This window comes from Desulfatibacillum alkenivorans DSM 16219 (genome assembly GCF_900142135.1).
In the GTDB taxonomy this organism is placed as follows: Bacteria; Desulfobacterota; Desulfobacteria; order Desulfobacterales; family Desulfatibacillaceae; genus Desulfatibacillum; species Desulfatibacillum alkenivorans.
On the sequence record NZ_FQZU01000041.1, the window covers coordinates 1 to 51,300 of the forward strand.

The 51,300-nt window shown below is 55.2% G+C and carries 48 protein-coding genes, 1 tRNA gene, 1 other RNA gene and 1 pseudogene; 35 read left to right on the forward strand and 16 right to left on the reverse strand.

From position 1 onward, the window contains the following. The 4 genes from BUE18_RS28075 to BUE18_RS22635 form a co-directional block, all read left to right on the forward strand. Positions 1-486: hypothetical protein (locus BUE18_RS28075; RefSeq protein ID WP_170868280.1), on the forward strand; the 486-nt coding region annotated here is incomplete at its 5' end. A 14-nt stretch (positions 487-500) separates the two neighbouring features. Further along, complete coding sequence (locus tag BUE18_RS22625) at positions 501-857, forward strand: hypothetical protein (protein WP_139264626.1); 357 nt, start codon at positions 501-503, stop codon at positions 855-857. Positions 858-867: 10 nt separating this feature from the next. Beyond that, complete coding sequence (locus tag BUE18_RS22630; protein ID WP_073478439.1) at positions 868-1,440, forward strand: P-loop NTPase family protein; 573 nt, start codon at positions 868-870, stop codon at positions 1,438-1,440. 21 nt (positions 1,441-1,461) lie between these two features. After that, positions 1,462-2,241, forward strand: a complete 780-nt coding sequence (locus tag BUE18_RS22635; RefSeq protein WP_073478440.1) for a GNAT family N-acetyltransferase — start codon at positions 1,462-1,464, stop codon at positions 2,239-2,241. On the opposite strand, the gene BUE18_RS22640 is transcribed toward BUE18_RS22635, so the two are convergent. The 5 genes from BUE18_RS22640 to BUE18_RS22660 all read right to left on the reverse strand — a co-directional run bounded on the left by BUE18_RS22640 (position 2,230) and on the right by BUE18_RS22660 (position 8,340). After that, complete coding sequence (locus BUE18_RS22640; RefSeq protein ID WP_073478441.1) at positions 2,230-2,853, reverse strand: TetR/AcrR family transcriptional regulator; 624 nt, start codon at positions 2,851-2,853, stop codon at positions 2,230-2,232. The genes BUE18_RS22635 and BUE18_RS22640 overlap by 12 nt on opposite strands. A gap of 103 nt (positions 2,854-2,956) precedes the next feature. Then, positions 2,957-4,552 carry an acyl-CoA dehydrogenase family protein gene (locus BUE18_RS22645; protein ID WP_073478442.1) on the reverse strand — a complete coding sequence of 532 codons (1,596 nt, stop codon included), beginning with the start codon at positions 4,550-4,552 and terminating at the stop codon, positions 2,957-2,959. An 81-nt stretch (positions 4,553-4,633) separates the two neighbouring features. Further along, a complete protein-coding gene (locus tag BUE18_RS22650; RefSeq protein ID WP_073478443.1) occupies positions 4,634-6,151 on the reverse strand; it encodes a class I adenylate-forming enzyme family protein in 1,518 nt (505 codons plus the stop codon). Between the two features lie 243 nt (positions 6,152-6,394). Then, the gene (locus BUE18_RS22655; RefSeq protein ID WP_073478444.1) at positions 6,395-7,432 is read right to left on the reverse strand and encodes an FRG domain-containing protein; all 1,038 of its coding nucleotides are present in this window, start codon (positions 7,430-7,432) and stop codon (positions 6,395-6,397) included. Between the two features lie 239 nt (positions 7,433-7,671). Then, positions 7,672-8,340: an outer membrane beta-barrel protein gene (locus BUE18_RS22660; RefSeq protein ID WP_073478445.1), complete on the reverse strand. Its 669-nt coding sequence runs from the start codon at positions 8,338-8,340 to the stop codon at positions 7,672-7,674. Between the two features lie 289 nt (positions 8,341-8,629). Here BUE18_RS22660 and hisB point away from each other — a divergent pair, with 289 nt between their 5' ends. The 15 genes from hisB to BUE18_RS22735 all read left to right on the forward strand — a co-directional run bounded on the left by hisB (position 8,630) and on the right by BUE18_RS22735 (position 25,345). Next, complete coding sequence (hisB, locus tag BUE18_RS22665) at positions 8,630-9,232, forward strand: imidazoleglycerol-phosphate dehydratase HisB (RefSeq protein WP_073478446.1); 603 nt, start codon at positions 8,630-8,632, stop codon at positions 9,230-9,232. Between the two features lie 2 nt (positions 9,233-9,234). Beyond that, a complete protein-coding gene (locus BUE18_RS22670) occupies positions 9,235-9,933 on the forward strand; it encodes a hypothetical protein (RefSeq protein ID WP_073478447.1) in 699 nt (232 codons plus the stop codon). Continuing rightward, a complete protein-coding gene (hisA, locus tag BUE18_RS22675) occupies positions 9,930-10,682 on the forward strand; it encodes a 1-(5-phosphoribosyl)-5-[(5-phosphoribosylamino)methylideneamino]imidazole-4-carboxamide isomerase (RefSeq protein ID WP_073478448.1) in 753 nt (250 codons plus the stop codon). Before BUE18_RS22670 ends, hisA begins: the two co-directional genes overlap by 4 nt. Positions 10,683-11,030: 348 nt before the next feature. Then, positions 11,031-12,830, forward strand: coding sequence for a DNA primase (gene dnaG / locus BUE18_RS22680; protein ID WP_073478449.1), 1,800 nt, complete (start codon positions 11,031-11,033; stop codon positions 12,828-12,830). Positions 12,831-12,847: 17 nt separating this feature from the next. Next, entirely contained in the window at positions 12,848-14,635 is a 1,788-nt protein-coding gene (gene rpoD, locus BUE18_RS22685; protein WP_073478450.1) for an RNA polymerase sigma factor RpoD, read from the forward strand. Positions 14,636-14,687: 52 nt separating this feature from the next. Next, positions 14,688-14,760, forward strand: a tRNA-Ile gene (locus BUE18_RS22690). A 192-nt stretch (positions 14,761-14,952) separates the two neighbouring features. Beyond that, entirely contained in the window at positions 14,953-15,756 is an 804-nt protein-coding gene (locus BUE18_RS22695; RefSeq protein WP_073478451.1) for a Nif3-like dinuclear metal center hexameric protein, read from the forward strand. A gap of 17 nt (positions 15,757-15,773) precedes the next feature. Next, positions 15,774-16,490: a zinc ribbon domain-containing protein gene (locus tag BUE18_RS22700; RefSeq protein ID WP_073478452.1), complete on the forward strand. Its 717-nt coding sequence runs from the start codon at positions 15,774-15,776 to the stop codon at positions 16,488-16,490. A 6-nt stretch (positions 16,491-16,496) separates the two neighbouring features. Beyond that, an RNA gene (gene rnpB, locus BUE18_RS22705) (RNase P RNA component class A) lies at positions 16,497-16,884 on the forward strand. A gap of 92 nt (positions 16,885-16,976) precedes the next feature. Continuing rightward, entirely contained in the window at positions 16,977-17,729 is a 753-nt protein-coding gene (locus tag BUE18_RS22710; RefSeq protein ID WP_073478453.1) for an ABC transporter ATP-binding protein, read from the forward strand. Further along, complete coding sequence (locus tag BUE18_RS22715; RefSeq protein WP_073478454.1) at positions 17,726-18,898, forward strand: SufB/SufD family protein; 1,173 nt, start codon at positions 17,726-17,728, stop codon at positions 18,896-18,898. The genes BUE18_RS22710 and BUE18_RS22715 overlap by 4 nt, the downstream gene beginning before the upstream one ends. Before the next feature lie 2 nt (positions 18,899-18,900). Next, positions 18,901-20,208: an HPr family phosphocarrier protein gene (locus tag BUE18_RS22720; RefSeq protein WP_073478455.1), complete on the forward strand. Its 1,308-nt coding sequence runs from the start codon at positions 18,901-18,903 to the stop codon at positions 20,206-20,208. Positions 20,209-20,335: 127 nt separating this feature from the next. Next, the gene (locus tag BUE18_RS22725) at positions 20,336-22,462 is read left to right on the forward strand and encodes a spermine/spermidine synthase domain-containing protein (RefSeq protein WP_073478456.1); all 2,127 of its coding nucleotides are present in this window, start codon (positions 20,336-20,338) and stop codon (positions 22,460-22,462) included. 257 nt (positions 22,463-22,719) lie between these two features. Then, positions 22,720-24,087, forward strand: coding sequence for an HDOD domain-containing protein (locus BUE18_RS22730; protein WP_083611234.1), 1,368 nt, complete (start codon positions 22,720-22,722; stop codon positions 24,085-24,087). A 43-nt stretch (positions 24,088-24,130) separates the two neighbouring features. Further along, on the forward strand, positions 24,131-25,345 hold the full coding sequence (locus BUE18_RS22735) for an EAL and HDOD domain-containing protein (protein ID WP_073478457.1): 1,215 nt from the start codon (positions 24,131-24,133) through the stop codon (positions 25,343-25,345). Here the strand turns inward: BUE18_RS22735 and BUE18_RS22740 are convergent. From BUE18_RS22740 to apgM, 8 genes are all read right to left on the reverse strand, one after another. Then, complete coding sequence (locus BUE18_RS22740) at positions 25,300-26,073, reverse strand: acyl-CoA dehydratase activase (protein WP_073478458.1); 774 nt, start codon at positions 26,071-26,073, stop codon at positions 25,300-25,302. The genes BUE18_RS22735 and BUE18_RS22740 overlap by 46 nt on opposite strands. Before the next feature lie 2 nt (positions 26,074-26,075). Next, positions 26,076-27,353, reverse strand: a complete 1,278-nt coding sequence (locus BUE18_RS22745; RefSeq protein WP_073478459.1) for a double-cubane-cluster-containing anaerobic reductase — start codon at positions 27,351-27,353, stop codon at positions 26,076-26,078. A gap of 44 nt (positions 27,354-27,397) precedes the next feature. Further along, positions 27,398-27,889, reverse strand: a complete 492-nt coding sequence (locus BUE18_RS22750) for a hypothetical protein (RefSeq protein WP_073478460.1) — start codon at positions 27,887-27,889, stop codon at positions 27,398-27,400. A 64-nt stretch (positions 27,890-27,953) separates the two neighbouring features. After that, a complete protein-coding gene (locus BUE18_RS22755) occupies positions 27,954-28,337 on the reverse strand; it encodes an FAD-dependent oxidoreductase (protein ID WP_244549366.1) in 384 nt (127 codons plus the stop codon). 27 nt (positions 28,338-28,364) lie between these two features. Next, positions 28,365-28,820 (reverse strand): hydrogenase iron-sulfur subunit, encoded by a 456-nt coding sequence (locus BUE18_RS22760; RefSeq protein ID WP_073478462.1) that lies wholly within the window; start codon positions 28,818-28,820, stop codon positions 28,365-28,367. Positions 28,821-28,834: 14 nt separating this feature from the next. Continuing rightward, complete coding sequence (locus tag BUE18_RS22765) at positions 28,835-30,112, reverse strand: (Fe-S)-binding protein (RefSeq protein WP_073478484.1); 1,278 nt, start codon at positions 30,110-30,112, stop codon at positions 28,835-28,837. A gap of 220 nt (positions 30,113-30,332) precedes the next feature. Next, positions 30,333-30,887: a nucleotidyl transferase family protein gene (locus BUE18_RS22770; protein WP_073478463.1), complete on the reverse strand. Its 555-nt coding sequence runs from the start codon at positions 30,885-30,887 to the stop codon at positions 30,333-30,335. A gap of 34 nt (positions 30,888-30,921) precedes the next feature. Then, complete coding sequence (gene apgM, locus BUE18_RS22775) at positions 30,922-32,229, reverse strand: BPG-independent phosphoglycerate mutase family protein (protein ID WP_073478464.1); 1,308 nt, start codon at positions 32,227-32,229, stop codon at positions 30,922-30,924. Between the two features lie 71 nt (positions 32,230-32,300). Between apgM and BUE18_RS22780 the strand changes: the two genes are divergently transcribed. From BUE18_RS22780 to BUE18_RS22790, 3 genes are all read left to right on the forward strand, one after another. Then, positions 32,301-32,993 (forward strand): PHP domain-containing protein, encoded by a 693-nt coding sequence (locus BUE18_RS22780; RefSeq protein WP_244549365.1) that lies wholly within the window; start codon positions 32,301-32,303, stop codon positions 32,991-32,993. A 57-nt stretch (positions 32,994-33,050) separates the two neighbouring features. Next, positions 33,051-33,932, forward strand: a complete 882-nt coding sequence (locus BUE18_RS22785; protein ID WP_073478466.1) for a DUF2156 domain-containing protein — start codon at positions 33,051-33,053, stop codon at positions 33,930-33,932. 532 nt (positions 33,933-34,464) lie between these two features. Next, positions 34,465-35,556, forward strand: a complete 1,092-nt coding sequence (locus BUE18_RS22790) for a 4Fe-4S binding protein (protein WP_073478467.1) — start codon at positions 34,465-34,467, stop codon at positions 35,554-35,556. A gap of 59 nt (positions 35,557-35,615) precedes the next feature. Here BUE18_RS22790 and fusA read toward each other — a convergent pair whose 3' ends face one another. The 3 genes from fusA to BUE18_RS22805 form a co-directional block, all read right to left on the reverse strand. Next, on the reverse strand, positions 35,616-37,649 hold the full coding sequence (gene fusA / locus BUE18_RS22795; RefSeq protein WP_073478468.1) for an elongation factor G: 2,034 nt from the start codon (positions 37,647-37,649) through the stop codon (positions 35,616-35,618). Continuing rightward, positions 37,646-38,149, reverse strand: coding sequence for a GerMN domain-containing protein (locus tag BUE18_RS22800; protein WP_170868438.1), 504 nt, complete (start codon positions 38,147-38,149; stop codon positions 37,646-37,648). Before BUE18_RS22800 ends, fusA begins: the two co-directional genes overlap by 4 nt. Before the next feature lie 318 nt (positions 38,150-38,467). After that, positions 38,468-39,022 carry a hypothetical protein gene (locus BUE18_RS22805; RefSeq protein WP_073478470.1) on the reverse strand — a complete coding sequence of 185 codons (555 nt, stop codon included), beginning with the start codon at positions 39,020-39,022 and terminating at the stop codon, positions 38,468-38,470. A gap of 256 nt (positions 39,023-39,278) precedes the next feature. On the opposite strand from BUE18_RS22805, the gene BUE18_RS22810 reads away from it, so the two are divergent. From BUE18_RS22810 to BUE18_RS22870, 13 genes and pseudogenes are all read left to right on the forward strand, one after another. Continuing rightward, positions 39,279-40,022, forward strand: coding sequence for a hypothetical protein (locus tag BUE18_RS22810; protein WP_073478471.1), 744 nt, complete (start codon positions 39,279-39,281; stop codon positions 40,020-40,022). A 42-nt stretch (positions 40,023-40,064) separates the two neighbouring features. Then, positions 40,065-40,502 carry a PaaI family thioesterase gene (locus tag BUE18_RS22815; RefSeq protein ID WP_073478472.1) on the forward strand — a complete coding sequence of 146 codons (438 nt, stop codon included), beginning with the start codon at positions 40,065-40,067 and terminating at the stop codon, positions 40,500-40,502. 232 nt (positions 40,503-40,734) lie between these two features. Beyond that, positions 40,735-42,126, forward strand: coding sequence for a 2-hydroxyacyl-CoA dehydratase subunit D (locus BUE18_RS22820; RefSeq protein WP_073478473.1), 1,392 nt, complete (start codon positions 40,735-40,737; stop codon positions 42,124-42,126). Between the two features lie 234 nt (positions 42,127-42,360). Beyond that, the gene (locus tag BUE18_RS22825; RefSeq protein ID WP_073478474.1) at positions 42,361-43,185 is read left to right on the forward strand and encodes an SDR family NAD(P)-dependent oxidoreductase; all 825 of its coding nucleotides are present in this window, start codon (positions 42,361-42,363) and stop codon (positions 43,183-43,185) included. A 67-nt stretch (positions 43,186-43,252) separates the two neighbouring features. Beyond that, on the forward strand, positions 43,253-44,638 hold the full coding sequence (locus BUE18_RS22830; RefSeq protein WP_170868439.1) for a hypothetical protein: 1,386 nt from the start codon (positions 43,253-43,255) through the stop codon (positions 44,636-44,638). A 137-nt stretch (positions 44,639-44,775) separates the two neighbouring features. Then, a complete protein-coding gene (locus BUE18_RS22835) occupies positions 44,776-45,153 on the forward strand; it encodes a hypothetical protein (RefSeq protein ID WP_073478476.1) in 378 nt (125 codons plus the stop codon). 382 nt (positions 45,154-45,535) lie between these two features. Then, the gene (locus BUE18_RS22840) at positions 45,536-46,429 is read left to right on the forward strand and encodes an NAD(P)H-dependent flavin oxidoreductase (RefSeq protein ID WP_073478477.1); all 894 of its coding nucleotides are present in this window, start codon (positions 45,536-45,538) and stop codon (positions 46,427-46,429) included. A gap of 10 nt (positions 46,430-46,439) precedes the next feature. After that, positions 46,440-47,078 (forward strand): TetR/AcrR family transcriptional regulator, encoded by a 639-nt coding sequence (locus tag BUE18_RS22845; RefSeq protein ID WP_073478478.1) that lies wholly within the window; start codon positions 46,440-46,442, stop codon positions 47,076-47,078. A gap of 9 nt (positions 47,079-47,087) precedes the next feature. Beyond that, complete coding sequence (locus BUE18_RS22850) at positions 47,088-48,152, forward strand: 4Fe-4S dicluster-binding protein (RefSeq protein ID WP_073478479.1); 1,065 nt, start codon at positions 47,088-47,090, stop codon at positions 48,150-48,152. Between the two features lie 84 nt (positions 48,153-48,236). After that, positions 48,237-49,064: a DUF169 domain-containing protein gene (locus BUE18_RS22855; RefSeq protein ID WP_073478480.1), complete on the forward strand. Its 828-nt coding sequence runs from the start codon at positions 48,237-48,239 to the stop codon at positions 49,062-49,064. Between the two features lie 36 nt (positions 49,065-49,100). Next, entirely contained in the window at positions 49,101-49,799 is a 699-nt protein-coding gene (locus BUE18_RS22860; RefSeq protein ID WP_073478481.1) for a DUF1847 domain-containing protein, read from the forward strand. 61 nt (positions 49,800-49,860) lie between these two features. Then, positions 49,861-50,961 (forward strand): 4Fe-4S binding protein, encoded by a 1,101-nt coding sequence (locus BUE18_RS22865; RefSeq protein ID WP_073478482.1) that lies wholly within the window; start codon positions 49,861-49,863, stop codon positions 50,959-50,961. Positions 50,962-51,080: 119 nt separating this feature from the next. Then, a pseudogene (locus BUE18_RS22870) lies at positions 51,081-51,300 on the forward strand (IS1380 family transposase); the annotation flags it as partial.

The following is a 51,300-nucleotide window of genomic DNA, read 5'->3' on the forward strand; positions in this document are numbered from 1 at the left end:
GGGTCCATCGGGTTTACGATTTTCATTTCGATTTTCGTTCTCATAGGGATCGCCATTATCTTCGGTTTTTTTCACGCCGTCCTGGCTGCGTTTAACCCCAAGCTGACAATCACCCTGTTTTCCGACTTCATCTGCATAGGGGACGAGGTATCCTTCAGCTGGGAGTTCAAAGGCAGCGCAAGCAGAATCAGCCGGTTCACCTTGACGCTGACAGGGACGGAAGCCGCCTCGTACAGGCGGGGGACGGACACCATAACCGACACCCATAATTTTTATCAGGCGGAAATTACGGAGCAGACCAACTCCGCATTTATGCAAAGGGGGCAGGGGCGCATTACAATTCCTGAAGAAACCATGCACACCTTCAAAAGCAGCAACAACGAAATCATGTGGGTGCTGAAGGCCCATTGCGACATCCCCAAATGGCCCGACACCAAAAACGATTACACAATAAGCATCCATCCCCTGCAGGAGGGGCGTTTTTAACAAGGGACCTCACTATGACTATGATGAACGTGCAGTTGGACGGCGGAACAATCTTCAAGCCGGGAGAAACCATAACAGGACAGGTTTCATGGTATCTGGACAAGAGGCCCAAGGCGGCTCGGGTGCGTTTATTCTGGTACACCATGGGCAAGGGGACGGAAGACAGCCAGGTGGAGGACCAACTGGTCTTTGACAAGCCCATGCAGCAGGATAACCGGTCCTTCAAGTTTAAACTGCCCGTTGCGCCGTACAGTTTTTCAGGAACCCTCATCACCCTCCGTTGGGGGGTGGAGCTGGACATCAAGGGCGTGAAAGAGGTCTGCGCCAAGGAATTCGTTTTAAGCCCCTTTGAAAAGGAAATCGTCCTGTAAGGCCGAATCAATGAAAGCCCACGACAACCCCTTTGCCAGCCGCTACATGGACTCCCTGCCGTACATCCCCATTGGCACGGACTGGGAACGGATTTTGGGCGGCTTGAAAAATCAAAGCGGCCGCGGCGCCGTAGTCGGCCCCAAAGGCACGGGCAAGACCACCTTCCTGGAAGAGCTAAAGCGCCGGCTTTCCAGGGAGGGATATACTGTTCATTTATTGCGGCTGAACCAGGAACGGAAACGGCCGGATAGGGAGGAAGTCCGGCAAATATGCTCAGGCCTTGACCTTCAAAGCGCCGTTTTGCTGGACGGCGCTGAGCAATTGTCGCGGCTGGGATGGATTTCCTTTGTTTTTAAGACCCGAAAAGCCGGAATTCTGGTGGCTTCCTCCCATTCCCCAGGCCTTTTGCCCACCCTGTTGAAAACAACCGCCACGCCGGAACTGCTTCAAATCCTGGCCAACCGCCTTTTGCCTGAGGACTCCCCTTTGGAGCCGGAGCATTCTTTCCGGCTTTTTCACGCCCGCAACGGCAACCTGCGTCTGGCCCTTATGGATCTGTACGATATCTGGGCGCGCCGTTAGGCTGCGAAATGGAATGATAAAATGAGCGTTTTTGAAATAATAGACCTGACTCCGGAGAATATTCCGGAATACGGCGTTTGCGGTTATAAGGACGCCGCGAAGAATCCGGGCTTGGCGAAGAAAATTGAGTGGGTGAAGGAACACCATCCCAAGGGTTTGCGGATTAAAGCCCTAATCTCGCAATCCGGAGGCTATCAAGGCATGATCGAATATATTCCGGGCGAGTTCGCCCATCGCCCTGTGGATGCCGCCGGATATCTGTTTATCCATTGCCTGTTTGTGGGATTCAAAAAGGAGTTCAAAGGCCGGGGCTTTGCCTCTGCATTGATCAACGAATGCCTCCAGGACGCCCGCAGGCAGGGTTTGTACGGCGTGGCGACGGTTGCCAGAAAAGGCTCGTTCATGGCGGGTAAGGAAATATTCCTGAAAAACAGGTTTGTTACGGTGGACAAAACAAAGCCCGACTTTGAATTGATGGTTTATCGGTTGAACGACCAAGCCCCTCTTCCCGGGTTTAAGCCGGATATGCAGAAATCCTTGCAAGAATACGGCCAGGGACTCGTTATCCTGCGTTCGTCCCAATGCCCCTACACAGAGAGGAATGTTGCGGCCATTGCAGAATCGGCCAATAATCTGAAACTGCAGGTCAAGGTGCTGGATTTGCAGGACGTGCAAGCCGTTCAGGACGGACCTTGCCCCTTTGGATCATTTTGCCTTATCCATGACGGGGAGATTATCAGCTATCATCCCATTAGCGACACCCGGTTTAAAAACATCATGAAAAAGAGATTAGGCGCCTGATTTCAAGTGGCTTTCGCACATGGAGGCCGCCAGCTTGGCCAATTTCTCCATGTGCCGGCGTACGTCTTGGGGCTCGCGGCCGGGATAGTTGCGGAAGGATATGAGGATGCCGTTCAGCGCGGCGAACAAGGCGTGGGAGTGGAGTCTGAGCTGTTCAGGCTTGGCATTGCCTTCGATAATCCGGTCGAATTGCTCCAGGATGGAACGGGCCGCCTGGTTGAGTTTCTCCAGCAAAGGGCCGGATAACTGACCGCCCATCATGAAGTTAGCCATCATGCGAAAATGATGGTCATGCTCGATGAGAAAATCAATGTAAATCAGCACAAAGTCGGACAAGTTGGAGATTCCGCCGTCGGCTATGCGTTGATCCACCCGGTGGATGATTTCCTTCGTTCCTTGCACAAAGGCCTCCACAAACAGGCTTTGCTGGTCAGGAAAATACCTGTAGATGGACGAAGCCGCTATGCCCGCCTCCTGGGCGATTTCACGCATGCTCACCTGCTCGAAAGGCTTTTTTCCGAACACCCTTTCCGCGGCGTCCACGATCACGCGCTGGCGGGCTTTGCGTTCTTCTTCCTTGAGGCTGGCGAATGTTGCGTGCTGCTTGGGCATTTTTGAGTGGGTCCTTTGTTTTGCCGCCCTATGAAAAAACCGGGGGATTTTCCGCAAAGCAGAGCGTCCCCCGGGGCGATTCATTAAAGATAGGCCGGATTAATCAGTCCTGGCTTTCCACCATTTCAAGCGCTTGATCCTGGTATGCGTGATACAGCCTGTGGCAGAAGCTGTCCCACTGCTTGCATACGGCGATGGTTTCAGGACTCATTTCAAACAGGTTGGGGTGTTTAAAAATTTGTTCAATTTCATCCTGGAACTCTTTTATCAGACCTTCGTCCCTGCCCGCAAGGATATTTCCCGCCAATTCCCGGGGCGGGAGCCACGCCGCCGCTTTTTGCAGGTCCCTGTGCATTTGGGTCAAAAGCACGTTCCGGGGGCCTTCCCACAACTCGTTTACTGCGGCGTCGCGGTACAGCCTGGGCAGGGCGGAGAAATCCTCCATCACGCCGTGGCCGCCGAACATGCTCATGGCGGCGCGCACGACGTCCGGGCAATCCCAACTGGTGCAGATTTTTTGCAGCATGACCAACTCACGCACCATAAAGCGCTTTTTCTTCATGGCGTCGTCTTCGTCCTTGGACGCGCCCAAAAAGCCGCCGGGCAGATCCAGAACTTCCTTGTACAGGCGGAAGGCGCCCGCCAGGGTTCTTTTGGCCGTATGCTCCATGTCCGCCAACTGGCCCATAACCATGGGGAAGAAGTTGATGTTCACGCCGAACGCTTCGCGGAATTCGCAGTATTTTGCGGCCTCGCGCCATACCCGGATCATGGAGGACGCGCCGGAAAGGCCCACGGTCAAGCGGGAGTATGTCAGCACCACGCCCACCATGTTAGCCAGTCCCCGATCCAAGGGCCCCACCTGGTAAGCCACGGCGCCGTTTAACGTGAGCTCCGCCGTGGGCAGCTCGCTGGTGCCCATTTTCCACTTGATGCGATCGATGGTGAAGCTGTTGCGGCGTTCCTTTTCCTTGTCCCCGGGCAGCCAGGAGGGCATGACGAACAGGCCGACCTTTTCCGAGCCCTTGGGCTTGGCCGTAACCATGGCGTAATCCGCATGCGCCGCCGAGCAGAAAAACTTGGTCCCGTACAATTTCCAGACGCCGTCTTCCTTCACCGCCTCCACCAGGTTGGAAGGCACGTCGGAGCCTCCCTGGATTTCCGAAAGATACTGGGCGCCGATGGCGAATTCGCCGTCCACCCCTTCCTTGCAATGATTGAGGATGGCTTTCAGTTCCGGAGTGTCTGCGAAAGGCTCGATGACCGCCACCAATCCCTCGGTGCAGGTCAACGGGCAAGAGACGCAGTACTCGCCGTTTTGGTACATGAGGAACATCTTGATCAGCTTGACCCAGGGATGGGTGTTCTTGGAGAACAAGGCTTCGGAGAAAACCTCCTTCTCCACAATCTGGGTCTCCACGGGGCGCTCAATCCGGTCTATGCGGTTTCTGTGCCCGTCGTAATGCTTCATATAAGGCCGCTTTTCCGGCCAGGCAAGCGCCTCGGACAGTTTGCGCCATTTGAAAGAGGCCTTCTTGGACGTCTCTCTGGCTGCAGCGTCCACCTCGTCGGCCATGTCGCCGCAAAAAGTCCGGACGACTTTTTGGGCGAAGGGGTCGTCGGCGTAATAGTCCACGTTTTCGCGCCAATCTAAAAAAGCGTTAAAGCTGTATGGGTTGTTGCGATCCGGCAAGCTCATGGTCTTACTCCTTTCGAAAGGAATTTGGGGCTGGAGTTTGGAAAGAAGGGCGCTTTCCAGGAAAACGCCCCATGACCGGAACTACTTGGCCAACTCTTCTCTTAAAACGGTTTTCAATATTTTGCCAGTGGAGTTCTTGGGCAGCGCCTCCACAAAATGCACTTCCTTGACCCGCTTGAAGCCAGCCAGATTGTCGCGGCAGACCTGGAGAATGTCCTCTTCCGTTACGGTTTCGCCGGGACGGACAGCCACGTGGGCCACGGGAATTTCGCCCCATTTTTCGTCAGGCCTTCCCGTAACCGCCGCTTCGGCCACCGCCGGATGGGATTGCAGGACCTGTTCGATCTCCGCCGGATAAATGTTCTCGCCGCCGCTGATGATCATGTCCTTCAAGCGGTCGATCACATACACGCAGCCGTCCTCGTCGATTCTTCCCAAATCGCCCGAGCGGTAGCATCCGCCAGTCAAAGCCTCTTCGCTGGCCTTGGGATTGTTCCAGTACCCCAAAAACACCTGGGGGCCGAACAAACACAGTTCGCCCACTTCGCCGGCCGGGACCTCTTCGTCGCTTTCCGGCTTGCAGACCTTGACCTGGCCGTGGAAAACCGGCTTGCCTGCCGAAGCGCATTTGTCCATGCCGATTTCGTGGGTCCAGAAGGTGATGGCGCCGGTGTATTCCGTAGCCCCGTATACCTGGGCGATTTTAAATCCCTTCTCACTATATAGATGGATCAAAGAGGGCGGCACGGGGGAAGCGCCGCACACAAAGAAATTCAGGCTGGACAGGTCGAACTTCTCCACGACCTCCGGCGGAACCATGGCCATGGCCATGAGCATCAAGGGCACGGTCATCATAAAATTGATGCGTTCGTCCTGGATGGTCTTGTACATGCCGACAGGATCGAAATCCGGCATAAAGACCGTGGTAAGGCCTTTGTGAATGTTGGCGAACACCGGCGATAGCCCGCCGATGTGGAACAACGGCGCCACGAGCAGATAGCGCTCCTTGTACGCCCACGGCAGGGTGTGGGTCAGGCCCAGGGACGCCCAAAATGCATTGTTGTGGCTGATCATGGCGCCCTTGGGCTTTCCCGTGGTGCCCGAGGTGTACATGATCACGCAGGGATCGTCCCCGCCTGCTTCTATGGAGGGCTCCTCTTCCGAGCCTTGCGCCAGGAAATCCTCAAAGTCCAGATCCCTGCCATCCGCGAACTTGCTCACAAACAGGCGGGCCGGAATGTTTCCTTTAAGCTCGTCCACCACGGGCGCGAAGGCGTCGTCGTAAATCAGCATTTCGGCGCCGCAGTTGTTCAGGATGTATTCCAGTTCCGGGGCGGTGAGCCGCCAGTTCAAAATGGCGGTTATCACGCCCGCCTTGGCCGCGCCCATCAAGGCGCAGATGATGTGCTCGTTGTTTTTGCAAAGCACCGCAATGCGGTCTCCCTTTTTGAAATCGTTGGCCTTCAAGGCGGAGGCGAAGCGATTGGCCCGGGCGTTTTCCTGGGCGAAAGTATAGCGATAGTCAGCGCCTACGCAGGCTTCCAGGCTGGGCGATAAAAAGGCTCTATTGGCCAGAATGCGTCCTAGATTGGTTTGCATGTTAAGTCTACTCCTCCCTCGTGATGATTGATCATAAAACAGAACACTGTTCGCAAAATAAATGAAGCGTTCCTGGTCGTCAAGGAAAATCGGTAGGCAGTCATTTTATTGATGCAGGTAGGGTTATTAGAATTGCTGATTAATGGGCAGCCAATGCGATAAGAACATTATTTTGGGGGTGAAAATACACGTTGTTGTCTGTTGCTGGAGTCAAGCGGTCGGAAGAATACTCTATATGACTTATCATAGAGAGTCGTCAGCACTGGCATATACCGGGCATGCTTTACGAAAATGAATTCGAGAAAAAAGGTAAGGTTTTCTTGCATCCCAATCTTTCGATATTTCCTGTTGTTCAGTCTCACTAAAGGCAACTGTTGGTGTATTTATGATTGCAATGCCTTTGCGCTTCAGTGCGTTCAAGGTTGAACCTTGCTTCATTTTTTTACCATGCTTTGCCATCGCCATTTGAAATGCGTTTTGACTAAACTTTTTGGTTAGAGAAATGTGTAAAGCCTTTTCGGCAAGGGGATCAGATGGAAATAGTTGTTCGCCTCCTTCAAACCTTTCAAACACCTTTATTGATACTCTTCGATCGTGAAGGAATGGTGTGCAAGTTAGAAAAGGCCTACTATTTAAGGAAGCCCGCTTTGGGAGACGATAACACCATGCATATTGTTCGGCTGGTCGACGTAAAGGTTGTAAACCGACTATGGATGAGTGGGGGATTTTTGGCCCTGTCGGATCTCCAACATCTGCTGCCTCAAAATATGTATAGAAGACCCCCTTTTGTGTGCTTTGAAGGATGGGCTTATAACTTTTTGATTTTCTATCATACTCGCAACAGGCAAAAAAAGCTGCAATAAGTGGGTTTGATGTGAAATCAATTAATTGTGTTGCTAACCCAAAATGCTGAGCAAGTCCTTCAAAGTCAATTTTTATTCGTAGCCCCATCACCGACCAACTTGCAAAATCAATAACCGCTGGGTGAGAGGATAGTAGAATGTGAAACTCGGCAATCCGCATTTCAGCAATAAATCTTTCAATTTTACTTAAAGAAGTGCGATACAAGGAAGATTTGCAGGGTTCATAATATTGATTTTGCCCTCGATAGATTAGTGCTGAAAACTCAGGGTATGGTGCCAATACGCATTGTTTGCCATTGATGGCAATGGCCGAAAAGTGACCGTCCTCCATGATTTCAAAATGTTGTGCAGCCCATTGTTGTTGGATGGCCTGCTGCTGGATCAATTTATTAATAATATCTCTGGCAGTAGTAGTCATTTGACTTATGGCCTCTTGCATCTATTTGATACTACAGGATAATATTGATGGTTATAGTTTACTTCGCGCATCTATTGAGAGATGTTACCGGTTAGTTCGTAACGTTTCGGTGCGAGCATGAAAATTGTATATTGTTAAATGGTTACATGTAGGCAAATCTCCTCGACCACTTTATTTGCTATCCCCGGCTTGTTTAAGAAACAGGCCGGGGCGTAAGTTAGCTTTGAAGGCTTGACGTCTTACATATGGAAGGCCAGGCCGGCGGAGCCGTTCACGTACTTTACCTCGTCCAGGTCGTGAAAGCCGGTGACGTATGTGGCTTCCATGTTCAGGGAAATGGATTCGGTCAAATAATAATCAAAGCCCAGGCCGGCTTTGAAGCAGGGGTCGTGCTCGGTGTTGCCGCCCGTCACGGTTTTGCCTTTGTATGAGGCGGTGGTGGAGATTTCTCCGATCATAAGCCCCCCGCCCAGGGAGGCGTAAGGCCTGAAAACCTCTATATCTCCGATTTTTGGGGCGAATTTGATAGCGCCCGTTATGGTGGTCACGTCCAGTTCCACGTCCAGTTTGGCGCCCTTGGTTGCGGCGAGTAGGGATTCCTCCGATCCCTCAAATCCGGGCAGATAATTGCCTTCCAACTCAAAAAAGAACAAGCGGGCGATGCGGGCTTTTTCGGGAATGGGAATGCGCGCTCCAAACAAGGCGTAAAACCCGTAGGTCCCGTCCACTTCAGGGGAGACTCCGTATTCACGCACGTAATATCCATTATATTCGTCGATATCCATGCACTCAAAAGCGTAGGACCCGCCCGCCCCAAAATAAACGCCCAAACCGTCGCCCGCGTATGCGGCGCCGGCCGCGACCGTAAGAATCAGCAAGGCGGAGGCTAACACCAGGATTTTTTTCATTGTTTTCTCCTGAATTAAAAAGGTGGTTGCAACGGATGCGGACGAGGAAAGGCCGAAAAGCCTGATGGAGGGCGATAGCGCCCGATAATGCGGATGTAAAGCGGCGCCCCCCCGGCGTCTGGCTTCCCCTCCCTGCATAACGAAAATTCATACTGGGCCATGGTATTAAAACCTGACGGGTTTTTCAAGATAAAAGCCTCTTTTTTCAACAGAGGAAAAGGGAATTGCTGCGGCTTATTGACTTATGCCTTCGATCCATATAATAATCCGGGTTAATGGGGAGATAATCATGGAAACCAAGCAAAAAAATCGAATTGGTTCGCTCAGCCGGACCACCAAAGAGACCCAGGTGGAAATCGCCCTGAACCTGGACGGGACCGGGGAGGTCCAGGTGGACACGGGCATCGGTTTTTTCGACCACATGCTGACCCTGTTCGGGTGCCACGGCCGTTTTGACCTGAAGATCAAGGCCGTGGGGGACCTGGAAGTGGACCTGCACCACACGGTGGAGGACGTGGGGCTGGTTTTGGGGGAGGTTTTCAAAAAGGCTTTGGGCGACGGCGCGGGAATCCGGCGCTACGGCTTTTCCGTCGTTCCCATGGACGAGGCGCTGGCCCAGGTCGCCCTGGATTTGTCCGGCAGGCCGTTCCTGGTCTTTAGCGTACCCTTTGCAGGGCCGTCCATCGGAGAGTTCGACACCCAACTTCCCCAGGAGTTTTTTCGGGCTTTTGTCAATAAAGCCGGAGCGACCTGTCACATTCAGGTCCCTTACGGCGAAAATGACCACCATATGATCGAGGCGGTGTTCAAGGCGTGGGGGAGGGCTCTGCGCCAAGCTGCTTCCATAGATCCCGACGTCCGGGGTATACCTTCAACCAAAGGGGTTTTGTAGATATGCCAGTTCTGGGAAAAAGGGGCCGTAAGAGGCCAGTCGCCGCGGCATGCGTTGCATTAACGGCCGCGGCTGTTCTGCTTTGGGCGGGGTGCGCTTCCACTCCTCCCGCTCCCGCCGCCAACGCCGAGGGAATCAAAACCGTTCTGGTGCTCCCCTTTGTGGACATGGCCGAACTGTACGGCCTGGATGAAGGCGTGCGGTCTCCCATTTCGGGCCAGGCCTTTGAGACCGGACCCGTGGAGGAGGGCGCCTGTCTTTACATGACCCAGCAAATGTTTACCTTTCTGGAGGAAAAAACCGGCTTTACGCCCATTCCTTTTGAAGACGCCGAGGGCGTGCTTGAAGAGGTCATGAGCGCCCATAACTCCATTATTCTTTCCCGCCAGATGGTTTGCGAGGTGGGGCGGAGAATGGGCGTGGACGGGGTGGCCGCCGGCCATGTGTACCGTTTTCGCAACCGGGTGGGCAAAGCCTTTTCCGTGGACACCCCGGCCTCCGTGGCCTTTGACGTGCACTTGCTGCAGGTTTCCCAACAGAAAATTTTGTGGTCCGGCCGCTACGACGAAACCCAAAAGGCCCTTTCGGAAAACCTGTTTGATTTCAGTAAATTCGTAAAAAGAGGCGGCGCCTGGGTTACGGCCGAAAAACTGGCGGCCGGCGGCCTGGACAAAGCTTTGGAGACTTTTCCCAAACAATGATTGTTATACCTGCTGTTGATATTCGCCAGGGCAAGTGCGTCCGCCTTAGTCAAGGCCGGGCCGACGCCCAGACTGTATATTCCGACGACCCCGCCGCCATGGCCGCCAAGTGGGAGGGCATGGGCGCCGCTCGCATTCATGTGGTGGATCTGGACGGGGCCTTTGAAAAAACCCCGAAAAACCTGGACGCGATCAAAAAAATTCTGGAAACGGTCAAAAAACCGGTCCAGGTGGGCGGGGGAATTCGCGATCTCGCCACGATGGAAACCTATCTTGATTTAGGCGTTTCCAATATCATCATCGGCACCGAGGCCATTCGCAATCCCGAGATGGTCAAGGACGCCTGCAAGCGTTTTCCCGGCAAGATCATTGTGGGCATTGACGCCAAAGAAGGCATGGTGGCCGTGGAAGGCTGGACGGAGACCACTTCCGTCAAGGCCGTGGATTTGGCCCGCTCCTTTGAGGACGCCGGGGTGGCGGCCGTCAATTTTACGGACATCCATCGGGACGGCATGCAAACAGGCCCCAATATAGAGCAGACCCGGGCTTTCGCCCAGGCCATATCCATACCCGTTGTGGCTTCCGGCGGCGTTTCCACCATCAAGGACATCAAGTCGGTGAAAACCCTGGCCGAAGACGGCGTGGTGGGCGTCATTACAGGACGCGCATTGTATGTGGGAACCTTAGATCTGGCCGAAGCCGTCTCCGTGGCCATGGAAGGCGTCGACCCGGAATACAATCCTTTTTGATCCAACCCTGGGCCTTGATCAACCGGTCGAGGCCCTTTTTAAAATAAGCTGAAAAAAATTTCTTGACAAGCGGTCAGGCTGTCACTAACTTCTGATGGTTGATGATCGTGTTTCGTGGCGTCAGGCTTTTTGCCAGGGGGGCTAAAAGTTTTTTTGATTACCGCCGCACAAAATAAGCTGGCTCGCCAAGGGGCCAATTCCCGGATGGGCTCACGTCTTCACCGGATGCTTCAGCTACTGTTGCGTCCTGAGACGCGGGCCTTGCGTATTTTATAGCCCCTGGCTCTTTTTTGTTCGCCGCCGGACGCATTTTGCGGCCGGCCCTGGTTCCTTTTGAAAGGATGTATTTTGGCTCGTTTTTCTCCGGACGACCAGATCTCCCATGTGAGAAACTCCGTCAATATTGTAGACGTGATTTCGGATTACATGGTTCTGAAGAAAGCCGGTAATAACTTCGTGGGCCTATGTCCTTTCCACGCCGAAAAAACCCCTTCCTTTTCCGTGAACCCGGATCGCCAGTTCTTCCACTGTTTTGGATGCGGCGAAGGAGGGGACGTCTTCGACTTTGTCATGCGCCAGAACAATCTCACATTCCCCGAAGCCCTGGCCTCTTTGGCCGCCCGCGCGGGAATTGAACTCGCCCCCCGAAAAATGACGCCGCAGCAGCAGAAAATCGTGGCCGAAAGGGACGCCCTTTATGCGGCCAACGACTTTGCCCGGGACTTTTTCGTAAAAAGCCTCAACGCCCCCCAGGCGTCCCAGGCAAGGGAATACATGAAAAAACGGGAAATGCCCCAGGACGTGCTCGAAACCTTTATGCTGGGCTTCGCCCCGGATGAATGGCGGGCCCTCTCCGGTTTCCTGCAAGGGAAAGGGGTTCCTCCGCACAGGGCCGAAAAAGCCGGTTTGCTGGTGCAAAAGGAAGGCGGCGGAAACGTCTACGACCGGTTCCGCAACCGCATTATTTTCCCCATACACGATATTAGCGGACGAATTGCAGGCTTTGGAGGACGGGTGATGGATGACGCCCTGCCCAAATACCTCAATTCTCCCCAGACGCCCATTTATGATAAAAAACGGATGCTTTACGGCCTGTATCAGGCGCGCCAGGAGTGCCGGAAAACCGGAGTCGCCTTCATGGTGGAAGGCTATTTTGACGTCCTGGCCCTATACGCCCACGGCGTCCGGAATGCAGTGGCCACCTGCGGTACAGCCCTTTCCCCGGACCATGTCCGCATAATAAAAGGGTACGCCAAAAAGGTGGTGCTGGTCTTTGACTCGGATACGGCGGGAATCAACGCAGCCAGGAAAAGCCTGCCTCTTTTTGAAGCCGAAAAGGTGCAGGCCAAGGTGCTTGTCCTGCCTGCAGGGCACGACCCTGATTCCTTTGTTCGCGATTTTGGCGCTAAAGAATTTTTGGAGGCTGCCGAAAATAGCCAGGATATGATTCCATTTCTCATGGAATCGGCTATAGCCAGGCACGGACTCTCCATTGAAGGCAAGGCCAATGTCGTGGCGGAGATCAAGGAGCAGGTGGCAGCCGTCTCGGACGGCGTAACCCGTTCCCTGTACATTAAGCAAATCGCCGAAAAGCTGGGCGTGGACGAGGCGGCAGTGCTTGACGCGGTAAGGGACGCCGCAAAAACCCGACCCAAAAGACTGCCGGGAACCGTCCACGAACAACACGCCAAACCGGCCGAACCGGCTCCGGACAGGATGGAAACGGCCATTTTGCAAATGATGGTCCGTTGCCCGGAATGCGCCCCGAAAGTGGCGGAAAAGCGGTTGATCAAGCATTTCTCCTCCAATCGGGTGCGGGCCCTGGGCCTGCGCATTCTGGAGTTCATCCAGGCGGGAGGGGATCCCGGCGGCGCAGGCATTATGAACCTGGCCGTGGAACAGGACGACCGGAGCCTGTTGGCGCGGATTTTGTCCCATGACGACCCATTGGAGCTCCCGGGGTGTATGGCGATCATAGACCAGTTTGAAAAAAGCATCACCCGAAGGAACCATGCTGAATTGGACAGAAGAATTCAGCAAGCCCAGACGGAAGGCCATCACGACCTGGCCCTTCGTTTATTGGTTGAAAAGAACGAGTTGTTGAAGGCGTTACAGGCCCGGAACCTCAAGGTCGGGGCCAAATATTAGCAAAGGAGCGATACTCCATGGCAAAGGCAAAAGGGAAGGCAAAGTCCGAAGAAATCAAGCAAGCGCAGGCCGGACTACAGGAGCTTATCTCCAAAGGCAAAAAGCAGGGATATTTAACCTATGATGAGTTAAACGAAGCCCTCCCCGAAGATATGGTGTCCTCCGATCAAATTGACGACACCCTTATGATGTTCGATGAGATGGACATCGAGATCCTGGACGGCAAAAAAATCACGGTCAGCGACTCCTCAAAACTGGACGATGACTCCAAGGACCAGGATTCCGAACCGGAAGTCCCCAAGCCCGACCTTCTGGATGCGGGAGGATCTTCCGACCCGGTCAAGCTGTATCTTCGTGAAATGGGAATGGTTTCCCTCCTGTCGCGGGACGGGGAAATCGAGATCGCCAAAAAAATCGAAGAAGGGGAGCAGGAAGTCCTGAAAGCCCTTCTGGAAACCACCATCGGTGTGGAGCATTTGATAGAGCTCAGGAACGAAATGGCCGAGGGCGAGGTTCGCCTGAAGGATGTGCTCCGGGACGTGGATGAAGGCGAGAATTTTGTGGATGAGTCCACCCAGTTGGCGCGCATCTCGGAGATTCTGGACAGCATCGCCGCCATCCATCAGGAAAATATGGAGTTCCGGGAAAAGCTCTTCGGCTCCGGGCCCCCCCTGGATCCTGAAGAACGCCGCCGGGTCCGCAGAAGCGTCAACCGCCGGAACAGGCGTATTTTCGCCCTGTTGAAGGACTGGCGCCTGGAGCACCAAGTGGTCAGTGAAATCGAGAGCAAGATTTATCGCCAGATCGACTGGTTCGAAGCCCAGCACGAGGGCTTGAACTGCTGCGCCCAGAATCTGGGGGTGGCGGTTTCCGACCTCAGAAACCACTGTTCCTGCCTGGAGGATTTCTGCTCCTGGGCCGGCGAGTGCTGCGATTTGGACGAATCCCAGCTTAAAGTATATTACTACCAGGTGGTGGAAATACAAACTGCCATCCGCGACCGGGAACTGGCCCTGAAGGCCAACAGCCTGGCCCTGAAAAGGGTGCGGGCCTGCATTTGGTCGGGCCGCGGCAAGGCCAAGGATGCAAAAGCCGAGCTGATTCGCGCAAATTTGCGGCTGGTTGTGAGCATTGCCAAAAAATACACCAACCGGGGCCTTCAATTTCTTGACCTGATACAAGAAGGCAACATAGGCTTAATGAAGGCGGTGGATAAATTTGAATACCGCAGAGGGTATAAGTTTTCCACGTACGCAACCTGGTGGATCAGGCAGGCCATAACCAGGGCCATCGCCGACCAGGCCAGGACCATCCGTATACCGGTGCACATGATTGAGACCATCAATAAACTGATCAGGACCTCTCGTTATTTGGTCCAGGAATTGGGGAGAGAGCCCACCCCCGAGGAAATCGCCCAAAAAATGGAGTTTCCTTTGGAAAAGGTCCGTCGCGTGCTGAAAATCGCCAAGGAGCCCATTAGCTTGGAGACCCCCATCGGCGAGGAGGAGGACAGCCACTTGGGCGATTTTATTGAAGACAAGAAGTTTATGCTTCCTTCGGAGGCTGCTATCAGCTTGAACCTTGCGGAGCAGACCAGAAAGGTCTTGGCCACGCTGACTCCCAGGGAGGAAAAGGTTCTGCGCATGCGGTTCGGCATAGGAGAAAAGGCCGACCATACATTGGAAGAGGTAGGGAAAGACTTCTCTGTCACCAGGGAACGCATCAGGCAAATTGAGGCTAAAGCGCTGCGCAAGCTGCGTCATCCCTCTAGAAGTCAAAAACTTAAGAGTTTTATTGACCTCTAAGGCTTGACATCATCCCCAATGTGGTGTTTTATGCCCAGATTGCTTTGGGAATGGGCCCATAGCTCAGCTGGAAGAGCCACCGGCTCATAACCGGTAGGTCCCTGGTTCGAACCCAGGTGGGCCCATCATCGCCCTAAAGGCCCGAAAGCATGGTCCAAGGGCGCCAAAGGAGTCTGGACGTTAGGGGAAAAGGAAATTGCTAAACACAATTGTAAAATACTGGACAGGGAAGCATCACAAAACACCCTCCAGGACTAAAGGGGCGCGGGCAGCACACACCGCGCCTCTTTTCATTTAGCGAAGGGGAGAGGCGACCAATGCCGCAGGCCCGGGTCAGGGACATAGTTGAAATCATTGAAAACGCAGCGCCTCCAGCGCTGGCGGAGACCTGGGACAACACCGGCCTGGCCCTTGGCCGCATGGACGATCCGGTTAAAAAGGTCTGGACGGCCCTGGATCCTCTTCCCATGGTGGTGGAAGCCGCCTGTAAAAACAACGTGGACATGCTTTTCACCCACCATCCTTTGCTTATTCGCCCCCTGAAAAGCCTGGACCTTGCCACGCCCATGGGAACAATCGTCTCCATGGCCGTCAGGCATAATCTGACTTTGTACTCCGCCCATACAAACCTGGACAAAACCCGCGGGGGAGTCAACGACATCCTGACCCGACGCCTTGGCCTGGAGTCCGAAAAGGACCTTGTCCCCGGCCAGGCGGACCAGCCCGGACTGGGACGCGTGGCCCGCTTGCCGGAACCGGGCGCCTTGGAGGACGTTATCGCACGGGTCAAGGAGCGCCTGGGCCTCAAGTGGGTCCGGGCGGTAGGAAACAAAAATCTAAAGGTGGACGCAATTGCCCTATGCTCCGGAAGCGGTTCTTCGCTGCTCCCGGAGTTTTTTGCTTCTGGGGCTCAGGTTTACCTTACCGGAGACATGGGATACCACCACGCACGCAGCGTGGAAGACGCCGGACTGGCGTGTATAGACGTGGGCCATTTCGCCTCGGAGCACCTTATGGTGGAGGCCATGGCCCATTTCATTCAGGAACAATGCGACGCTCAGGGGCTGGATGTAATCACAGAACCCTGCAGTTTGGAACAAGACCCTTTTGCCATTTATTGACTTTTAACGGAGGAGTTGTGAAAGAACAAATTCAAGCACTGGTTCAGCTACAGGATATTGACGACCAGGCCAACAAGGTCCAGATCGAACTGGAGGAGGGGCGCGCCAAGCTCACCTCTCTGGAAACCGATTTACAGGAACTGGCCGAGAAAATCAGCATCCGGACGGAAGAAATGCAAGCCGTGCAGAAAAGGCAGAGGGAACTGGAGGGGGAAATAGAGGCTGCGAAAGCCCTTGCGGAAAGAAGCCGTGAGCGCCTTTCGTCCATAAAAAGCAACCGGGAGTACAAAGCCCTGCTTAGAGAGATCGACGACGGCTCCAAACGGATTACCGAAATGGAGGAAGAGGTCATGGAGATCATGACCCAGGTGGAGGAAACCCAAAAAGTCATAAGCGGCCTGGAAGAAGAAAAGAAGGCCGTGGCCACGGCGGTTGAGGATGAAGCCGCCAACGTTTCCTCCCGCTCGGCAGACGTGGAAAAAAAGCTCAAAACCTTCGAGTCCTCCAGGGCGAAAATCTGCGCATCCGTGGAACCGCAAATTTTGTCCCGGTACAATTTGATTTTGCGCAACAGGGACTCCATGGCCATGGCCGCGGTGGAAGACGCCGTATGCAAGGCCTGCCACATGGGAATTCCGCCCCAGACATACAATGAATTGCAGGTGGGCGACAGATTGTTGTTTTGCCCGCATTGCGACCGTATATTATATTGGCGAAAGCCGGAAGAAGAATAGCGGGCCAGAGGAGACCAGGCGGCCGCCGGGTTTCACCTCCCGGAGGAAAGTCCGAACACCATAGGGCAGGGTGCTCCGTAACGCGGAGTCGCGGCAACGCGAAGGCAAGTGCAACAGAAAGTATACCGCCTGGCAGTCTCGCTTTCGAGCGGGCCTGCCCGGTAAGGGTGAAATGGTGCGGTAAGAGCGCACCAGTTCCCCGGGCGATCGGGGAAGCTGGGTAAACCCCACCCGGTGCAAGACCAAATAGGGGAGCTCATGCAGCGGCCCGCTGTAGGCTCCCGGGTAGGTTGCAAGAGGCGCCGGGCAACCGGCGCCCTTAGATGAATGGCCGCCGCCCTGGCCGGGGCGACCCGACCAGGGAACAGAATTCGGCTTACGGTTTCCTTTGACCCGCTAAACTGCCTTGATCCAAATAGCAGGGATGGCCGGGCCCCTTCCCCGGAGGGGGCTGGAACACGACTAACCTTTACTAGGAATAGCGCGATGCTGCTTATCGAAGACCTGGGCGTGCAGGTGGGGGGCAAACCCATCCTGAAAAACGTCAATATGGAAATTCCCGATGGGGAGACCCACGTCCTGTTCGGCCCCAACGGATCGGGCAAGACCACCCTGATGATGACTATCATGGGCTTTACCGGCTACACGGTCACCCACGGTAAAATCACCTTTAAAGGGCATGACGTCACTTTTATGCCCATCAACGAGCGTGCGGAGCTGGGCATAGGGGTGCTTTTCCAACGGCCGCCCACCATCCATGGCCTTAAAACCCGCACCCTGGTGGAAATCTGCCGGAAAAATCCAAACACGGACATCGACGCTCTGGCCGAAGATCTCTCCTTTAAAAATTTTCTGGAACGGGACGTGAACGAAAACCTGTCCGGCGGCGAGATCAAACGTTCCGAACTGCTGCAACTGCAAGCCCAGGAGCCGGATCTTTTGCTCTTGGACGAGCCGGAAAGCGGCGTGGACCTGGAAAACATGGCCGTGGTGGGCGACGCCATCAACCGCCTGCTCCATCGGGGCATTCCCAAAAATCCCACATGCAGCCTTCCCTCAAAAAGAGAGAAAAAGTCGTGCCTGGTCATCACTCACACAGGATACATCCTGGACTACATCACTGCGGATCGCGGACAGGTCCTGTACGACGGCGTGCTCCGGTGCAGCCAAAACGCCCGGGAAATCCTCAAATGGATCCGTGAATACGGTTATGCGGAATGCGTGGGGTGCCCTCAATGAAAAATGACAACCAAGCAAAAAATCCTCGCTTGTCCGATTATCAAGCAGGCCGGACCAATCACGAATACCTTGCGGACCTGAAAGCCATCAACCCGGCGGACGCCGACAAGTTTCTGAGCGTGGGCGTGGACGCCTCCGAAGACTTCCGGGCCGGCACCTTCATCGTCAAGGATCAGTCCGTCCTCCATAGTAAAACCAAGCAAAAAGGGGTGGACATCATGTCCATCACCCAGGCCAAGGATAAGTTCGACCTGTCTTCCTACCTGTGGAAGGGCGTGGATCCCGGCAAGGACGAATACACCTCCTGGGCGCACGAACAGCCCGCGGAAGGGTACTTCATCCGCAGCCAGCCCGGCCAGATCATCCAGGCGCCGGTCCAGTCCTGCCTGTATATCGAAAAAGAGCAATTCGCCCAGAACGTGCACAACCTGGTGATCGCCGAGGAAGGCTCGCACCTTTCCATTATCAACGGATGCGCCACCTCGCCCCATCTCATATCCGGCCTGCACGTGGGCATTACCGAGTTTTACGTTAAAAAAGGCGCGGTGCTCTCTTTCACCATGATTCACGACTGGGGCAAGGAAGTGAACGTCCGGCCCCGGACCGTGGGCTACGTGGAGGAAGGCGGCGTGCTCATATCCAATTACATCTCTTTGCGGCCCGTCGGGTCGCTCCAGATGTCCCCCACCACCCATTTGCGCGGAAAAGGCGCCGTAGCCCGTTTTAACAGCATTCTGGTGGCGGATAAGGGCAGCACCCTGGATGTGGGCTCCAACGTCATCCTGGAGGCGCCGGAAACCAAGGCGGAAATCATCTCCCGGGCGATCACTTTCGGCGGCGACATCCTGGCCAAAGGCAAGCTGGTGGGCCTGGTGCCCGAAGTCAAAGCCCACCTGGAATGCAAGGGGCTGATTCTCAAAGACGGCCTGATGCTGGCCATTCCGGAGTTGGAAGCGCATGTGCCGGGCGTGGAAATGTCCCATGAAGCAGCGGTGGGAAAAATTGACAACCGGGAAATTGAATATCTCATGGCCAGAGGGTTGACCGAGGAAGAAGCGGTTTCCACCATTGTCCGGGGCTTTCTGAACGTGGATATTGAGGGGTTGCCGTCGGGCCTGAAACAACGCCTGGATAAAGTGATTAGCGAAACCGAGAAGGATATGTTCTGATTATGACGGACGCCGCGCCCAGGGAGCTTAGTTTTCAGGAAAAAGTAGCGATTTTTTCCGCAGATTACCTTAAATGCTGTAAATACCTCATGCAAGTGGAGCCGGACAGGGACACCTTCACCAAAAGGCTTTACTCTCTGTTGATTGCCTCCTCGCAGCTATTGGAGGACTTGCTCGATTTCCACGGCGCCAAGAATAATAGAAACTGGTATTATTACAGGGAGCTGTGCGCAACGGTCAGGCACCTTTCCAGGGCTGCGTACTCGCAAAAGCACATTTTCAACCGCATGCCCTTTTACGAATTGGAATCCCCCAAGGATTTCGACGCCCAGGGGGAAAGGGCCCTGGCCTTCTTAACCAAATGCCTCCAACGCCTTGCTCCGGCTATTCTGGAGGAAGCCAGACGCCTGCAAATCCCCGTTCCCGACGACATGTTTTCGCCTTCCGACTTTCCCAGAGTTTCTACGGATGAGATCCTGGAGTCTGATATCGACGACGCCGAAAAGCATCAGAAGAAAGAGAGCATCGTCGGCCTGGCCAGCGAGTTTTTAAATATTGTCAAAACATTCGATCATCTCGCCTTTTATGAGCCCCTGACCATTGAGCAAATCCAGAACCTGGTTCCGTCCAAAGCCAATGAAGTGCAGATTCGCAAATACGAGATGGTGGTGCATAACCTCCAAAGCGAGTTTGACTCTTACGTGATCCATGGCGGATACCGGTCCGGCAATCGCGGGCTCAAGAAGTTCCGCAGCTATTTTTCCATTGTCCTGCACTTGTTGGAGTTCACCGGCGGCCTGTTGCACTATTACGAACGGCATTTATTGGACGCCGGATTCAAGAACGTATACAAACAGGTCAGCGATCGCCTGATGGAACTGATCAACGGCGATGAACTGCTTGAAGTCACGGTGAACTACGGCCTGTTTTACGTCTGCGAATTCCTGACTCAGGGTATGAATCTGGCCCAGGAAGTCCTGAACGAAAACATGAAACGGGATTCCATCACCGTGGGCGTGCCGCAAAAGCTGGGCTTTCACTCCCGGCCGTCCCTGATGGTGGCCAAAGTGGTGCAGCATTACGGCGGCCAGGTGGAGATGATCGTAAACGGCGACCGCTTTGACGCCAGCAGCGTGTTGGACATGCAATGGGCCGGCGGTAAGATAAAAAAGGAAAACGTGGACGAGGTGATGTTCACCGGAGACGTCCGCGCTTTGCACGACCTGGCCATATTGGCCAGCGTCAATTATGGAGAGGACTCCATGGGTAAAGGGGTGGCTTTGCCCAAAGAGTTGGGCTATTTAAAATAACGGGCGGCGGCCCGCCTATTTTTTTCATGCTCTGATATTATGCGCAGGCGGCTTTTAGGCGCGGCCTGGGCGTGCACACTCTTGCGCCTTGCGTCTTTCTCCCGTTCCTTCCATTGCACCGGAAAAAATGAAGCTCACCCGTTTTCACATATGCCTTCTGACAGTGGGCGCCTCCTCCGTGGCCACGCAGCTTGTGGTCGTCCGGGAATTTATGTCCACCTTCGGCGGCAACGAGCTGGTGGTGGGCGTGGCCCTGGGAATCTGGCTGCTTGCCGGAGGCCTGGGAAGCAAAATCGCCGTGCGCCTGGCGCGCTCCACGGACTCCCCTCTGCGCCGCCTTTTTGCAGGCCATCTGATTCTCGCTGTATTGCCCCTGATGCAAATCGCCGCCATTCGCGCGCTTCCCCTCCTTTGGGTCAGGGGCCAGATGCTGGGATTAAGCTCCTCTACGGTGTTCGGCGCCATCATCATTCTTCCCTATGTGCTGGTCAGCGGAGCCATGATCCCTTTGGCCGTCAGGCTGGATCAAAACGGCGGCGCCGCGGCCAGGGCGTATGTCACGGACACAGTGGGGGATATCTTGGGCGGGCTGGTTTTTTCCCTTATCCTGGTTCATTTCTTCTCCCACTGGCAGACCTTGGCTTTTTTCGGCTTGCTGCATGCCTTGGCCGCCGCGATCCTGGGGCGGAAGGATCGCCCCCTGCTTTCCTGCGCCCTGAGCGCTTGCATCGCCGCAATTATTGCCTTCAGCTTCCTGTTGGCCCCCGCCTCCCGGTCCTGGCGCCTCCCGGGGCAGGAAATCATCACCTGGAAAAACAGCCCGTTCTGCCAGCTTGCCATTACCCGGACGGGCGATCAATACAATGTGTGGCAGGACGGCATCCTGCTTTTTTCTTCCGATGAGGCCAGCGTGGAAGCGCTGGTGCATCCGGCCATGTGCCAGGTTCGGAAAGGGGCGAGCGTATTGGTAGTGGCGGGGGGCGTATTCGGCTCCATTGAAGAGATAGCCAAGCACGCGCCTTCCGGAATAGATTATGTGGAACTGGACAAAAGCATTCTTAATCTGGACTCCGTGTTGTTCCGCAGCCTGGAGCGCCCGGAAGTCGGCGCCCACGTGGGCGACGGCCGATTGTTCATCAAACAGTCAAAGCGGCGGTACGACGTAATCATCATCGACTTGCCGGATCCGGAAAACGCCCAGATCAACCGGTTTTACACCCAGGATTTTTTCAACGAAGCCAAAAGAGCTCTGAATCCGGAAGGCGTCCTTTATTTTTCCCTGGCGGGAGCGGACAACTACCTGGAGAAAGGCGGCCTGGCCCTTAACCGGACCGTTTTCCAGGCCCTGGAAAAAACCTTTGCCCACGTATTGGCGTTTCCGGGGATTACTCACTATTTTTTGGCTTCCGAATCGCCCTTGGACCTGGACGTCTCCGGCGTCCTGGCCGCAAGAAGCATTTCCACAAGACAATTGGTTGACATAGATTTGGCAACCATGACGGACCCCTTCCGCATGGACAACCTGGCAGACCTTTTGAATGAAGAAGCGGTGAAGCCCAACAGGGACTTAAGCCCCTGGGCCTTCGGCCACATGCTGGATTTATGGATGACAAAGTCAAAAAGCTCTCAATGGCTGTTTTGGGGCGTTATCATGCTGGTTTTGAGCCTGGCGGCCATGGCGGGCTGTAAAGACAGGATTCGCTTCGCCATAATGACCTCCGGCTTTGCCGGCATGGGCGTGGAGCTGGCTTTGGTCCTTTTGTTCCAGGTGGTTTACGGCTACGCCTATACGATCCTTTGCCTGTTCATCACCCTTTTTATGGCTGGCGCGGCCGCCGGGGGATACTTGTCCCTGAGACCGGAAAAAAACGCCGTGAAACGCTTTATAAGAGGCGAAACAGGGCTTATGGCGGCGGCGTTGCTGGCCCTGGCGTGCGGACCTGTGTGCGTTCATGCGGCCCAAGGGTGGGTTTTGTCCCTCATGGGCTACCTTGTCCTGCCTCTTTTGATTGCAGCCTCCGGCTGGTTTGTAGGCGGGCAATTCGCAGCCGCTTCCAGGTTATGCTCCGGGCATGAGGCGCAAATTACGGCCAATCTCTATTGGGCGGATCTGGCGGGCGCTGCGGGCGGCGCTTTGGTGATGGGCCTGGTCCTGTTGCCCAAGCTGGGAATCCAGGGCGTTTTGATCTGCCTGTTACTGGTAAAATTCTTGTCTTGGCTGGTTAATCGGAATTTTTCCTCCTCCATGACATAATCTTGACGTCATTGATCCTTCGCTTTTTTTGCTCCCGGCTTACCGAACGCGCCGCTTGTTTGCATCCGTGAAATTTTCCAGCCCTTTGGATGAGCGTATCATCCATAAAATCTCGTCCTTTCTGCCTTTGATTTTTACCCTCCCTTGAAAAAACTTGGAACCTGGACTGCTTTTTGCATCAAATGCAAATACTGTGTTGCTGCAGGGCGAAGGTTTTTGCCGAACCCATTTGCAAATAAACTAAAAGGCCTACGACAATGATGAAACAAATGTTTTTAGGCACGGAATATGTAGATTCAGGATGCTACGCCATCAGCGGTCGGCGCAAGGCGGTGCTGCAAGCTGTTTTAGGAACCTGTGTGGGAGTGGTCATTAGAGACCGTGAGGCGGGCATAGGAGGCCTTTGCCATCTGCTGCTGCCTGAGCCCGCCGGAACTTCCGAGGCTTGGCCCAAGGAGCGATATGCCGCCACGGGCCTCCCCCTGTTCCTAGCTGATCTGGAAGCGCACGGCGCTTCTAAAAAGCGGATGGAAGCCTTTGTGGCGGGCGGCGCCCTGGTGGGCCCCATATCCAACCTGGACTTGGAGTTGGACGTAGGCGGGCGGACTGCGGACAAGGTTTTTGAAATCCTTGCCAGGGAGGGGATTCCCGTCGTCCGTTCGGAAACAGGGGGCTATTTCACCTGCAATTTAAGGCTGGATTTAAGCGCCATGGAGCCGGAAATCATTCCCCCGGAGGATTTGATACCCGCAACTGACATGGAGTTGAAAAAACCCACCGAGGAGGAGTTGAACTCCCTGATCAGCCGGGTTCGGCCTATCCCCCAGATCGCCCTTAAAATCACCAGGATGATCCAGGACGAACAATCGGATCTGAAGGATTTGGCCCAGGAAATCCGGCAGGATCAGGTGATCGCCGCCAAAGTGTTGAACCTTTGCAATTCCGCCTTTATCGGCCTGGGCAGGAAGGTGAGGTCCATTGATGAAGCCATCCTTGTGCTGGGCGACAAAACCTTGTTGCAGATAGCGGTTTCCGCTTATGTGGAGATATTTTACTCCACCCATAATCATGACGGATACTCGCTCTGCAAAGGCGGCTTGTTCCACCATGCCATTGGCATGGCCCGTTTGTGCGAAAGGCTTGCCCGAAAGCTGAAGGTTGTGCCGCCGGAGGTGGCCTATACGGCCGGCCTTCTCCACGACATAGGCCGGGCCGCCCTGGATCAATACGTGTGCAAGGCGTTTCCCCTGTTTTATCGCCGCACCCAGGTGGGAGAGGAATCCTTGACCGAAGCCGAGCAGGATCTCATAGGGATTAGCCATACGGAGGCCGGGCGGCGCCTGGCGGACGCGTGGGAGCTGCCCAATATTTTAAAGGCGGCCATTTGCTGCCACCATAATCCTTCCCAGGCCCAAAAGGGCAAAACCATGGCCTGCCTGGTCTATGTTTCAGAGGTGCTGATGTCCCGGTTCAACACCGGCCTGGAGCTGGAGAATATGAGCCCCGCGCACATGGAATCCAGCATGAAGACCCTGGGGCTTGGGCCTCACATGCTTCCTAAAATGGCTGAACTGGTGCCGGCGTATATTTCCTTGGGGCCGGGCGCTTTGATGACGGATAGATAATAAGATTTTGCATATATGAAAGCCATACGAACAGGGTGAACGCATGAAAGCATATGTAGCCCGGCAGCCTATTCTGGATAGAAAGCAAAGGGTGTATGGGTATGAACTTCTGTTTCGCACCAGTATGGAAAACATTTTTCCGGACCTGGATCACGAAACCGCCACCAACCGATTGCTTTCCGATAGCTTTTTGACCGTCGGCCTGGAAAATCTGGCCGGTAAGTCCAGGGCCTTTGTAAACTTCCCGGAAAATCTTCTGCTGGAAAAAATACCGCTGCACCTCCCCTTTACCAGAATGGTGGTGGAAATCCTGGAAACCGTGCGGCCCACCCCGGCTTTGGTGGAGGCCTGCCGGGATATGTCGGATCAAGGCGTTCGCTTTGCTTTGGACGATTTTGTGCTGACGCCGGATTGGCATCCCCTATTGGAAATTGCGAACATTGTGAAGTTCGACGTCCTTTCCACTCCCCAAAACGAACTGGAGGATATGCTGAACCAAGTATCCTGCTATCCGGTGCGTCTGCTGGCGGAAAAGGTGGAAACCCATGAAGAGTTTCAGAAGTACTTGGGGATGGGTTTTGAGTATTTTCAGGGCTATTTCTTTTCCAAACCCGCCATTGTCCAGTCCACGGGGATTCCTCCTCTAAAAATAAATCTCTTGGCTATCATGGCTAAAATTGCGAATCCAAATTTATCCCTGAACGAATTGGAAGAGCTGATCGGCAGGGACGCCGGCATCTCCTACAAGCTGCTGCGTTACATCAATTCGGCCTATTTCGCCACGGTGCAGAAAATATCCTCCATACGGCATGCCGTCAGCCTGCTGGGACTGGATGCGATCAGGCGCTTCACGTCTTTGTTGATGATGAATCAACTGGGGGCGGACAAACCGGACGAGTTGGTGCTTAGCTCCGCCATCCGAGCCAGGTTTTGCGACCTGCTTGGACAACAATCCGGCTGCAAAGAGTGCATGCAGATTGATCTGTTTACTTTAGGCCTTTTTTCTCAACTGGACGCCTTGCTGGACGAGACCATGGAAAACTGCCTCAACCAACTTCCCTTGGAAGGCGCTATCAAAGACGCCTTGATTAAGAATACAGGCGGGGGCGCGGTTTTTTTGGAATTGGTGAAAAAGTACGAACGGGGAGATTGGGAAGCGGTCCGTAAATGCGCCGAAGAGCTTTGCGTGCCGGATCGTAATGTACCCGCCTGCTATTTGGAGGCGGTGGAATGGGCCCGGGCGTTGGAAGCCCCATAAAGAGCGGCGCCCAGGGCGCCCGTCATTTCAGGATTTTCGGGAATGCAAAGGCTCATGGCAAGGTCCTGCTCCAGCAATTTCACCATGCACGGATTGCGTGCAACCCCGCCCGTAAACACCACAGGATCGTTCAAACCCACCCGTTTAAGCATGGACAGGCTGCGCCTCACCACCGAATGATGCAAGGCAAGAGCGATGTCGGCCGCCTTGCATCCTTTGGCCATTAACGAGGTGGCCTCCGTTTCGGCGAAAACCGTGCACATGCTGTTTATGGCGACTCCCGGCCTTCCGGTCAATGCAAAGCCCCCGAATTCCTCCAACGGCTGCGACAGGCTGGTGGCCATAAACTCCAAAAACTTGCCCGTGCCCGCAGCGCAGCGGTCGTTCATCTCAAACCGGGAAATTTTGCCGTTGGGCAAAAGGGCCATGGCCTTGGTGTCCTGGCCGCCTATGTCCAAGATGGTTCGCGCCTCCGGGAACAATTCCCTGACTCCCAGGGCGTGGGCCTGGATTTCCGTAATCGCCTGGGCGTTCATGGCGTCTGAAATCAGTTTGCGCCCGTAGCCGGTGGCCGTCAGGCTGTCCCAGGACAGGCCCTCCAGGATAAGGGAGGCCTGCCCCAGGGGATCGTAACCGGTGTCGGTTTTTCTCCATTCCACAACCCGGCCCTTTTGCAGCAGCACAAGCTCCATGCTGCGAGAGCCGATATCCAGTCCTGCAAAAATCATAATCAGCCGATCATTTCCACAAAGGCTTCCACCCGGGTTTTAAGCTGCTCGGCGTCTTCCGGGCTGTAATCCGTTTCAATCCTGAGCATGGGGATGCCTTCCTTCTCCATCCTGGATTCCAGGCCCATGGCTTCTATCTGGTAAGGCTGGCAGAAATTTAAGGCGTATTGAATCACGCCGTCCGCCTTGTAGTCTTTTGCCATTTGGACGATGTGGTCCGCCCGGTCTTCATTGGGGGTGAAGATGGCGCAGTCGATTTTGAAATAGCGATCCACAATGGCTTCCATCAGGGATTCCACGTCCTGGCCGGAGTCGTCGGTCAGGTTGCGAAGCCCTCTCTCTCCCACGCAGGATTCCTCGCCCACGATGACGGCGCCGGAGCTTTCCACAATCCAGGGCAGCTTCCAGTTGGGCACTGCCATGGGGCAGCCGCTCAAGAGGATTCTGGGAGTCTTTTCCGGGAACACGGCCACCTTATCCTTAACGCGTTCTTCCAATTCGTCGCACAAGGCGTTTACCGACTCGGTAAAGCGGACGGGGGCATCGTAAAAGGACACCTGGCTGGCCAGAAGTGCGTCCAGGCCCGAAATGGGTTCCGGGTCGGCCTTGCGGAGCGCTTCCAGCCTGTGCATGGCCTGACGTTTTGCATTGGTAATGGCAATGCCTTTTTTCAGGCTTTCCACGGTAATGGGGTTTCCGGTCAACTCCTCCATGGCCTTGGCGAACCGGACGAATTCCGCCTTCAGCAGCGCCCTGGCGTTTTCCGATTTGGTTTGGGGCAGGTCCATGACGTAAAGATTGGAAACCAGTTTGTTCAGCTCTTCGTATGATTTCTTCTTGCCGTCGCAGGTGTTTTCCCCCACGATCATGTCTGCGGATTCCAGATAAGGGCAGACCTTGCCGAGTTTAAAGCCGAAGGACGACTTGATGAGGGCGCAGGTGTTTCTGGGCAGCACCCTTTCCACTTCCTCCATGGCGAAGTCGGCGCCGGAGCACAAACCCACCAGGGTGGCGCCTGCAGCCCGGACGATTTCCTCGGGCACGAAAACGCAGTAGGAGCCGACAATCTTTTCGCCCTGCTCCTTGGCTTCCAGCATTTCCTTGATTCTCAGGCCATGTACTTCGGACATGACAAAGTTGAAATAGTCCATGCCTTTGGGCCTGTTGGCCTGGGAAAGAAATACGTCCGTATACCCCTGGCCCAAAACCGCCAAAAGCTGGTCGTGCGCGCCCAGATCCATGCCTAACGATTTCCACATGCCTTCGTATTCAGAAGCCATTCAGCCCTCCTTTATTGATGTTTGGTTGAAAACTTTCTCAGACCTTAAGCGCCTTGGCCGCAAAGGCCGCAAAAGACTTTGCGCAAGGTCTGCTGGTCGATGGACTCGGGGTAAAAATGATCCTCTTCGTCCGGTTCCGGCTGGCTTTCAGAGCAGGAGTTGGATGGGAGATGTTTTCGGACTTTTAACGTCCTTCCGATGGAAAGATCCTGGTCTAAAGAAAGGCCGCGGTTGGTTTCTATCCAGCGATCGCATTCATCATGACTGCCTACGAAAAGGACGTAAAAGGACTCCTTGTCCCAGGCGCAGACCGCTCTGTAGCCGGCGCCCAGATCGTACTTGACGCATTTGTCAATGCGGGCTTCCCCGTGCTTGGTCAAAGACCCCAGCCTGCCGAAATCGTCGGTCTCTCCATCCACAAGGTTGTCAATGATGCTTCTGACTTTATCCGCGGCGAGAGCCCCTTTTTTCCCGGCTCTGGAAACGGTCCGGACCTGCTTTTCGAACTTGGCGTCCAAATATACGCATTTAATCATGACGAAAGCGCTAATAATTGCTTCAGGCGGGCGATCCCGGCGCTGCAGGATCGCCCCCCTTTTATTAATTGACGATATTTTCCACCGGGCAGGCGTCCACGCAGGCCCTGCAGCCGGTGCAATCTTCCAGTTTGATGCTCCTGGCTTTATTCCTTACGGAGACCCGAAAAGCGCCTTCCTTGCCTTCCACCTTTTCGATCCGGGAGTACGTCACCAGTTCGATGTTGGGGTGGCGGGCGGTTTCCACCAGATAAGGCGCCAGAATGCACATGGAGCAATCAATGGTGGGGAAGGTTTTGTCCAACTGGGACATAATGCCGCCGATGGCGGGCTCCTTTTCCAGCAAATAGACGTAGTAGCCGGAGTCGGCCAAGTCCAGCGCAGCCTTGACTCCCGCAACTCCTCCACCCACAACCAGGGTGGAGCCTATTACTTTTTGACCTTCCATAGTCACGCAACCTTCCGCAAGCAAATCCTATCTCAATTCCCCGGGCAAGGCGTCCAGGCTGTTGACGGGATGCTTTACAAAATGATCTTTCGGCCCAAGCGCCTTGACGGCGTCAATAACTTCCAGGGCCACCTTCTGGAACTTGGTGGATTCAGCGGACGAGATCCATGAAAAATGCAGCCTGTCCTTTTCAATGCCCATGTGCTCCATGAGATTTTTGAAAAGCGCGAACTTGCGGCGGGCGTAGAAGTTGCCTTCGATGTAATGGCAGTCTCCGGGATGGCAGCCCGACACCCAGACTCCGTCCGCACCGTGCCTGAAAGCAGCCAGGATGAACTTGGGCGTAATCCTGCCGCTGCACGGGACGCGGATCACCCGGAAGTTGGTGGGGTATTGCAAACGGCTGACCCCTGCGAGGTCCGCGGCGCCGTAGGTGCACCAGTTGCAGAAAAACGCTGCGATTTTGGGTTCCCATTCGGACATTGTTTTCTCCTTGGTTATTTCTTGGCAAAGGGATCAGGGGTTCCGGGCTCTCCGGGAAGCCACACTTCCTTCAGGTCGTCTCCAAGATATTCCCGCTCGTTTTCGCCCAGCGCGCCCAATGAAAGCGCCAGCATGGTCCACAAATGAACCGTCTGATAGCCGCCTTCGTAATGCTCGTTCAGGTCATGAATCTGGGCGTGGCAGTTATGGCAGGGCGTAACCACGTAATCGGCCTTGGTGGCCTTGATCTGGTTGAACTTCAGCCTTCCGTACTCATAGCGCGCTTCGGGAAAGCCGGATTGGAGGAATCCTCCGCCCCCGCCGCAGCAGAAATTGTTGCACTTGTTGGGGGTCATATCCACAAAGTTTTCTTCGCCCACAATCTTCTTAACCACAAACCGGAGATCGTCAGCCAGGGGATCCTTGAAGCTCTTGCGCACCTGCTGGCAGGGATCCTGGACCGTGAACTTGATCTGCAGGTCCTTGTTCCAATCGGAGCTGGGATTGAGCCTCCCCTCCCTGATCCACTTGGCGTACCTCATCACCATGGGGGCGATTTCGAGATCCGTTTCGATGTTGAACTTTTGCTGGCCCTTCCAGATGCTGAATGTGGAGTGCCCGCATTCCGTGTTCAAGTACACCTTGGCGCCAAGGTCGCGGGCGGAGTCCAGGCTCGTTTTGGCGATCTTTTTCCAGTTCTCGTCATCAGCCAGGAACATGCAGTAGTTCTCGCCGCCCCAGCCTGTCGTGGCATAGGTCCAGTCCACGCCGGCCAGATGCAAAATCTTCCAGAGCGGAATCATTTCGTCCGGTTCGGTTACGGGCTCGCGGGAATTCTGGGACACGAAGTACTTGGCGCCCTGCTTGTTCACAGGCGCCTGCAATTCTTCCCATCCGGGCTGGGTTTCCCGCACTTCCTCAACCACATCCTCGACCACGAACTGGAAGTCCTCCGGCGAAGCCCCCATCGCGCTGCAGGACTCATTGCGCAGGGCCATGTCACAGCTTCCCAGGATGCCCTTGGGGCGTTCTTCGCGGGGCGTAAGCTGGCGGGCCGAAAAAACCAGGCCGGCGATGTCGATGCTCATGGGACAGACGTAGGTGCACCGCTGGCACTGAGAACAGAACCAAACCCAGTTTGTTTTGGCGATTTCCTCATCCAGGCCCAAGGCCGCCATGCGAAGGAACTTGCGGGGATCCATTCCCTCCAGGCCGGCCGCCGGACAACCCGAGGCGCAGGCGCCGCAAGTGAGGCATAAATTCAGATTTCCGCCGTCAGGCAGGATCTCCATGACTTTATTGATCAGGGCGCTTTTACTTCTTTTTCCAATGACAATAGGCGATTCCACAGTGTTCTCCTTATGGATAGAGTCTTATGATGCAAAAACGCGGGAAGAATATATAGATAGTATTAATCAGTCAAATTGAAAATATTGATAAATAAAGGCGGCGATATTCTGAATGTCTATTTAAAGAATAGATTATCAAAATATCAAGGGGTTGCAAGCCAAGTCAGTTTGCGGCGGCAAAGGAGCGAAGGCAGGCCATGACGCTTTTTTCCTTAATGATTTCCGCAACGGAGGGCGGAACCAGGTGCTCCCAGGGCTGGCCTGCGATGATGGCCTGGCGGATTTGAGTGGAGGTGATGCCTTTTTGTTCCGGGGGGCGTTTCCAAAGAACGTGGACGTTCAGGCCGTTTTCCCGGAGCATGGCCAGTTTGCGTTCTCCCCAGGCGTCGTAGATGGTCAAAAAGAATTTGGCGTCCAGGGGCGCGTAATTCCCCCACAATTCCGGAAAATTGATGGGGAAGGGGACTACGGAGAAGTTGTCGTGGGGCAGGCCGGCTTCCCGCAGGGCCGCGTCCACCATGCGGAAACGGTCCCAATAGGACAGAGGGTTGGATTCCCGCTGGCTGCGGGCGGGGTCCGCGCCGTCCTCCCGGGTCATGGCGGGGTCGGGGTTGGTAATGCCTATGACAAGGCGGTCGCATTGCTCCGCGCCGGCCAAAATGTATTTCATGTGGTCGTTGTGCAGAATCTGAAATCTTCCGTGGACAAGTCCGTACATCAATGTCTCCGTGTTAAATTTGAGCCTCAAAAAATCAAATGGTGAAGGGCTCTCTTGCGCCCGGCCAGAAAGGCTGGTCGTCCGGGGTGTCCATAATCCCGTGCAGTTTGGACAGGTCCAGGTGATTCAGGATGGTCAGTAAAAACTCCTGCCCCCGCAACTGCCCCAGGGCGCCCTGGGCGCAGGCGATTTCGCTGTACGCCTGAACCTGATCCACCCGCACTCCCTGTCCGAGCAGGGCCAAAGGCACCGTTTCTCCGGAGTGGATCAGAGGACCCGCGGACGGGGTGGAATGATCGGAGGTGACGGCGATCAGGACGTCCGGATCGTCCAGACGATGGGCGAGGGCCTTTTCCAGGCCTTTGTCCAGGGATTCGATGGCCCGCACCTTCAAGCCTGCGTCTTTTTTATGCGCCGCCTCGTCCGGCGCTTTGGTGTGCACGTGAATCAAACCGTATTGGCCGGACCTTTCCAGGGCCGCATCCAGCCTGCGGGCAAGATCTTCGCCCGGATTGTCCGTGTCTCCGTCCTTGATGACGTCCATGCCGATAAAACGGGCCAGGCCGTGGTAGACGGCGCCGGAGGATATGCTCAGGCCTCGTATGCCCCAACGCCTATGAAAGGGCTCCACGTCTGAATAAGCCCCCGCCCGTTGAGTGACCACGGCGTTGGCCGGGGATTCCCCCCGCGCCTTGCGCTTGATGTTTACCGGGTGCTCATCCAGGCGCTGGTGGGCGAACCGCAGATACTCGTACAAAGCCTCGGCCGTATTGATGGCCTTGGGGTCGCTGGCGTGGGTGGACCAGGGGCGCACGGCGCACAAGGGACCGCCGGGCGTCATGGTGTCGCTGTCCGTGATGAACCGGGAAACCGGCCCGCCGGCGGACAGGATGCCGTCCACGCCTTTGGTGTGATGAAATCGAAACCAGATGTCCCCGGTTTGCCAGAACGCCACGGCCTCGATAAGCTCCCTGGCTTCCTGAACGCTGGCCCCAGGCCTTTTTTCCTCCAGAATCAACGCGCCGTCCCGGACGCTCACGTGGGAGAGGTGGGTCAACAGGGCGATCTCCCCGGGATGCATGTCCAGGCCCCAGCCCAGGCCTTCCAGAAAGCCCCGGCCGGGAAATTCCTCGGGCCGGTATCCGAACATGGCGAAATGGGCGTTTTCACTGGGCAAGGCCTGGCCGGCAAGCCCGGCGTGGTAGGCGCCGCATGATCCCCGGGAGGCCATCAGATCCAAAAAAGGAGTGCGGGCCGCTTCCAGGGGCGTTTCGTTTCCCAAGTCAGGATAGGACCGGTCTCCCAGTCCGTCCAGCAATATGAGGATGCATGTCTTAGCCATGCCTGAAGCATATCACGGGGCGGCAATCGGCGCCAAGCCATACATTCTCCCATTCTATAAGTGCGCCGAGAATGATTGGAATAATCGATTTGATCTATTGGGAAAATACTATTATAGTTTTCACCATGATACTTGACCTCCACGTACATAGCACGGCGTCTCCGTGCAGCAGCCTGACCATGGATCAGATCACGGCCTTTGCCGGTCTGCGCGGCCTGGACGGAGTGTGCATTACAGACCATTATGAGGCCAGCGGCCCCGTATCCTCCCGGGACGGGTATATGCTGGACGGCCTGGTTGTGATCGTGGGGACGGAATACGCCACGCCGCAAGGGGATCTGCTTTTGTTCGGGCCGGATTTGGACTTTCCCGATGGCCTGCCCGCCGAAGAGATTCTGGTCAGGATGGACGCCATGGGCGGGGCCGCAATTTTAGCTCATCCGTTCCGGAAAAACAGGCCCGGAGATGAGCGCCTTGTCGCCGATGGAATGGTCGCCGCCGTGGAAGAGATGAACGGCCGGAACACGCATGAAGAAAACGGCATGATCGCCGAGTGGAAGGCCAAATACCCCATGAACACCGTTGGGGGCAGCGACGCCCATTCCCTGGAGGAGTTGGGCCGTTCCGCCACGCACTTTCCCCGCTTCGTGAATGGATGGCAAGACCTGGTTGCGGCTCTTAAGGCCGGTGAGGCCGCCCCCATCATCAATCAGATTTTCCCTCTGACCGATTTCCTTTCAAACAATCAGTTGAACTGCGCCTGATCCCTGGACTACAATTCATTCCGGCAGTTTTGAATTATAACCAAGCCGGAAGACGTCATGACCTTATCCTTCGAGCCCATCAACCTGGACAGCCAAAAAGCCTATCTGGAGTTCCTGGCAAAATGCCCGGAGCCCAGTTCGGAATACAGCTTCATCAACCTGTTCGCCTGGCAGGAGGCCCACGGCCTGGAATGGGCCTGGACCGGCCCATTGGTCTGGATTCGCCAGACCCGCCCGGAAACCGTGTATTGGGCGCCCATGGGCGATTGGGAGTCCGTGGATTGGCCCAAAGCCCTGAAAGAACTGGACGAGTCCGCCGCATTTTCCCGCATTCCAGAAAAACTGGCGGAAATCTGGAGAAACGCCCAAGGCCTTTCCATGGAATTGGAAGAGGACCGGGGCCAATGGGATTATCTTTATTCGGTTCCTGACCTGGTTGCGCTTAGCGGCAAAAAGTATCATTCCAAGAAAAATCACCTGAACCGCTTCAAAAAATCCTACCCGGCAAGGTACGTCCCCATGGACGCCTCCAACGCCCAGGAAGCCCTGAGCCTGCAGGAATCCTGGTGCCAGTGGCGGGACTGCGAGTCCGTGGAAACCCTGGCCGCTGAGAATGACGGAATCTTCAAGGTTCTGGACCATTGGGACTCTCTTAGCAACATCATGGGCGGGCTCATCTACGTGGAGGACCAACTGGCGGCCTACACCATCGGCGAGGCTTTTAAGCCCGGCATGCTGCTGATCCATTTTGAAAAAGGATCCCCCGACTTCCACGGCGCCTATCAGGCAATTAACCAGCAATTCCTGGAGCACGAAGGCACGGATTTCGCCCTGGTCAACCGGGAGCAGGACACAGGCGACGAAGGCCTGCGCAAAGCCAAGATGTCCTATCATCCCGTGGATTTCATCAAAAAATTTAGAGCGAGTTTAAATAGTTAATGTTCTTTATGCTCATTTGCTTTTCGAGCTTTTTGCCCCTTTTTCGCCGCTACTCCATAATGACACTGGGTCCCCGTTTCCGGGACTGCGTCATGATGATTGCATAAAAACCGCAATCATCCCGCCGCCTCCCTCCACGGGGATGACGGAGAGCGGCGTTTTTCGCAACCAAATGGGGTGAATGCGTCCTCGCAACCTCAATAGGGCCTCAAGCGCCCTTTGAATATTCGTTAACTGCAGTATCCCGTCATCCCGGCAAGGGCGATCCGCTTTTCAGGATCGTCCGCAAGCCGGGACCCAGCGTCATTGTAAAGAGCGCCATGAGGTATAATTATCTTGGACGCCGCTTGGCATTATGTGCTGCAATCCCGGAAAGACTATTTGTCTCCAACACATTTCGACCAACGCTTGACATAATATACCCGTGGGTATATTCTTGAAAAAAATCGAGCGAGCGTTCGATTAATTGGCGGCGAAATCTCTTTTCCCGCGCCGCCGCCTTTCATTAACCCGCACACATGGAGCCAAAGCCATGGACGACCAGCTTTATCACCAACTCAGGGAACATGTGGACCAATACTCCGTGGGATTCAACGCCTCCGAATCCCAGGTGGAAATTGAGTTTTTAAAAGTGCTGTTCACGGAAGAAGAAGCCCGCATGTACCTGCATCTTCGCCGGCATCTGCAGCCTGCGCACATCATAGCGGAAAAGGCCGGGATGGAGTTGGCGGAAGCGGAACGCATTCTTACCGGCATGCTGAAGAAAGGCTTGACCTTTCCCAAGATAAAGGAAGACGCCAGGTACTACTCCGTGGCTCCGTTCATGCACGGGTTGCTGGAGCACGCCTGCCTGTTGATGGCGGACAATCCGGAATTCAAAGAGGTCGCCAAAAAGCTGCAAAAGTATCTTGCCAGGGAGTACAAACCCAAAGGCCGTCTTGTGAGAACCATCCCCGTGGAGGGACAGGTTAGTCCCGATCTGCCCGTGGCGCCATATTATGACGTGGTCAAGATCATCCAGGGCAAGGACAAAATCGCCGTCACCCCCTGCGCCTGCGAGGCCAAAACCCGGATCATCGACAAGCCTTGCGACCAGACCAAGGAAATGTGCATCAGCTTTGGCTTTTACGCCGAGCTTTACGCCGAAACCCTGAAAATCGGCCGGTACATTTCCCAGGAGGAAGCTATAGCGATCATCAAGCAAGCGGAGGAGGAAGGACTGGTTCACCAATTGGCCGGGGACAAGCGGAGCGTGGAAGGCATTTGCAACTGCTGCCGGGAGTGTTGCGGGATTTTGAAGAGCTTCAAGTTTTTCCCCAAACCCGCCCTGATGGCGACCTCGGACTACGTGGTGCAATTAAACAAGGAGGAGTGCATCAGTTGCGGGACCTGCGTGGAACGGTGCCCCATGGATGCGTTCACCGAGGGCGGGGACGTGATCAGCGTGGATCCCGGCCGCTGCATAGGGTGCGGGCTTTGCACCACCACCTGCCCCACCGAGGCCCTGAGCCTGGAGATTCAGCCGGAGGAGAAGCGGGCGGCGCCCTTCCAGCCGGAAAAATACGATTTTATCCGGTCCACCCTGGATTTTGAAGCCGACCTGGCCAAATACGCAGAGGATTAGCAGACAAAAAAAAACCAGGCTGCGGCCGTCGCAGCCTGGCTTTGCTGTTTATGGAATTGCTAAATCTTGTCGTAGTGGGAGAACTTCATGCTGAAGGTTCCCCGGCCCTGGGTGGCGGACCGCAGGTCGGTGGAGTATCCGAACATCTTGGACAAGGGCGCCACGGCCTTGATGATTCCCACGCCGGTGGCGGATTCCAGGGCTTCGATTTTGCCGCCCCGGGAGTTCAAGTCTCCGATGACGTCGCCGGTATTGGCTTCCGGCGCAACGATTTCCAGGTCCAGGATGGGCTCCAGCAATGCGGAGTCCGCAGCCAGCAGGGCGTCGTTGACGGCCATGGAGGCGGCCACGCGGAACGCCAGGTCGGTTCCCGCGCCTTCCCGGAAAACGCCGCCCGCCAGGGTGGCGGCCACGTCCAATACGGGATATCCCATGACCACGCCGCTGCCAAAGGCTTCCATCACCCCTTGTTCTATATGGGGAATGAGATGTTCGGGGATGGCGTCAAACCCGGGCGCCACGGTGAATGTATTGCCCGTCCCCCTGGAACGGGGCTCCAGGCGGATGTCCACCTGGGCGAAATGGTTGTGCCCGGCGACTTCGCGGTCGAACAAGCCGGTTCCCACGGCTTCCTTGCCCACGGTTTCCCGGTATACGACCTGGGGCTTGCCCACATTGACCTGGGTGTTGAATTCCCGCTGCATACGGCTGACCAGGATTTCCAGGTGCAACTCTCCCATGCCGGAGATGATGGTCTGGCCGGTTTCCTCGTCCTCCCGCACCTTGAATGTGGGATCTTCGGCCATGAGCTTGTCCAGAACCGTGGGCAGTTTTTCCTGATCGCTGTGGGTCTTGGGCTCCACGGCGATGGAAATGACCGGCTCGTAGGTTTCGATGCGCTCCAGCATGACCGGCTTGTCCATGGTGCACAAGGTGTCTCCGGTGGAGGAGTCTTTCATGCCTACGATGCCCACGATGTTGCCCGCGCCAGCCTGCTCGATGCGCTCCCGCTTGTTGGCGTGGATGGCCAAGATGCGGGCGGGCTTCTCCTTGCGGCCCAAGGTGGGATTGAATACGTCCTGGCCGGCGATGAGCTTGCCGCTGTATATGCGGGCGAAGCACAGCTTGCGGCCTTCGGGCATGGAGACTTTGAAAATGAGCGCGGCCAGGGGATCCTTCTCCGAGTTGCCGCAGATGATTTCCTCCTTGGATTCGGGATGCACGCCCCGGGCCGGAGGGACTTCCTTGGGGCTCGGCAAAAAGGCCGTGATGGCGTCCAGCAGGGGCTGAACTCCCACGTTGCGCAGGGCGGATCCGCACAGGACCGGCACGGCGCCGGATTCGATGGTCGCCTTGCGGATGCCCTGGATCAGCCTTTCCTTGGAGACTTCCCCTTCCTCCAGGTAAAGCTCCATCAGCTCGTCGTCGAATTCCGCGACGTCTTCCACAAGCTGCTCCCGGTAGGTTTCGGCCTCTTCGGCCCGGTCGCCTTCCAGAGGCGATCTCTGAAAGGATGCGCCCAGGCTGGTTTCGTCCCAGGTGATCTGCTCCATGTTCAGCAGGTCGATAACGCCTTCAAAGGCGTCTTCCGCTCCGATGGGAATCTGAAGCAGCAGGGGCCTGGCGCCCAGAATGTCTTTCAATTCCTTGACCGTGCCGAAAAAATCCGCGCCAATGCGGTCCATTTTGTTCACAAAGGCCATTTTGGGAACATGGTACTTGTCGGCCTGCCGCCACACGGTTTCCGACTGGGGCTGCACCCCGCCCACGGCGCAGAAAACGCCGATGGCGCCGTCAAGCACCCGCAGGGAGCGCTCCACCTCGATGGTGAAGTCCACGTGGCCGGGAGTGTCTATAATGTGGATTTCATGATCCTGCCAATGGCAGGTGGTGACCGCCGAGGTAATGGTGATGCCCCGTTCCTGTTCGTCGGTCATCCAGTCCATGACAGCCTCGCCGTCGTGGACCTCGCCGATCTTGTGAGAGCGTCCGGTATAGTACAGGATGCGCTCCGTCACCGTGGTTTTTCCAGCGTCAATATGGGCGATGATGCCGATATTGCGCATTTTGCTTACAGGTATTTTTTTACTCATCGTATTATCGTCATGTCTGCGCCATATGGATAAGTCAGTTCCACATGGCCGCCAAGGGTTTCAGCTTCTTTACCTTCGATCAGGATTTTAACGGAGGAGATATCCTGGACGTTCAGGCACAAGGTGTTTACCAGGGCGAATACAGTCATGTACTCCGCCTCGGCGCCTCCGGGAAGCCCTTGCGAGATCTCCCGGGAAAAATCAACATAGCACAGTCCGTTCCGAACATAAACGGCCAAAAGCCGCGTGTCCTCGGGAATGCATCTCAATCCCTCGCCCCGGGGGCCGTCCAGCAGGGCTTGTATCAAGGCTTTGGCGTACAAGGCCGGCGCCTGATCCGCTTCCATGCGGCGATCCTCGGCCGCCAGGTGATATCCCTTGGGGCTGATAAAATACAAATGGGCGACGCCGGTCCTCTCCTGCAATACCCCTTGCTCCGCGCCGGACTCCGGGCTTGTCTGGTCCGCGTACAGGCTTCCGGCCGGGAACAACCAACCCAAAACCAGCGAGATCCCAAAGAGGGACAATATTTGTCGGCTGCGCCTTCGCATGAGGATTTTACCCAATTGATTCAATTTGTTTCAGGCGGAATCCGTCCGATCGATTTCTCCGCCCGATTGCTTGTGATTTCTATGTTACCCGCCGCCTAAAGTCAAGGGAACAGGCGCACGGCTTCATGGAGAAGCCTAAACCCGTCCAACGCCGGCTTCTTAGCCGCCCGTAAAAGATAAGACATTAATTTTACATAACAAGGCGGCCCGGAAATTAATTTGTGATCCTAAAATTGAATAGAGCAAACTGCCATTCCAGGCTCCCGCTTAATGAAAGCGCCTTTTAGCATAAGGCGTAATAGTAATAGTTCCGGACAGGTTTTGGTTGTTGGAATAGTCGATTTTTGAGCGGTCCTCATAGTCCGTCCAAGAATAGCTCAGCATCAGCCGTGCCTTTTCCAAACGCCCGTAATGTATCCAATCCGCCGTATACTCGGCAATGTATCGAGGATTTTCCTTTGACCTGGAAACGCGTCCCATCCACGTTCTGTCAGACTTTTTGTTTTTTCGATCCTGGTATGGGCTCCAGCCCAATGCTTTCATCTCCTTTTCATAGAAATCCCTCAGGTCCCTTGCGGGAAAGTTTTGTCTGACTTTAAAGTCCAACCCTTTCGCCTGTCGATCAAGCCTGGAAAATCTATTGGTAACTTTGGCTTTGGGATAAACGGGGATTTGATAGTTTTCAGGGGTGATGTCGAAACTTTTTCCCGAAGAAAGGGAAACCGCTTTCCACCATGATAATGCAATAACAATGACGATTAAACAGAAAATTCCCAACGGGATGAATGTTCTTGGATAGTTTATTTTATTCCAAAACGCCAATATCCGTTTCCCTCATAAAAAGATTGAAATATGGCTAATGCCCCTCATTAAGGAAAAAGCATGCGCGCAGGTTCATCTGACGCCCCTGGGTTGATTGTACACGTTATGGCTATGTTTTCCAAGGACGAGGCGGCTTTGTTTTCCATAATTATACCATACTGGTTGTGTTTTTCAGATTATTCTGATTAATTCAAAATTGTACACTTTTCAACACATCCAGGGAGGGCGGCATTGCCTGCCGAGTGGAGGCGAGTTTATGGAATTCCGGTTGGCAAGGAAGCGAGACATCTGGATCGCCCTTGGCTTGGTCATAATCGTTTCTCTGTATGCCATGCAGGGCAGGATTTATTTGTGGAGCAAGATTAAGTTTGATTATGGTCAGGACAAGTCAAGCGCTTACTACGCTGTTTTGGAAGACAGGGGTCGGATAGAATGTGCAAACTCTTCCCGTCAGGGCATTGAAATTGCTACAGAGGAGTTCTCCTTTCTTTGCCCCTTTCCTGTTAAAGAAAAATCGGAAAGCGAAATGTCCTCTTCGTACTTGTTGGAAAACAGAGTCCTGGTGACCGTGTATGACAGCCAGATCAATTTTCAGAATAGCAAGGGGTTGCGGGACCTGAAGAACATGATGTACGGCGGCGAGCCTGTGAGCCTTTACGAATTCAACAGGCGTGTGCTCCAGGTTACGCCGGATCAAATTTCCTTTTTTGACTCCATGGACGAGATCAGGCGGGAGTTCCTTCAACTGATGCTAAAGCCCTCCCGTGCAGGCGAGCGCCAGAATACTGCCTTCACAGAAAATTTAAACATTATCCAGTTGGGATTTCCAACGCCAAATCCCCCGGATATTGGAGCGGCCTTTGGTCCTGTCAGGTCTCTGGTGTTTGGGAAAGATGACAAATCATACGAGATCGTTTTCTTGGGCTTGGACCAGGAGGCCATTGACTGTATTTTGGCGAGTTTTGAAATTATTGAGCAGCCGGCGCCGGAAAAATTATGATATGATGCATTATTACCCTCAGTCAACCCGGAGACCATTCTCATGACGGATTGGAACAAGGTGCTGGACAGCCTGCTGGAAGACTCACCCGACGAACCCCTGATTACCTCCCGGGCGCACGACACTCTCGGACTGCCCAAATTGAAAAAGTGGGAGAAGGGCATGGTCTATGCCGAATGGACCTATGACGAACGCATGGGCAACAGCCGGGGCGAAGTCTACGGAGGCTTTTACGCCGCCCTGGGCGACACCTTGTCGGCCCTCGCGGCCATGACCGTGCTGAAGCCCGACGAAATCGTCAAAACCACGGATCTTCGGGTGTCGTATTTTCGCCCCATGAAAGAAGGCGTGGTCCATGCAACCGCAGTGGTCATCAACCGCAGCAGAACCACGGTGCACGTGGAAGTGGACTTCAAGAACCTGGATGACAAACTCCTGGCCAAGGCCTATGCAACCCATCAGGCGGTCAAGCCGGAGTAGCGTGGCGTATGGATTTTATAGGAACGAAGGGGTTTAGACCGGAACAAAATTGTTCACGAGAAGATGATCAATATGGATTCGCCGCCCCAGTCTGGGCTTTTTCAACGCCTTGACAATATTTCGGCCCCGTGCCATACCTTTTTCGTACGGTTGTCCCAAAGCTGCAAGGCGACCCCGATTTGCGCTCCGTGCCTTACCATTCCCTTGTTTTCAAAAGATGCAGGATGTCAGTGTGGGGGAAAAACCATTAAAAAAACTCCAGGTGTGGAAGTATCAACGGCGCAGGCTCAGGCTTTTGATCTTTCTGCTTAGGTTTCCCAGGCTGGTGTATGTGCTAACGCGGCTGTTGCGCTTTGTCATGCCCGGCAGGGAAACCCGGTCCAACAGCGCCCGGCGCCACAGTTTTTCCATGATCGGCGGGGGGCTGGTCAGGCCGGCGGACCTCAAGGCCATGCGCTATGTGTACCTGGATTACCTGGAGTACATGGACGACCTGTTGTACGCGGAAAAGGGGACCTGGCCGGTGGTGTGGTCCGAGTTCAACCTGTCCAACGAAATCCTGCGGGTGCTGGACGTGGTCATGTACGTACCCGAATCCATGGCCATCATGGGGCATAACATGGGCACGCACACCACGGTGAAGATCATCGAAGCGGCGGAGCGGGAAGGGCTTCCCACGGAGTTCTGCTCCGCGGGAAAGGCGGCCATAGGCGCTTACCTGACCCATCAGGCGCCCAAGCCGGACTTGCTCATTTCAAGCTCCCACCCATGCGATTCCGTGGTTTCCAGCTATCAGACCCTGGAATACCTGACCAAAGCGCCGCTGTTTTCCGTGGACACCCCTTATTGGGACGACGACGGCAGCGTGGATTATTACGCGGACAACCTCTTGGAATTGATTGGTTTTCTGGAGGACAACACCGGCCTGAAGGTGAACTGGGAAGATTTGGCCCAGGTGTGCGACAACATCAATAAAACCAACGCCCTGTTGCAGGAATATACGGAAATGGCCCGGGCCGTGCCGTCTCCGTGCAACCTGACCTGCCTGCTTTTGGGGTGGCAGCACAGCATTGCGGCCCATGGCACGGAAAACGGACTCAAGTTCGCCCAAATGATCTGTGAGAACGCCAAGGCCCGGCTTGCCAAGGGCAAGGGGTTCATCAAGAAGCAGAAAATCCGGGTGATCTGGTGGGACATCCCCATCGGCTTTCATTTTTTGGAGCCCTGGCTGAACCGGCGTTTCGGCGCCGTGACCGTGGCGGACTTCATGGGCAGGGTCAACACCAGCATGATTGACCTGTCCTCCCGGGAAACCATGATCCGGGACCTGGCCCGGACGCATCTGAACATTGCCATGGCGCGCCAGTTGCGCGGCCCGGCCGAGTTTTTCACCGAAGAATTAAAGCGCATTTTGGAGGAATACTCGGGCGATTGCATGATTTTCACCCGGCACCAGGGCTGTAAAGGGGGTTGGGCCATGGGGAAATTAATACGGGATGTTTGCCAAAAGGCCGATCTTCCTGTATTATTTCTATCTACGGACTCTTTCGACCCCCGTTTCGCCTCGGAGCAGGAGATTAAACGGGAGATTACCGGGTTCTTTCAAAATAACGGACTGGCCTGACCGCTGACTAGGACTCATCGCACAGCGGCCATATATATATCCCGGATTTTTTAAAGCCCGGGAAAAGTCGGCCTTGTTAAGACGCCGAAGCTCGGAGGGGGCTTTCGGCCCATCGCTATTATTTTAATACAAGCAGTTTTATTGTGGGGAAAGGGTTGCAAAACCCAGGCGCCGAGCCATACCCTTGTATTCACTGGACGATGAAATCGACTAATCCCGTGAATAGGCGGTGAAATGGATGTTTTCAACGAAAAGACTGTCGTAGTCACCGGAGCGGCGGCCGGAATCGGCAAGGCCCTGTGTCTGGCCTTGGGCAGGCGTGGCGCCTTTGTGATCGCGGCGGGCCATCACCTGGACCGGGTGGAAAGGACGGCCCGGGAAGTCAGGGATCAGGGCGGGGCCGCAACCGCCGCCCAAGTGGACGTGACTCGGGAAGAGGACGTTAAAAAGATCATTGACAGGACCGTGCAGGAGTACGGACGGCTGGATTATTATTTCAACAACGCGGGCATCAGCATTGCCGGTGAAATGCGCGACCTGTCCCTGGACGACTGGCGCAGGGTGCTGGACGTAAACTTCATGGGCGTCCTGTACGGCTCCCATTACGCCTACATGGTCATGGCTTCTCAGGGCCGCGGGCATATAGTGAATGTTTCGTCTTTGGGAGGATTGTTGCCTTTTCCGGTCAAAGGGCCGTATTCCGCATCCAAGCACGCGGTGGTTGGGCTCACGTCCACGCTGCGGGCCGAAGCCGCCCGTCTGGGGGTTAAGATCAGCCTGGTTTGCCCCGGCCTCATTGCAACGGAAATCTGGGAAAAAACCCCCATACACAAGGCTGACAACAAGGCTGTGAAGAATATTTTCACCCTTCCCATGCTGCCGGTGAACAAGGCGGCGGAGTTCACTCTCAAGGGCGTAGCCAGGAACAAGGGAATCATTGTCTTTCCCTTTCATGCCAAACTGGCTTGGAGGGCGTATCGCTTATCCCCGGCGCTGTTGACTCCCATGGGATGGTACATGATGCGGAGCTTCAGGAAGATTCGCAAAGACCAGGCATGACATGAAACAAAGGCAGGTTGAAATGGGCCGGCTGGGCAACGCGGCCGTTAAAGGAAGCGGACCAACCATGCAACCCGAAAACCAGAATATTCCAAAGCGGTTTCCCGTAGTCCTGGAGGATAAAATCCTCTACTGGATGCGCAATTCCCATTGCGCCAATTTCGGTTTGATCGCCCGATTGAACGGAAGGCTTGATTTCGTTCGCCTTAAGCACGCCATGCGCATGTGCCTGGACGCGGAGCCGGTCCTGGGCTGCCGATTCGTCGAAGCCGCCTTTGGGCAATATTGGGAGCGCCTGCCCGATCTGGACGCGGAGGAAATCTGCACTCTGGTGGAAAATCCTCTCGATGAAGACGATCCCGGAGGCTTTTGGGACTCCCTGCCGGACCTGGACGTGCACCAGGGGCCCCAGGCCCGCGTCTGGGTGCTGCGGGGCCGGAACGACCTGGTATGCCTTAGGGTGAATCACGTTGCCAGCGACGGCGGGGGAGTCAAGGACCTGGCCTATCTGCTGGCTAAAACCTACAATCGCCTGGAACGCGATCCTTATTACATCCCTCCTTCCAACATCTACGGCGCCCGGGGCCTTGCTCAGGTTTTTCGCCACATGGGCTGGCGGGATCGTTTGGGCGTATTGCGCAGAACCATGGCGGACGCCCATGTCTTTCTCCGGGGGCGGAGCAAACGCAGGGCGCCCCTGGACTTTCAGCCGCCGGAAGGGCGAACCCTGTTGACCCGGGTGATCGCCGGAGACGATTTCAGACGGTTAAAGGCCTATGGAAAGGCCCGGGGGGCGACCATCAACGACACCGCGGCCACGGCCGCCATCCGCGCCTTTTACTCCCTGCTGAACTCCGATCCCAAAGCCTACGCCAGAATGGTGGCCACGGCGGACCTGAGGCGCTACATCCCCGGCGGCCAGGCCGAGTCCGTGTGCAACCTTTCCGGCTTTTCCTACATCAATGTGGGGCGCGGACTGCCGGGGGATTATAATTCCCTGCTCCGAATCGTCCATGACGCCTTTCAAAAGCTCAAACAGGAATACATTGGCATGGGCAATATTCCCTTGTCCGCCGCCGTATTTAAAACCATGCCCTTTTCCGTGGGACTGCGCTTTCACGACGGAATAGGCGACATTCTTAAGAAAAAGTCCGCTTCCACCGGCGACTTGGGCCTCATGTTCACCAACGCCGGGTTGATCGACCCGGAAAAATTCCGGTTTAACGGCGCGCCGGCCGCCTGGGCGGGCGTCACAGCCACCCGATCCACTCCGCCCGTGGTGACTGTTTGCATCTCCGGCCTGGGCGACAGCCTTTTGGTTACGCTCGGGTTCTGCCAAAACGTGCTCAGCAGAGAACTGGCGGGAAGATTTCTGGACCGCCTGGGGGCTGAGTTAATCCGCACGGAGCCCGAAACCTGCGCCCCGGACCTCATCCAATCCCTAAGCCCTTGACAGTCAACAGGGCTTGCAATACAAATATCCTCATTAATCGTCTTTTATTCCCAAAAGAAATGGGGGGTGACATGGTTAGCAGGTTTTCTCAACTGGCGCCGTCGAAGTGGTCCTACTCGCAATGGCGGAAATTCTTTATGATTGCCGCTATTTGGAATATTTTTTTCGCCGCTCCGGCCTCCTTCTGGCCGGAATTCAACATGAAAATCTTCTATGACGTGCTCTACGGAGAGGATTACGCAATCATCCTGAACCGGTGCTTTTGGATCTTCATCCTGGCTTTGGGCGCGGGCTTCGGCGTCGTCTCCAAAGCTCCTGAAAAAAACCATGGCGTTCTGGTTATCGGCGTCATCGTAAAAATTGCTCTGGCCATAACCTGGTTCGGGCTTGTGCTCGACCGCATGGCCACCTTTGTGGCCTTTTTCTGCGCCCTTGGCGAGGCCTTGTTCGTCATTTATTTTCTTTACTATCTGGTCTCCGGCCCCACGCATGAGGAAACCGAAGCCGCCGTTTGATTTTTCAAAAATCCTCCAGGCCAATCCTTGCTTGGAGGGTTTTTTTCCCGCTCTCCATCCGGCCTGCAATTCAAAAAGTTCCATATCATAACGCCCCGAATACGTTTCCTGAAAAGCCTCTAATTTTTGGGGGTATTTCGCTTTTATATTTTTCGAGCGTTCGTTTGAAAAGCATCCATTGTTCTCTGTGCTTAAAACTAAATAAAAATAATATTATAAGTATTTTACATAGTAATATGATGGTGAGGCAAAAAATATGAAGAACAAAACAATTGACAGGACTAGGCGACTGGTCTACTGTAAGCCCCAATAGACGATTGGTCTATCGCAAGAAAAGCCTTGCCCTATCCCCCTTTTCAAAACCAAAATAAGGAGATGAGTCATGTCCCAACTGCTGGAAATGCTCGGTTGTCAATACCCCATCCTCCAAGGGCCCATCGGCGAGTTGTACGACCCCGGTATGGTCGCGGCCGTATCCGAGGCGGGCGCCTTCGGCGTCTTGGCCCTGGGGTTCGTGTCGGATCTGGAGCAGGTAAAGGCCTTGGTGGGCAAGATCCGGGAGCTGACGGACAAGCCTTTTGGCGCCAACCTCATGATTTCCATGAATCCCAACAACGACCAGATTCTGGAAATCCTCTACGAGGCCGGGGTGCGTGTGGTGACGACCTCCGGGGGCTCGCCCAAAAAGATTTATCCCAAAATCAAGGAAATGGGCATGCAAGGACTGCACGTGACCTTGTCGGCGCCCATGGCGGCCAAGTCCGTGGAAGCCGGCGCCGACGGCGTGGTGGTTTCGGGCACGGAGTCGGGCGGACTGCGCACCTTGGGGCCGGAATCCACCAATTTCATCCTGATTCCTCTGACCTGCGACATGGTGAAAGCGCCGGTTGTCGCCGCCGGGGGCGTCGCGGACAAAAGGGGATACCGGGCGGCCATGGCATTGGGCGCCCAAGGCGTTCAGATAGGCACGGCCTTTTTGGCGGCCGAGGAAAGCCCGGCCTGCCAGGCCTGGAAGGAAGCCATCATGCAATGCGGCGATGCAGGCACGGTGCGGGTTCCCTTAGGCCCCATGGCCATGCGCGCCATTATGAACCCCAAGATGAAGGAAATGGTTTCGCAAGGGGAGGATTTCTCCAAGGAGTACAATCTGATGAACGCCGGCCAAGCCTGGAGAAGCGGTGATTTCGATCTATTTCCCGCTGGCGCGGGACAGGTCAGCGCTCTGATCTCTAAAATCCGCCCGGTCAAAGACATTATTCAGGAAATGGTTTCGTAAAAACACGGTCATGACATCCAAACGCAAACAAGACGCCAAGACCCGCCTGCTCAGGGCGGGGGCGAAAATTGTGATTCAAAAGGGCTTTAACGACACCGGGCTCCAGGAAATCCTGGACGCAGCCCGGGTGCCCAAGGGCTCTTTTTATTTTTATTTCAAGAGCAAGGAAGATTACGGGCTTCATCTTATCGATTTTTATGCGGATTTTTTCGACCGCCACGCCCGCGGGCATTTCCAGGGCGAGGAAGGTCCATACATCCCGAAAATCGAAGCCTTTCTGGACTGGCAAGGGGACTACATGGAAGCCGTCGGCTATCAAGGCGGTTGCCCCTTTGGCAATTTAGGGCAGGAAATGGGGGACCGGAACGAGAATTTCCGCACGCGGCTCCTGGAGATTTTCGACCAGCAGCGCCGGCTCCTGGCCGGGGTTTTGGAGAAAGCCCGGGGCGCCGGAGAAATCCGGCCGGACATCGACTGCGTGCAGATGGCCGAGCACATCATCTGCGCCTGGCAGGGGACCCTCATCCAAATGAAGCTCAGCCAGAGTTCTTACTCAAGAAAAGTGTTCAAGCAAAATATATTCGGCGGATTGCTGGCTCCGCCGCCGGATTTTTCAACCGGCGCCGACGAACGGCGTCAACATGTTTAAGGAGGCATTATGTCAGAAGACGTTTATCGCAAGTTGCAGCAACAGTTGGATCAATATTCCATGGGATATCCTGCCACGGAATCCGGCATTGAAATCAAGATCCTCAAATATTTGTTCAGCGAAGAAGACGCCAATGTTTTCCTGAATATGACGCCCAAGCTGGAAGCCCCGGAAGCCGTGGCCCAGCGCATGGGCGAGCCGGAAGCTGACATGGCGGCCAAGCTGGAGGACATGGCCGAGCGCGGCCTTTTGTTCCGCCTGAAAAAGGGCGGCGTTTCCAAATACGGGACGATTCCTTTCGTCCACGGCCTGTTTGAGTTTCAGGTCAAGACTCTGGACAAGGAACTCTCGGAGATGGGCGGAATCTACTTTGATGAAGCCTTTGACGACGCCATGCAATTCGGGGTGGAGCATTTTCTCCGCACCATACCGGTTCAGCAATCCCTGGACGTTGCCCACAACGTGGCCAGCTACGAAGACGCCGTGGAAATCCTGAAAAACGTCCCTCAGATCGTGGTCACCGACTGCATTTGCCGTAAGCGGGCGTCCATTATGGAAGAGGATTGCGGCAAAGCCCTGGAAGCCTGCTTTATGTTCGGCTCCATGGGGCAATATTATATCGACCGCGGCATGGGCCGGGTGGTCAGCCTGGAAGAAGCCGTCCAGATTCTGGAAAAGTGCCGGGAGGACGGATTGGTCACCCAGCCCGCCACCGCCCAGAATCCCGGCGGCATGTGCAATTGCTGCGGCGATTGCTGCGGAGTGCTTCGAGCCATCAACAAGCATCCCAAGCCCGTGGAAATCGTTTTCTCCAACCATTACGCCGTGGTGTCCGACGAAGACTGCACCGGCTGCGAAACCTGCCTGGAGCGCTGTCAGATGGGCGCCATCGACATGAAGGACGACGTCGCTCAAATCAACCTGGACCGCTGCATCGGCTGCGGCCTGTGCGTCACCGCCTGTCCGACGGAAGCCATTACCCTGGCTGCCAAATCCGAGGACGCAATGCGCCTCCCGCCCGCCTCCATGATGGAGCAGATGATGGGCATGGCTCAAAAACGCGGACTCATGTAATAATTCTTATAATGACATAGACGGAAAGCCCGGCCGGGAAACGGTCTTGTGCAGGCCGGGCCTTGTCCGTTTTAGGAGGGTGTAATGGCTTTGGAAACCTTGAAAAAGTTGGGGGAGGAGTTGTACGCCAAGCTCCATCTGCCTACCTATCCCGTAGCTGTCACGTATATAAAAAGCGAAGATGAAATCCCGGAACAGGCCTTGCGGCCGTCCGCCATGGGCCAAAAGATGGCCCTGTGCCAGGCCTTTACCAACGCCCGCTCCTGGGGCGCCCATACGGCCATGACCGAAAAGGACAATTTATGCGTACCCTCATCGGCCATGCATAAGTGGATCAACGTTACGGACGAGGAGTTTGTGGAAAGCCAGGTGCGCCAGGGCTGGCACATCGACCGGCAGGCGGAGATGAATCGTCTGGCCGTGTTCAATCATTTGTTCAACGGAGAGGAAGGGCGAAAACGGCTGGAAACCATGAAAAGCCGCATCGGCTTTGTTTGCTCCCCCTTGCAGAACGCCTTGTTGGAGCCGGATACGATCCTTGTTTTCGGCAACGGCGTCCACACGACCCACCTGATTCAGGCCTTGTGCTACGACTATACCTCGCCGGTATTTTCCGCCTTTGAAGGGTTCGGCGAGTCATGCGCCAAAGGCGGCCTGCTTCCGTTCGTCACCGGCCGGCCTCAATTGGTGCTGCCGGGCATGGGAGACCGGGCCTTTGCCGGGATCGCCCCCGACGAATTGGCCATGGGCATTCCCGCCTCCATGTTCCCAAAAATGATGGAGCACATGTTCAAGTCCGGCGGCTTCATGAATATCGGCATGCCGTTTAAGACCATGATGCCAAGCGGCATGAGCGAGTCCATCACCCCGGGTTTCGCCTATCTTAGGGAAAGAGCCGAAAAGAATAAATAGGATGGCGACCCATCACTGACGACAAGGGAGGCGTTGATGACTGACAATGCCCAAAAGACCGCCCATTGCGCCTTATGCGAGGTGGAGCCGCCCAAACGCTCCTGCCTGACCAAAAAGGGGAAAGGCCCGACGGATTGCCCCACCCTGACGCGGCAAAGTGTGGTGAAGGCGGCCAATCAGGCCTACGAGAATCCGGAAATCCTGGAATTCGCCCGTCAGGCGTCCATCCAGGAGGCCGAGTGCTACGCCAATCGCGATCAAAAGCCCTATGTGCTGCAGCCAAGCAAAACAAGAATTGTGGAGGTGGCTGAGTTTGCCAAAAAGATGGAGTACAAACGCCTGGGTCTGGCCTTTTGTCTGGGGCTTATGAACGAAGCCAAAACAGTCTCGGAGATATTTGAAGCCTGGGGCTTTGAGATGGTTTCCGTGATATGCAAGGCGGGCAGAACCTCCAAAAAGGCGGTGTTGGGGCTTGAGGATGACGAGTTGATTCGGCGGGGGTCGGACGAGTCCGCCTGCAATCCCGTGTTTCAGGCGGAATTGCTCAATCACGAAAACACGGAGTTTAACATTCTTCTGGGCCTGTGCGTGGGCCATGACTCCCTGTTTTTTCAACACGCCAAGGCCCCGACCACCGTACTGGCCGTCAAGGACCGGGTGACCGGGCACAATCCCCTGGCAGCCGTTTACGGCGCATCCATGTATTATCAACGCATCAAGGTTCCGGGAATATAAGACTATTGCCGCGGCAAAAAAAAGGGGGGGCGGGCTATCCTGCCTCAATAGGAGAAGACCTATGAAAAAAAGCGCCTATGAAAATCTTTGGGAAAGGCTGAACCAAGCATTCACTACCGCGCCTGCGGATGCGGAGGGAAATCCCCATCCTGCATTTATGAAATATCTTGAGTTGTTATACTCCCCGGAAGAGGCGGAAATCATGCAGCATATGCCGCGGCCGGTTCAATTTTCATCCTCGCAGGATATTGGAGAGGCCGCCGGAAAAAGTTCGGAGCATATTGAGGAGGTTTTGGGGCGCGTAAACAAAAAGAACGGCGTGTTGGCCATGGGGAATTTTTTCGCCCTGCCGCCGGCGCCGGTTCTGTTGAACGCCCATGTGTTTTATCCGGAGATGAAGGAAGATGACCTGAAAGCCGCCGAGCTTTATCGGGACTTTTTCATCGAAGGCGGATTTTATAAGTATTATGAAGGCTCGGCCAAAGGCACGCCCGTTTTCAGGACCATTCCGGTGGACAAGGCGATTGAGGAGGGGCAAAAAGTGCTGGAGGCGGAAGAGGCCCATGAATTCATCCTGAACCACGCGCCCGAGGAGATGGCGTTGGTTCCCTGCCCATGCCGCACGAGAACGGAAAAAATGGGAATCAGGGAATGCAAGGACCATTTTCCCGTGGCCGCCTGCATCATGATGGGGCCTTCGGCCTTGCATTTTGAGTCCATCGGCCTGGGCAAACGCATAACCAGGGAGCAGGCCATCACCTATTTCGACGAGATGAATGAATTGGGGCTGGTCGGCGCCACGGACAACACCATCACCGACAGTTCGGTCATCTGCCTGTGTTGCGAGTGCTGCTGCTCTCAGATTCGGGGCAGAACCCGGTGGGACAACCCGGACGCCATGTCGCCCTCTAATTTTTATCCTGTGGCGGGCGAAGATTGCGTGGGATGCGGAACCTGCACGGAACGGTGCTTTTTCAAGGCCCTGACCGTGGATGAGGAAACCGAAAAAGCGGTGGTCAACCCTGACGAGTGCATCGGGTGCGGCGTCTGCGTCCTGGGCTGCCCCACGGGTGCGCTTAAGCTGCAGCGCATGGAGCGCTCTACGCCCTTTGCAACAGGACGGGACATGGTTCGCATTATCGCCAAGGAAAATCGGGAGTAGTTTACCCCCAGATCCGCGATTGATGGGGAGAAAAAAAATGAAAAACCCCGTTGTGCTTGAGAAAACAAGCAGATAGGATGGAGTTGACCACAACAACCTATCACCAACGGGGTGAAGCCATGATGACACAGACAGTCCTCCCTTTCAAGCTGGAAGTCACCAACGAGACAATCACCGCCCATGCCGGGTTGGTTGTGTTCGGCGAATTTGTTCACGGCCTTGGATTGAACGCTCTGGTCAACCGCAATTTGCCCAAACCCGGTTCAGGGGCGGGATATGCGCCGTCCGCCTTTATTGAACCGCTTATTTTGATGCTTCATGGAGGCGGCCGGAGCTTGG

What these genes read in the sequence shown, in the direction of transcription:
- BUE18_RS22625 (WP_139264626.1), top strand. Translation starts at nt 501, where the DNA reads ATGACTATGATGAACGTGCAGTTGGACGGCGGAACAATCTTCAAGCCG.
- BUE18_RS22630 (WP_073478439.1), top strand. Translation starts at nt 868, where the DNA reads ATGAAAGCCCACGACAACCCCTTTGCCAGCCGCTACATGGACTCCCTG.
- BUE18_RS22635 (WP_073478440.1), top strand. Translation starts at nt 1,462, where the DNA reads ATGAGCGTTTTTGAAATAATAGACCTGACTCCGGAGAATATTCCGGAA.
- BUE18_RS22640 (WP_073478441.1), bottom strand. Translation starts at nt 2,853, where the DNA reads ATGCCCAAGCAGCACGCAACATTCGCCAGCCTCAAGGAAGAAGAACGC.
- BUE18_RS22645 (WP_073478442.1), bottom strand. Translation starts at nt 4,552, where the DNA reads ATGAGCTTGCCGGATCGCAACAACCCATACAGCTTTAACGCTTTTTTA.
- BUE18_RS22650 (WP_073478443.1), bottom strand. Translation starts at nt 6,151, where the DNA reads ATGCAAACCAATCTAGGACGCATTCTGGCCAATAGAGCCTTTTTATCG.
- BUE18_RS22655 (WP_073478444.1), bottom strand. Translation starts at nt 7,432, where the DNA reads ATGACTACTACTGCCAGAGATATTATTAATAAATTGATCCAGCAGCAG.
- BUE18_RS22660 (WP_073478445.1), bottom strand. Translation starts at nt 8,340, where the DNA reads ATGAAAAAAATCCTGGTGTTAGCCTCCGCCTTGCTGATTCTTACGGTC.
- hisB (WP_073478446.1), top strand. Translation starts at nt 8,630, where the DNA reads ATGGAAACCAAGCAAAAAAATCGAATTGGTTCGCTCAGCCGGACCACC.
- BUE18_RS22670 (WP_073478447.1), top strand. Translation starts at nt 9,235, where the DNA reads ATGCCAGTTCTGGGAAAAAGGGGCCGTAAGAGGCCAGTCGCCGCGGCA.
- hisA (WP_073478448.1), top strand. Translation starts at nt 9,930, where the DNA reads ATGATTGTTATACCTGCTGTTGATATTCGCCAGGGCAAGTGCGTCCGC.
- rpoD (WP_073478450.1), top strand. Translation starts at nt 12,848, where the DNA reads ATGGCAAAGGCAAAAGGGAAGGCAAAGTCCGAAGAAATCAAGCAAGCG.
- BUE18_RS22695 (WP_073478451.1), top strand. Translation starts at nt 14,953, where the DNA reads ATGCCGCAGGCCCGGGTCAGGGACATAGTTGAAATCATTGAAAACGCA.
- BUE18_RS22710 (WP_073478453.1), top strand. Translation starts at nt 16,977, where the DNA reads ATGCTGCTTATCGAAGACCTGGGCGTGCAGGTGGGGGGCAAACCCATC.
- BUE18_RS22715 (WP_073478454.1), top strand. Translation starts at nt 17,726, where the DNA reads ATGAAAAATGACAACCAAGCAAAAAATCCTCGCTTGTCCGATTATCAA.
- BUE18_RS22720 (WP_073478455.1), top strand. Translation starts at nt 18,901, where the DNA reads ATGACGGACGCCGCGCCCAGGGAGCTTAGTTTTCAGGAAAAAGTAGCG.
- BUE18_RS22725 (WP_073478456.1), top strand. Translation starts at nt 20,336, where the DNA reads ATGAAGCTCACCCGTTTTCACATATGCCTTCTGACAGTGGGCGCCTCC.
- BUE18_RS22730 (WP_083611234.1), top strand. Translation starts at nt 22,720, where the DNA reads ATGATGAAACAAATGTTTTTAGGCACGGAATATGTAGATTCAGGATGC.
- BUE18_RS22735 (WP_073478457.1), top strand. Translation starts at nt 24,131, where the DNA reads ATGAAAGCATATGTAGCCCGGCAGCCTATTCTGGATAGAAAGCAAAGG.
- BUE18_RS22740 (WP_073478458.1), bottom strand. Translation starts at nt 26,073, where the DNA reads ATGATTTTTGCAGGACTGGATATCGGCTCTCGCAGCATGGAGCTTGTG.
- BUE18_RS22745 (WP_073478459.1), bottom strand. Translation starts at nt 27,353, where the DNA reads ATGGCTTCTGAATACGAAGGCATGTGGAAATCGTTAGGCATGGATCTG.
- BUE18_RS22750 (WP_073478460.1), bottom strand. Translation starts at nt 27,889, where the DNA reads ATGATTAAATGCGTATATTTGGACGCCAAGTTCGAAAAGCAGGTCCGG.
- BUE18_RS22755 (WP_244549366.1), bottom strand. Translation starts at nt 28,337, where the DNA reads ATGGAAGGTCAAAAAGTAATAGGCTCCACCCTGGTTGTGGGTGGAGGA.
- BUE18_RS22760 (WP_073478462.1), bottom strand. Translation starts at nt 28,820, where the DNA reads ATGTCCGAATGGGAACCCAAAATCGCAGCGTTTTTCTGCAACTGGTGC.
- BUE18_RS22765 (WP_073478484.1), bottom strand. Translation starts at nt 30,112, where the DNA reads ATGGAGATCCTGCCTGACGGCGGAAATCTGAATTTATGCCTCACTTGC.
- BUE18_RS22770 (WP_073478463.1), bottom strand. Translation starts at nt 30,887, where the DNA reads ATGTACGGACTTGTCCACGGAAGATTTCAGATTCTGCACAACGACCAC.
- apgM (WP_073478464.1), bottom strand. Translation starts at nt 32,229, where the DNA reads ATGGCTAAGACATGCATCCTCATATTGCTGGACGGACTGGGAGACCGG.
- BUE18_RS22780 (WP_244549365.1), top strand. Translation starts at nt 32,301, where the DNA reads ATGATTGGAATAATCGATTTGATCTATTGGGAAAATACTATTATAGTT.
- BUE18_RS22785 (WP_073478466.1), top strand. Translation starts at nt 33,051, where the DNA reads ATGACCTTATCCTTCGAGCCCATCAACCTGGACAGCCAAAAAGCCTAT.
- BUE18_RS22790 (WP_073478467.1), top strand. Translation starts at nt 34,465, where the DNA reads ATGGACGACCAGCTTTATCACCAACTCAGGGAACATGTGGACCAATAC.
- fusA (WP_073478468.1), bottom strand. Translation starts at nt 37,649, where the DNA reads ATGAGTAAAAAAATACCTGTAAGCAAAATGCGCAATATCGGCATCATC.
- BUE18_RS22810 (WP_073478471.1), top strand. Translation starts at nt 39,279, where the DNA reads ATGGAATTCCGGTTGGCAAGGAAGCGAGACATCTGGATCGCCCTTGGC.
- BUE18_RS22815 (WP_073478472.1), top strand. Translation starts at nt 40,065, where the DNA reads ATGACGGATTGGAACAAGGTGCTGGACAGCCTGCTGGAAGACTCACCC.
- BUE18_RS22825 (WP_073478474.1), top strand. Translation starts at nt 42,361, where the DNA reads ATGGATGTTTTCAACGAAAAGACTGTCGTAGTCACCGGAGCGGCGGCC.
- BUE18_RS22830 (WP_170868439.1), top strand. Translation starts at nt 43,253, where the DNA reads ATGCAACCCGAAAACCAGAATATTCCAAAGCGGTTTCCCGTAGTCCTG.
- BUE18_RS22835 (WP_073478476.1), top strand. Translation starts at nt 44,776, where the DNA reads ATGATTGCCGCTATTTGGAATATTTTTTTCGCCGCTCCGGCCTCCTTC.
- BUE18_RS22840 (WP_073478477.1), top strand. Translation starts at nt 45,536, where the DNA reads ATGTCCCAACTGCTGGAAATGCTCGGTTGTCAATACCCCATCCTCCAA.
- BUE18_RS22845 (WP_073478478.1), top strand. Translation starts at nt 46,440, where the DNA reads ATGACATCCAAACGCAAACAAGACGCCAAGACCCGCCTGCTCAGGGCG.
- BUE18_RS22850 (WP_073478479.1), top strand. Translation starts at nt 47,088, where the DNA reads ATGTCAGAAGACGTTTATCGCAAGTTGCAGCAACAGTTGGATCAATAT.
- BUE18_RS22855 (WP_073478480.1), top strand. Translation starts at nt 48,237, where the DNA reads ATGGCTTTGGAAACCTTGAAAAAGTTGGGGGAGGAGTTGTACGCCAAG.
- BUE18_RS22860 (WP_073478481.1), top strand. Translation starts at nt 49,101, where the DNA reads ATGACTGACAATGCCCAAAAGACCGCCCATTGCGCCTTATGCGAGGTG.
- BUE18_RS22865 (WP_073478482.1), top strand. Translation starts at nt 49,861, where the DNA reads ATGAAAAAAAGCGCCTATGAAAATCTTTGGGAAAGGCTGAACCAAGCA.